This window comes from Methanothermobacter sp. (genome assembly GCA_030055615.1).
Taxonomy (GTDB): domain Archaea; phylum Methanobacteriota; class Methanobacteria; order Methanobacteriales; family DSM-23052; genus Methanothermobacter_A.
The window spans coordinates 1-56240 of sequence record JASFYN010000002.1 but is presented as its reverse complement, the minus strand read 5'-3'; the positions used below and the strand labels follow the sequence as shown (position 1 = coordinate 56240).

At 40.2% G+C, this 56240-nt stretch carries 69 protein-coding genes and 2 tRNA genes (1 of these 71 running past the window's edge); 49 read left to right on the top strand and 22 right to left on the bottom strand.

Annotation, left to right across the window (positions count from 1 at the left end):
* The 29 genes from QFX38_03410 to QFX38_03270 form a co-directional block, all read left to right on the top strand.
* Positions 1-199: the final stretch of an uL15 family ribosomal protein gene (locus QFX38_03410; protein MDI9623917.1), read on the top strand. Its footprint begins 239 nt before the window's first position; the window shows 199 of its 438 coding nt (coding positions 240-438); its start codon lies off the left edge, out of view; its stop codon occupies positions 197-199.
* Between the two features lie 20 nt (positions 200-219).
* Complete coding sequence (gene secY / locus QFX38_03405) at positions 220-1581, top strand: preprotein translocase subunit SecY (protein MDI9623916.1); 1362 nt, start codon at positions 220-222, stop codon at positions 1579-1581.
* Between the two features lie 24 nt (positions 1582-1605).
* Positions 1606-2160 carry an adenylate kinase gene (locus QFX38_03400; protein MDI9623915.1) on the top strand — a complete coding sequence of 185 codons (555 nt, stop codon included), beginning with the start codon at positions 1606-1608 and terminating at the stop codon, positions 2158-2160.
* Between the two features lie 10 nt (positions 2161-2170).
* The gene (locus tag QFX38_03395) at positions 2171-2734 is read left to right on the top strand and encodes an EMC3/TMCO1 family protein (protein MDI9623914.1); all 564 of its coding nucleotides are present in this window, start codon (positions 2171-2173) and stop codon (positions 2732-2734) included.
* A gap of 14 nt (positions 2735-2748) precedes the next feature.
* Positions 2749-3015, top strand: coding sequence for a 50S ribosomal protein L34e (locus tag QFX38_03390; GenBank protein MDI9623913.1), 267 nt, complete (start codon positions 2749-2751; stop codon positions 3013-3015).
* Complete coding sequence (locus QFX38_03385) at positions 3012-3542, top strand: AAA family ATPase (GenBank protein MDI9623912.1); 531 nt, start codon at positions 3012-3014, stop codon at positions 3540-3542. The genes QFX38_03390 and QFX38_03385 overlap by 4 nt, the downstream gene beginning before the upstream one ends.
* On the top strand, positions 3530-3760 hold the full coding sequence (locus QFX38_03380; protein MDI9623911.1) for a 50S ribosomal protein L14e: 231 nt from the start codon (positions 3530-3532) through the stop codon (positions 3758-3760). The genes QFX38_03385 and QFX38_03380 overlap by 13 nt, the downstream gene beginning before the upstream one ends.
* 16 nt (positions 3761-3776) lie before the next feature.
* Positions 3777-4745: an RNA-guided pseudouridylation complex pseudouridine synthase subunit Cbf5 gene (locus QFX38_03375; protein MDI9623910.1), complete on the top strand. Its 969-nt coding sequence runs from the start codon at positions 3777-3779 to the stop codon at positions 4743-4745.
* Between the two features lie 62 nt (positions 4746-4807).
* Positions 4808-4892, top strand: a tRNA-Ser gene (locus QFX38_03370).
* A 117-nt stretch (positions 4893-5009) separates the two neighbouring features.
* Entirely contained in the window at positions 5010-5462 is a 453-nt protein-coding gene (locus QFX38_03365; GenBank protein ID MDI9623909.1) for a 30S ribosomal protein S13, read from the top strand.
* A gap of 21 nt (positions 5463-5483) precedes the next feature.
* Positions 5484-6002: a 30S ribosomal protein S4 gene (locus tag QFX38_03360; protein MDI9623908.1), complete on the top strand. Its 519-nt coding sequence runs from the start codon at positions 5484-5486 to the stop codon at positions 6000-6002.
* 12 nt (positions 6003-6014) lie between these two features.
* On the top strand, positions 6015-6416 hold the full coding sequence (locus tag QFX38_03355) for a 30S ribosomal protein S11 (GenBank protein MDI9623907.1): 402 nt from the start codon (positions 6015-6017) through the stop codon (positions 6414-6416).
* Between the two features lies 1 nt (position 6417).
* Positions 6418-7203 (top strand): DNA-directed RNA polymerase subunit D, encoded by a 786-nt coding sequence (locus QFX38_03350; protein ID MDI9623906.1) that lies wholly within the window; start codon positions 6418-6420, stop codon positions 7201-7203.
* Positions 7204-7216: 13 nt separating this feature from the next.
* A complete protein-coding gene (locus QFX38_03345) occupies positions 7217-7582 on the top strand; it encodes a 50S ribosomal protein L18e (protein MDI9623905.1) in 366 nt (121 codons plus the stop codon).
* Positions 7583-7595: 13 nt separating this feature from the next.
* Positions 7596-8018 (top strand): 50S ribosomal protein L13, encoded by a 423-nt coding sequence (locus QFX38_03340; GenBank protein ID MDI9623904.1) that lies wholly within the window; start codon positions 7596-7598, stop codon positions 8016-8018.
* 23 nt (positions 8019-8041) lie between these two features.
* Entirely contained in the window at positions 8042-8446 is a 405-nt protein-coding gene (locus tag QFX38_03335; protein MDI9623903.1) for a 30S ribosomal protein S9, read from the top strand.
* A gap of 44 nt (positions 8447-8490) precedes the next feature.
* Entirely contained in the window at positions 8491-8658 is a 168-nt protein-coding gene (locus QFX38_03330; GenBank protein ID MDI9623902.1) for a DNA-directed RNA polymerase subunit N, read from the top strand.
* Positions 8659-8665: 7 nt separating this feature from the next.
* Positions 8666-8769: transfer RNA gene (locus tag QFX38_03325), tRNA-Pro, on the top strand.
* Between the two features lie 47 nt (positions 8770-8816).
* Entirely contained in the window at positions 8817-8984 is a 168-nt protein-coding gene (locus QFX38_03320; protein ID MDI9623901.1) for a DNA-directed RNA polymerase subunit K, read from the top strand.
* Positions 8985-9054: 70 nt separating this feature from the next.
* On the top strand, positions 9055-10308 hold the full coding sequence (eno, locus tag QFX38_03315; protein MDI9623900.1) for a phosphopyruvate hydratase: 1254 nt from the start codon (positions 9055-9057) through the stop codon (positions 10306-10308).
* A gap of 5 nt (positions 10309-10313) precedes the next feature.
* Complete coding sequence (gene rpsB / locus QFX38_03310; GenBank protein MDI9623899.1) at positions 10314-10910, top strand: 30S ribosomal protein S2; 597 nt, start codon at positions 10314-10316, stop codon at positions 10908-10910.
* Between the two features lie 9 nt (positions 10911-10919).
* Positions 10920-11753, top strand: coding sequence for an AmmeMemoRadiSam system protein B (gene amrB / locus QFX38_03305; GenBank protein ID MDI9623898.1), 834 nt, complete (start codon positions 10920-10922; stop codon positions 11751-11753).
* Positions 11754-11773: 20 nt separating this feature from the next.
* Positions 11774-12736, top strand: a complete 963-nt coding sequence (mvk, locus tag QFX38_03300) for a mevalonate kinase (protein ID MDI9623897.1) — start codon at positions 11774-11776, stop codon at positions 12734-12736.
* 93 nt (positions 12737-12829) lie between these two features.
* Positions 12830-13624, top strand: a complete 795-nt coding sequence (locus tag QFX38_03295) for an isopentenyl phosphate kinase (protein MDI9623896.1) — start codon at positions 12830-12832, stop codon at positions 13622-13624.
* Complete coding sequence (gene fni, locus QFX38_03290; protein ID MDI9623895.1) at positions 13624-14679, top strand: type 2 isopentenyl-diphosphate Delta-isomerase; 1056 nt, start codon at positions 13624-13626, stop codon at positions 14677-14679. The genes QFX38_03295 and fni overlap by 1 nt, the downstream gene beginning before the upstream one ends.
* Positions 14676-16025 carry an RNase J family beta-CASP ribonuclease gene (locus tag QFX38_03285; protein MDI9623894.1) on the top strand — a complete coding sequence of 450 codons (1350 nt, stop codon included), beginning with the start codon at positions 14676-14678 and terminating at the stop codon, positions 16023-16025. Before fni ends, QFX38_03285 begins: the two co-directional genes overlap by 4 nt.
* 10 nt (positions 16026-16035) lie before the next feature.
* The gene (gene idsA / locus QFX38_03280; protein MDI9623893.1) at positions 16036-17013 is read left to right on the top strand and encodes a short chain isoprenyl diphosphate synthase IdsA; all 978 of its coding nucleotides are present in this window, start codon (positions 16036-16038) and stop codon (positions 17011-17013) included.
* Positions 17014-17027: 14 nt separating this feature from the next.
* Positions 17028-18698 (top strand): glutamate--tRNA ligase, encoded by a 1671-nt coding sequence (locus QFX38_03275; protein MDI9623892.1) that lies wholly within the window; start codon positions 17028-17030, stop codon positions 18696-18698.
* Between the two features lie 17 nt (positions 18699-18715).
* Positions 18716-19951 (top strand): LL-diaminopimelate aminotransferase, encoded by a 1236-nt coding sequence (locus tag QFX38_03270; GenBank protein MDI9623891.1) that lies wholly within the window; start codon positions 18716-18718, stop codon positions 19949-19951.
* 2 nt (positions 19952-19953) lie between these two features.
* Here QFX38_03270 and QFX38_03265 read toward each other — a convergent pair whose 3' ends face one another.
* From QFX38_03265 to QFX38_03245, 5 genes are all read right to left on the bottom strand, one after another.
* Positions 19954-20844, bottom strand: a complete 891-nt coding sequence (locus QFX38_03265) for a hypothetical protein (GenBank protein MDI9623890.1) — start codon at positions 20842-20844, stop codon at positions 19954-19956.
* A 103-nt stretch (positions 20845-20947) separates the two neighbouring features.
* Entirely contained in the window at positions 20948-21475 is a 528-nt protein-coding gene (locus QFX38_03260) for a hypothetical protein (protein ID MDI9623889.1), read from the bottom strand.
* Positions 21476-21821: 346 nt separating this feature from the next.
* Positions 21822-22328, bottom strand: coding sequence for a hypothetical protein (locus QFX38_03255; protein MDI9623888.1), 507 nt, complete (start codon positions 22326-22328; stop codon positions 21822-21824).
* Positions 22329-22613: 285 nt separating this feature from the next.
* A complete protein-coding gene (locus QFX38_03250; GenBank protein ID MDI9623887.1) occupies positions 22614-23093 on the bottom strand; it encodes a hypothetical protein in 480 nt (159 codons plus the stop codon).
* Positions 23094-23145: 52 nt separating this feature from the next.
* Positions 23146-23850 (bottom strand): radical SAM protein, encoded by a 705-nt coding sequence (locus QFX38_03245; protein ID MDI9623886.1) that lies wholly within the window; start codon positions 23848-23850, stop codon positions 23146-23148.
* Between the two features lie 48 nt (positions 23851-23898).
* Between QFX38_03245 and QFX38_03240 the strand changes: the two genes are divergently transcribed.
* Both QFX38_03240 and QFX38_03235 read left to right on the top strand, forming a co-directional pair.
* On the top strand, positions 23899-24672 hold the full coding sequence (locus tag QFX38_03240; protein MDI9623885.1) for a metallophosphoesterase: 774 nt from the start codon (positions 23899-23901) through the stop codon (positions 24670-24672).
* 118 nt (positions 24673-24790) lie between these two features.
* On the top strand, positions 24791-25054 hold the full coding sequence (locus QFX38_03235) for a hypothetical protein (protein MDI9623884.1): 264 nt from the start codon (positions 24791-24793) through the stop codon (positions 25052-25054).
* Positions 25055-25100: 46 nt separating this feature from the next.
* On the opposite strand, the gene QFX38_03230 is transcribed toward QFX38_03235, so the two are convergent.
* Entirely contained in the window at positions 25101-26963 is a 1863-nt protein-coding gene (locus QFX38_03230; GenBank protein ID MDI9623883.1) for a glutamate synthase-related protein, read from the bottom strand.
* Positions 26964-26978: 15 nt separating this feature from the next.
* Positions 26979-27644 carry a tributyrin esterase gene (locus tag QFX38_03225; GenBank protein ID MDI9623882.1) on the bottom strand — a complete coding sequence of 222 codons (666 nt, stop codon included), beginning with the start codon at positions 27642-27644 and terminating at the stop codon, positions 26979-26981.
* Between the two features lie 152 nt (positions 27645-27796).
* Between QFX38_03225 and QFX38_03220 the strand changes: the two genes are divergently transcribed.
* Positions 27797-28345, top strand: coding sequence for a helix-turn-helix domain-containing protein (locus QFX38_03220; GenBank protein ID MDI9623881.1), 549 nt, complete (start codon positions 27797-27799; stop codon positions 28343-28345).
* A gap of 1 nt (position 28346) precedes the next feature.
* On the opposite strand, the gene QFX38_03215 is transcribed toward QFX38_03220, so the two are convergent.
* Positions 28347-28568 carry a hypothetical protein gene (locus QFX38_03215; GenBank protein ID MDI9623880.1) on the bottom strand — a complete coding sequence of 74 codons (222 nt, stop codon included), beginning with the start codon at positions 28566-28568 and terminating at the stop codon, positions 28347-28349.
* Between the two features lie 143 nt (positions 28569-28711).
* On the opposite strand from QFX38_03215, the gene QFX38_03210 reads away from it, so the two are divergent.
* Positions 28712-29062: a hypothetical protein gene (locus QFX38_03210; protein ID MDI9623879.1), complete on the top strand. Its 351-nt coding sequence runs from the start codon at positions 28712-28714 to the stop codon at positions 29060-29062.
* A gap of 12 nt (positions 29063-29074) precedes the next feature.
* Here QFX38_03210 and QFX38_03205 read toward each other — a convergent pair whose 3' ends face one another.
* The 3 genes from QFX38_03205 to QFX38_03195 form a co-directional block, all read right to left on the bottom strand.
* Positions 29075-30187, bottom strand: a complete 1113-nt coding sequence (locus tag QFX38_03205) for a TIGR04083 family peptide-modifying radical SAM enzyme (GenBank protein ID MDI9623878.1) — start codon at positions 30185-30187, stop codon at positions 29075-29077.
* A 27-nt stretch (positions 30188-30214) separates the two neighbouring features.
* On the bottom strand, positions 30215-30367 hold the full coding sequence (locus QFX38_03200) for a TIGR04165 family Cys-rich peptide (protein ID MDI9623877.1): 153 nt from the start codon (positions 30365-30367) through the stop codon (positions 30215-30217).
* Between the two features lie 274 nt (positions 30368-30641).
* Positions 30642-31631 carry an ATP phosphoribosyltransferase gene (locus QFX38_03195; GenBank protein MDI9623876.1) on the bottom strand — a complete coding sequence of 330 codons (990 nt, stop codon included), beginning with the start codon at positions 31629-31631 and terminating at the stop codon, positions 30642-30644.
* A 165-nt stretch (positions 31632-31796) separates the two neighbouring features.
* On the opposite strand from QFX38_03195, the gene QFX38_03190 reads away from it, so the two are divergent.
* Entirely contained in the window at positions 31797-32033 is a 237-nt protein-coding gene (locus QFX38_03190) for a TMEM175 family protein (GenBank protein ID MDI9623875.1), read from the top strand.
* A gap of 303 nt (positions 32034-32336) precedes the next feature.
* Here the strand turns inward: QFX38_03190 and QFX38_03185 are convergent, their stop codons facing one another.
* The 3 genes from QFX38_03185 to QFX38_03175 are packed head-to-tail and all read right to left on the bottom strand — an operon-like array spanning position 32337 to position 34815.
* Positions 32337-32720: an NUDIX domain-containing protein gene (locus QFX38_03185; protein ID MDI9623874.1), complete on the bottom strand. Its 384-nt coding sequence runs from the start codon at positions 32718-32720 to the stop codon at positions 32337-32339.
* A 23-nt stretch (positions 32721-32743) separates the two neighbouring features.
* Positions 32744-33805: a sensor histidine kinase gene (locus QFX38_03180; protein ID MDI9623873.1), complete on the bottom strand. Its 1062-nt coding sequence runs from the start codon at positions 33803-33805 to the stop codon at positions 32744-32746.
* A 2-nt stretch (positions 33806-33807) separates the two neighbouring features.
* On the bottom strand, positions 33808-34815 hold the full coding sequence (locus tag QFX38_03175) for a cobalamin-dependent protein (protein ID MDI9623872.1): 1008 nt from the start codon (positions 34813-34815) through the stop codon (positions 33808-33810).
* 156 nt (positions 34816-34971) lie between these two features.
* Here QFX38_03175 and QFX38_03170 point away from each other — a divergent pair, with 156 nt between their 5' ends.
* From QFX38_03170 to QFX38_03160, 3 genes are read left to right on the top strand one after another with little or no spacing between them, the layout of a single operon-like run.
* A complete protein-coding gene (locus tag QFX38_03170) occupies positions 34972-35859 on the top strand; it encodes a CBS domain-containing protein (protein ID MDI9623871.1) in 888 nt (295 codons plus the stop codon).
* 11 nt (positions 35860-35870) lie between these two features.
* On the top strand, positions 35871-36761 hold the full coding sequence (locus QFX38_03165; GenBank protein ID MDI9623870.1) for a deoxyhypusine synthase: 891 nt from the start codon (positions 35871-35873) through the stop codon (positions 36759-36761).
* A gap of 32 nt (positions 36762-36793) precedes the next feature.
* On the top strand, positions 36794-37327 hold the full coding sequence (locus QFX38_03160; GenBank protein MDI9623869.1) for a hypothetical protein: 534 nt from the start codon (positions 36794-36796) through the stop codon (positions 37325-37327).
* Here the strand turns inward: QFX38_03160 and pyrF are convergent.
* Positions 37287-37955, bottom strand: a complete 669-nt coding sequence (pyrF, locus tag QFX38_03155; GenBank protein ID MDI9623868.1) for an orotidine-5'-phosphate decarboxylase — start codon at positions 37953-37955, stop codon at positions 37287-37289. The genes QFX38_03160 and pyrF overlap by 41 nt on opposite strands.
* Positions 37956-38116: 161 nt before the next feature.
* Between pyrF and QFX38_03150 the strand changes: the two genes are divergently transcribed.
* The 12 genes from QFX38_03150 (at position 38117) to QFX38_03095 (ending at position 47673) form a co-directional block, all read left to right on the top strand.
* Complete coding sequence (locus QFX38_03150) at positions 38117-39136, top strand: hypothetical protein (GenBank protein ID MDI9623867.1); 1020 nt, start codon at positions 38117-38119, stop codon at positions 39134-39136.
* A gap of 624 nt (positions 39137-39760) precedes the next feature.
* The gene (locus QFX38_03145; protein ID MDI9623866.1) at positions 39761-40888 is read left to right on the top strand and encodes a glycosyltransferase family 4 protein; all 1128 of its coding nucleotides are present in this window, start codon (positions 39761-39763) and stop codon (positions 40886-40888) included.
* Complete coding sequence (locus QFX38_03140; protein ID MDI9623865.1) at positions 40889-41782, top strand: NAD(P)-dependent oxidoreductase; 894 nt, start codon at positions 40889-40891, stop codon at positions 41780-41782.
* A 110-nt stretch (positions 41783-41892) separates the two neighbouring features.
* Entirely contained in the window at positions 41893-42459 is a 567-nt protein-coding gene (locus tag QFX38_03135) for a YIP1 family protein (GenBank protein MDI9623864.1), read from the top strand.
* Entirely contained in the window at positions 42456-43286 is an 831-nt protein-coding gene (locus QFX38_03130) for a hypothetical protein (protein ID MDI9623863.1), read from the top strand. The genes QFX38_03135 and QFX38_03130 overlap by 4 nt, the downstream gene beginning before the upstream one ends.
* Positions 43287-43426: 140 nt before the next feature.
* Positions 43427-44101, top strand: a complete 675-nt coding sequence (gene cbiM / locus QFX38_03125; GenBank protein ID MDI9623862.1) for a cobalt ECF transporter S component CbiM — start codon at positions 43427-43429, stop codon at positions 44099-44101.
* Between the two features lie 5 nt (positions 44102-44106).
* Positions 44107-44391, top strand: a complete 285-nt coding sequence (locus tag QFX38_03120) for an energy-coupling factor ABC transporter substrate-binding protein (GenBank protein ID MDI9623861.1) — start codon at positions 44107-44109, stop codon at positions 44389-44391.
* A gap of 2 nt (positions 44392-44393) precedes the next feature.
* A complete protein-coding gene (cbiQ, locus tag QFX38_03115; protein ID MDI9623860.1) occupies positions 44394-45170 on the top strand; it encodes a cobalt ECF transporter T component CbiQ in 777 nt (258 codons plus the stop codon).
* A gap of 54 nt (positions 45171-45224) precedes the next feature.
* A complete protein-coding gene (locus QFX38_03110) occupies positions 45225-46094 on the top strand; it encodes an ATP-binding cassette domain-containing protein (protein MDI9623859.1) in 870 nt (289 codons plus the stop codon).
* Positions 46091-46552, top strand: a complete 462-nt coding sequence (ribC, locus tag QFX38_03105) for a riboflavin synthase (GenBank protein MDI9623858.1) — start codon at positions 46091-46093, stop codon at positions 46550-46552. Before QFX38_03110 ends, ribC begins: the two co-directional genes overlap by 4 nt.
* 78 nt (positions 46553-46630) lie before the next feature.
* The gene (locus tag QFX38_03100) at positions 46631-47329 is read left to right on the top strand and encodes a glycosyltransferase family 2 protein (protein ID MDI9623857.1); all 699 of its coding nucleotides are present in this window, start codon (positions 46631-46633) and stop codon (positions 47327-47329) included.
* Positions 47330-47331: 2 nt separating this feature from the next.
* A complete protein-coding gene (locus tag QFX38_03095) occupies positions 47332-47673 on the top strand; it encodes a DUF2304 family protein (protein ID MDI9623856.1) in 342 nt (113 codons plus the stop codon).
* 109 nt (positions 47674-47782) lie between these two features.
* On the opposite strand, the gene gatE is transcribed toward QFX38_03095, so the two are convergent.
* The 7 genes from gatE to QFX38_03060 are packed head-to-tail and all read right to left on the bottom strand — an operon-like array spanning position 47783 to position 55907.
* Entirely contained in the window at positions 47783-49642 is a 1860-nt protein-coding gene (gene gatE, locus QFX38_03090; protein MDI9623855.1) for a Glu-tRNA(Gln) amidotransferase subunit GatE, read from the bottom strand.
* Between the two features lie 6 nt (positions 49643-49648).
* Positions 49649-50956, bottom strand: coding sequence for a Glu-tRNA(Gln) amidotransferase subunit GatD (gatD, locus tag QFX38_03085; protein MDI9623854.1), 1308 nt, complete (start codon positions 50954-50956; stop codon positions 49649-49651).
* Positions 50957-52387: a 2-oxoacid:acceptor oxidoreductase family protein gene (locus QFX38_03080; GenBank protein ID MDI9623853.1), complete on the bottom strand. Its 1431-nt coding sequence runs from the start codon at positions 52385-52387 to the stop codon at positions 50957-50959.
* Positions 52377-53429: a 3-methyl-2-oxobutanoate dehydrogenase subunit VorB gene (gene vorB, locus QFX38_03075; protein MDI9623852.1), complete on the bottom strand. Its 1053-nt coding sequence runs from the start codon at positions 53427-53429 to the stop codon at positions 52377-52379. Before vorB ends, QFX38_03080 begins: the two co-directional genes overlap by 11 nt.
* Before the next feature lie 4 nt (positions 53430-53433).
* Positions 53434-53661 carry a ferredoxin family protein gene (locus QFX38_03070; GenBank protein ID MDI9623851.1) on the bottom strand — a complete coding sequence of 76 codons (228 nt, stop codon included), beginning with the start codon at positions 53659-53661 and terminating at the stop codon, positions 53434-53436.
* Complete coding sequence (locus QFX38_03065; GenBank protein MDI9623850.1) at positions 53662-55341, bottom strand: AMP-binding protein; 1680 nt, start codon at positions 55339-55341, stop codon at positions 53662-53664. It lies immediately after the preceding gene.
* Between the two features lie 17 nt (positions 55342-55358).
* Positions 55359-55907: a cupin domain-containing protein gene (locus QFX38_03060; GenBank protein ID MDI9623849.1), complete on the bottom strand. Its 549-nt coding sequence runs from the start codon at positions 55905-55907 to the stop codon at positions 55359-55361.
* Positions 55908-56240 lie beyond the last annotated feature (333 nt).

Below are 56240 nucleotides of genomic sequence, written 5' to 3'. Positions count from 1 at the left end.
AAAACTACCAAAATTCATAAAGGAAGGAATAGCCAAAAAAGAAAAAAATATAACCATCCTAGACGTTACCAACATAGGTTACGAGAAAGTCCTGGGCCAAGGCAAAATAACAGAACCATTACACATTAAAGCCCATGAATTTTCGGCTAAAGCAGAAGAGAAGATAAAAGAGGCCGGAGGAAAAGTCGAAAAAATATAAATCCTGGGAGCTGAACCAATTTGAGGGAAAAACTAGACCCCATATTCTCAATAATACCCGAAGTAAAACAGCCTGAATACAGGCAAACATTCAAGGAAAAACTCAAATGGACTGGGATAGTCCTAATATTATACTTTTTCCTTGGGCAGATACCCCTCTATGGTCTAAGCCCCACTGCAGTGGACCAATTCGCCCAATTAAGGGCAGTTATCGCAGGAAACTTCGGTTCAATTTTAACTTTGGGTATAGGGCCCATAGTCTCAGCATCAATCATACTACAATTGCTAGTAGGTGGAAAATTACTAAAATTAGATCTATCACGCCATGAGGACAAAGCATTTTTCCAAGGGACCCAGAAATTGTTAGCTATAATCTTCACAGTCTTTGAAGCAGCCATACTAGTATTAACAGGGGCTCTCGCACCATTATCTTCGGCATTTACAGGCATACTAATATTGCAGATGACCATAGGCGGTATACTCATAATATTCCTAGATGAGGTTGTCTCTAAATGGGGTTTCGGTAGTGGAGTTGGACTATTCATAGCAGCAGGAGTATCCCAGGAGATAATGGTAGGAGCATTCAACCCCCTTCCTTCACCAGCACAACCGGGAGTGCCAGCTGGCAGAATACCCGGATTCCTATACTTGCTGGCAACTGGCCAGTCCCCTGATCTACAATATTATATTATACCGATACTAGCCTTAATCTTCGTATTCTTAATTGTAGTCTATGCAGAGAGTATGAGGGTTGAAATACCCTTGACTATGGGTGGAGGTAAAAGATGGGGGCGCGGTCCAATAGGCAAATACCCCCTCAGGTTCGTATATGCGAGTAACATGCCGGTTATACTCACAAGCGCCCTACTATTAAACGTACAATTAATGGCTAACGTATTCCAAAAAATGGGACACCCAATACTCGGAGAAGTTTCAAGGGGACAGGCTATAAGCGGCCTAGCATACCTTCTAACACCCCCAAGATCCATTGACATCCTCTACTTAGATCCTTTGAAGGTTGCATTCTATGCTATAGTATTCATAGGATTCTCCATTTTATTCGCATGGTTGTGGATCGAGATAAGCGGCCTCGGACCCCGAGAAGTCGCCAAACAATTATACCAGATGGGCTTACAAGTTCCTGGTTTTAGAAGTACTAAGAAGCAATTTGAGAGGATACTAAAAAGGTATATACCCCCACTCACAATACTAGGAGGGGCTTTCGTAGGATTTCTAGCATTTATAGCTGACCTGACAGGGGCTCTAGGTGGGGGTACAGGTGTGCTTTTAACAGTGGGTATAGTCTACAGGTTATATGAGGAGATAGCCCAGGAACAGCTTATGGATATGCATCCAATGCTCAGACGCTTCCTCGGAGAATAAAAAAGAAAATAGGATTTGATAGACATGAAGGTTGTTGTAGTTGCAGGAATACCAGGTTCCGGGAGTACAACAGTACTCAAACATGCACTAGAAGACCTAGATTATATAAATGTGAATTATGGAGATGTGATGCTCGAAATAGCTAAATCTGAGGGTCTGGTAGAGGACAGGGATCAGCTGAGGAAACTTTCACCAGAAAAACAGAAGAAGATACAAAAAGCGGCTGCGAAAAATATAAGAGAAAGATCCAAGCAAACTAATATAATCGTTGACACTCACTGCACAATAAAAACACCAACTGGTTTTCTACCAGGACTACCACAATGGGTCCTAGAAGAACTCCAACCAGATATGTTTGTACTTATCGAAGCAGACCCAGAAGAGATTTTCATGAGAAGAATCTCAGACACAACAAGGACAAGGGACATGGAAATGCTCAAAGAAATAGACCTACACCAGCAGATGAACAGAGCAGCGGCAATAGCATACGCCACACTAACAGGTGCAACAGTAAAAATAATCGAAAACCATAACAGCCGCCTAGAAAATGCGGTTCAAGAAATGAAAAAGATACTATAAGAGGAATAAAATGGTACTAGACATCATATACAATGGACTAGACATCATATTCGGCCCATTCCTAGCATTAGACCCTAATCCACAAAATCCTATACTCACAATATTTATTATAGCCACCATAATAGCCTTTATAATAACATTAGCAAACAAGCTACTAGTAGACCAGGAAAGGTTACAAGAACTTAGACGTGAGATGCAAGAATTCCAACAAGAGGTTATGGAGGCCAGAAAATCCACTGACATTAAAGCCCTTGAGGAATTGCAAGAAAAGCAGATGGAATTCATGGACAAGCAAAGGGAAATGATGACAATGTCATTCAAGCCCATGATAGTAACCTTCCTACCAATAATCCTAGTATTCTATTGGATGGCCCAACACCCTTATATTTCAAAGGCCACAATCATACTCCCACAAGTAGCATATTACGTGCTCCTCGTGCCGATATGGCACATGTTCTATAAGATGCCGGCTGGTTCACCAGCATATGCCATAGGGTGGCTAGGCTGGTACATACTATGCTCATTTGCAATGTCCCAGATATTCAGGAAGTTCATGGGACTTAAAGGAATGTAACGGGAGGAACACTCATGCCAGAATTAAGATACAGATCCAGATCATATAAGAAAACATTCAAGAGGACTCCAGGTGGCAGGACGGTCATACACTACAAGAGGAAGAAACCATCAAAGCATGTATGTGCAGGATGTGGTAAACCACTCCATGGAGTCCCCCGTGGAAGACCATACCAGATAAGAAAATTATCAAAGTCAAAGAGAAGACCTAACAGACCATATGGTGGTTATTACTGTTCAGAGTGTATGAGAAAAGTTTTTAAGGAAGAGGCAAGGTCATGATAATAACCATCAGCGGTCTCCCAGGCGCTGGTACAACAACAATTACAAGAATGCTCTCAAAGAAACTAGGGATACCATTCATATCAGCAGGTGACGTTTTCAGGCAAATGGCAGCTGAAAGGGGGATGGACATCTTAGAATTCAGCAGATTAGCAGAAGAAGACCATGAAATCGACAAAGAGATAGATAAAAGACAAGCAGAAATAGCCAAGAACAAGGAGAACCTAATAGTGGAAGGGAGACTTTCAGCCTATTTTGTCGAAGCTGATCTCAAAATACTTATAATAGCACCATTCGATATCAGAGCAGAGAGGATAAGTAAAAGGGAATCAAAACCTCTCAAAAAGGTCGAAGATGAAATAAAGAGAAGAGAAGAAAGCGAAGCCAAAAGATACAAAGAAATTCACGGGATAGACATAGAAAACTTGCAAGTCTATGACATAATACTAAACAGCGCCCATTTCAAACCCGAAGAAATCACAAACATAATAATAAAAATTACCGAGGTGATCAAATGCCAGCAATAGAAGTGGGAAGAATATGCATCAAAACCGCCGGCAGAGAAGCAGGAGAAGAATGCGTAATACTAGATATAATTGATAAAAATTTCGTAGAAGTCGTGGGAATCAATGTCAAAAATAGAAGGTGCAACATAAAACATTTAGAACCCACGGAAAAAAAGATAGAAATAAAATCAGACGACATAGAAGAGATTAAAAAACAACTCGAAAAAACAATAAAATGATTACCTGGGGCGCCCCATGGCAAAATTCCTAATCAAAAACAAAGCCGAAACAGACCCAGCATATGGTTGCCCACCCGATAAAAGGCCAATCCATGAATACATACAAAAGGGGGTTATCAACCTTGATAAACCCCCAGGTCCCACTTCACATCAGGTAGACTCATGGATCCGCAGACTACTCAACGTGAAAAAAGTTGGACATGGAGGGACACTAGACCCCAAGGTCACTGGAATACTACCCATAGGCATTGAAAAGGCTACCAGGGTGCTCCAATTACTCCTAGAAGCAGATAAGGAATATGTATGCATCATGAGACTGCACAGGCCCGTTAAAATGGCAGAACTTGAAAGGGTTTTCAGAGAATTTCAAGGTAAAATATTTCAGACACCCCCAATGAAAGCAGCTGTGAAACGCCAACTAAGAGTTAGAAGAATATACTATACCAAGATCCTAGAAGTAGATGGGAAAGATGTGCTATTCAGGATCGGATGCGAAGCTGGGACATATATAAGGAAATATTGCCACGACATTGGGGAAGCCCTTGGGACAGGAGCACACATGCTTGAATTAAGACGTACAAAAGTTGGACCATTCACAGAAGATGAGACCCTCGTAACACTCCATGATCTAACCGACGCATACCACTTCTGGATAGAGGATGGTGAAGAAAAATTCCTAAGAAAATGCATACAACCAATGGAATTTGCAGTCAGACACCTTCCAAAGATAGTTATCAGGGACAGTGCAGTTGATGCAATATGCCACGGTGCAAACCTTGCAGTAAGTGGCATCATAGGATTAGATGATAACATAGAAAGGGGTGACACAGTAGTACTGATGACACTTAAAGATGAGCTCGTAGCTGCCGGTGAAAGCATGTACTCATCCCTCCAGATCCTAGATGCTGAAAAGGGTATCGTAGTAGACACCCAGAAAGTTTTTATGGAACGAGGAACATACCCTAAAGTATGGGGTAAAACTTAAATAGAATCTAAAGCTTATGATAATAGTATAGAATCCTCGCCTATTAATCTCATTATAAAGATGCCGGGATAGCCTAGCCAGGTAAGGCGCAAGATTGGAGATCTTGTGGAGCTTTGCTCCTCCTGGGTTCAAATCCCAGTCCCGGCGTCGAGTAGATCATAATCCCAAGTTTTACCCATTATCACTTCAGGGATAAGGGATGATACCCCCCCACAATGGGGGAAGGTTTGTGGATTCATTCTCACACCTTCGGAGGTTAAACAGATGGAAGAAGAATTCAAACACATAGTACGTGTAGCCAGAAAAGACTTAGATGGTAATAAGACAATAGAACATGCACTTACAGATATTAAAGGTGTTGGTAAGGCCTTCGCCAAGGCCATAGTAAGCGTCCTTGGATTTGATGGCCAGAAAAGGATCGGATACTTGTCAGAGGATGAAATAACAAGATTAGAAGAAGCCCTTAAAAATCCTGAAAAATACAATATCCCTGATTGGATGATGAATCGCCGCCAAGATTACGAAACAGGCGAAGACAAACACCTAATCGAGGCAGATCTTGAAATGAGCATCAGAGAAGACTTGAACCGTCTGAAGAAGATAAGAAGTTATAGGGGGATAAGACACGAATTAGGCCTCCCAGTAAGGGGCCAGAGGACAAAATCAACCTTCAGAAAAGGACAATCTGTAGGTGTTAGGAGAAGGAAGAGAAAATAAGATAAAAGGGGGAGATCTGATATGGGACACCCACGAAAACCCCGTAAAAAGTATGACACTCCACCTCACCCATGGAATGCTGAAAGGATAAAAGAAGAAAATAGACTACTCACAAAATACGGGTTAAAGAACAAAAAGGAGATATGGAAGGCCGAAACAATGATTAGAAGATATAGGAGAGATGCAAGGCATCTACTCGGCCTTCCAGAAGAACAGACAAAAAAGGAGAGGGAACAACTCCTAGGACACCTTAAAAGGATGGGTATACTAGCAGATGATGCTAAACTAGAAGATGTTCTTAATCTAACAATCGAAGATGTGTTAAAACGCAGACTACAAACCATGGTATATGAAAAGGGACTTGCAAGAACAATAAAACAAGCAAGACAGATGATAGTACATGGACACATAGCCTTGGATGGTGGTAAAGTCAACGCCCCAGGCTACCTAGTAAAAAAGGGTGAAGAGGATAAGATAGGATTCTATCCATTATCACCAATGATAGGAAAGGTAGAATCCAAGGCTGAAGACACAGAATAGGGGGGTAGTACAATGGCCAAGGCTAAAGGAAAAGAAAAATGGGGTATCGCCCACATCTACTCATCATTCAACAACACAATAATCACAATAACCGATATCACAGGAGCAGAGACCGTGACACAATGGTCTGGTGGAAGAGTTGTGAGGGCTGACAGACAAGAAGCCTCACCATTCGCTGCAATGGAAGCAGCTACCAGGGCAGCCGAGGACGCCAAAGAGAAAGGCATCACAGGATTACACATAAAAGTCAGGGCACCTGGAGGAAACGGGCCAAGAACACCCGGACCAGGTGCACAGGCGGCCATAAGGGCCTTAGCCCGTGCAGGTTTAAAAATAGGTAAAATAGAGGATGTCACACCAATACCACATGATGGCACAGGGAGACCTGGAGGCAGAAGAGGGAGAAGGGTCTAAAATGGATATAAACATGAAGGAAAAATCCGAAAATGAGATAACCCTCATTATAAAAGATGCTGACACATCATTTGTCAATGCTATAAGAAGAACCAGCATGACAGAAGTCCCCAAAATAGCAATAGAATACGTTAACATAATAAAAAATGACTCATCAATGTTCGATGAGATCGTAGCGCACAGACTCGGTCTAATCCCACTAAAATCGGATAAAGAGGCAATAAATGGTATAATAATGCCAAGTGAATGCGACTGCGAAGACTACTGTCCAAAATGTAGCGTATCCCTAACATTAAAAAAGAAAGGCCCAGGGATAGTCTACTCAAAGGATCTAGTATCAGAAGATGAGAAAATAGTACCAGTATATGATACCATACCAATCTTAAAACTTAGAGAGGATGAAGAGATAGAATTAGAGGCTATAGCACAGCTAGGCCTTGGAATGGAACATGCCAAATGGAAGCCCACCACAGCATGCGCATACAAATACTATCCAAAGATAACCATAGGAGAAGAATGCGAACAATGCTACGAATGCGTAAAAGCATGCCCAAAGGGGATCCTAGAAGAAAGCCCCAAAAAACCCCAAATAGGGAATATCGAAGATTGCACAATGTGTAAAACTTGTATGAGAGCATGTGACAGAGGAGCCATAAAAGTAGGATACGAAGAAGGGTCATTCATCTTCAAAATAGAAACAGACGGTTCAATACCACCAGAAGAAGTCCTAGAAAGAGCATGTGACATCCTAATGGAAAAAGCAGAAAACATAACAAAAGCATTTTAAGGAGGACCATAAAGTGGCGAAAAAGATTACAAAGACAAACCCCAATCTCATAAAACTTATACGCACCCTTAAAAAGAAATCATCACAAGAAAATGTGGCAATATGGAAAGACATCGCCAAAAGATTGGAAAAACCCACAAGACAAATGGCAGAAGTCAACATATCAAGGATAAACAGGCACACAACCGAGAACGATACAATAATAGTCCCAGGTAAAGTACTGGGAACAGGCAGACTAGACCACAAGGTTAAAATAGCAGCATGGAAATTCTCAAAAACAGCGAAAGATAAAATAAGAGAGGCGAAAGGCCAACACCTCACAATAGAAGAACTATTAGAAGAAAACCCAAAAGGCTCCAATATAAAAATAATAGGATAAAGGGGTTATCATCATGATCATCAACGCTAAAGGACATATCCTAGGAAGACTTGCAAGTATTGTGAGCAAAAAATTACTCCAAGGCGAAAAAGTAATAGTCCTCAACACAGACAAGATAATTATCACAGGATCAAAAGAATGGGCCCACAAAAAATACAAACAAAGAATAGACAGAGCAAGCATATCAAACCCCAGAAGGATGGGCCCCAAGTATCCCAGGAGGCCTGATGACATATTCAGGCGAACAGTAAGGGGGATGCTACCATACAAGAAGGCAAAGGGCAGAGAAGCTTTCAAACGCCTAAGAGCTTATGTAGGTATTCCAAGAGAATACAAGGATGCGGAGTTAATCCAGATACCAGAAGCTAAAAGATCACCCATCCGCAAAGGAGTGAAATTAGGTGAAATATCAAGGCTATTAGGCGCCAAATTCTAAAAGAGGAAATTGGAGTGGCTATGATGAAAAAGATAGTACATACGAGTGGAAAAAGGAAAACCGCCATTGCAAGGGCAACATTCTATGAGGGTAAAGGTAGAGTGAGGATCAACAAAACACCAGTAGAATTATATCAACCCGAACTCGCCCGCCTCAAAATATTAGAACCCCTAAAATTAGCAGGTGAAGAAATTACGAAGAACATAGACATAAAAGTGAATGTAAGAGGCGGGGGTGTCATGGGACAGGCAGAAGCCGCCAGGATGGCCATAGCAAGAGGCCTTATACAATGGACCAATGACATGGAACTTAAAGAAAAATTCTCACAATATGACCGTACTATGCTCGTCGGAGACCCAAGACGCTCAGAACCCAAAAAATATGGTGGTAGAGGGGCTAGGGCTCGAAGACAAAAGAGCTATCGATAAACTTATATATTTCCCCAAAACTAATTATTTTAAAGGAGGAAAAGATGATCCCCATAAGATGTTTCAGTTGCGGAAAACCAATATCCGCATATTTTAATGAATATCAGGAAAGAGTAAAAGATGGTGAAAGCCCAAAGAAAGTGCTCGATGACCTGGGATTGAAAAGATACTGTTGCAGGCGCATGCTAATTTCACATGTTGACACATGGTAGAGTATGAGGGACCGTAGGGTAGCCTGGTCCATCCTCCCAGCCCGGGGATGGATAAAAAAGGGAGGATCCACTGGAACGCTGGAGACCCGAGTTCAAATCTCGGCGGTCCCATCAAAAGAACCCCCCTTCCACATTATTATCATAGGAGGGAAAAAATAATGAGTGAAATGACCCGATTTGAAAAGGCTAGGCTGATAGGGGCGAGGGCTCTTCAACTAGCAATGGGGGCTAAACCATTAGTAAAGATCCCAGAAAGCAAAGACCCCATTGACATAGCCACCCTCGAACTTAAAAAAAGCGTTATACCATTAGCTGTTAGAAAATAAAAACTCTAAAAAAATCAACCACTATTTCTACCCCTTTTTTAGAGTTTTACATTGGAAAAGAGGTGTTCATGTGGAGACTGTTATTGAAGATGTTAGGGTGAGAAAAATATTAGACAGTAGGGGAAACCCTACAATAGAAGTAGACGTGATAACATGGAATGGTTTCGGACGTGCAGCAGCACCCAGCGGTGCCAGCACAGGAACCAGAGAAGTTGTAGCATTCCCGGAAGGCGGAGTTGACAAGGTAATAAGCGAACTAGAGGATGTCATATCCTCTGAACTGATAGGAATGGACGCAGAATACCTTGAAGACATAGACCTCATACTAAAAGAGATAGACGGGACAGAAAACCTATCTAATATTGGTGGGAATACAATAGTAGCAGTTTCAATGGCAGCGGCCAAAGCAGCTGCATCATCATACAACCTCCCATTGTATAAATTCCTTGGGGGCAATTTCGCAACAAGCATACCATATCCACTAGGAAACATGATAAACGGTGGAGCACACGCAGGAAAACACGCCCCAGATATCCAAGAATTCCTTGTAATCCCAAAGGGTGCTAATAGCATCCAAGAAGCCGTATTCGCAAACTCAAAAGTCCATGCAAGGATACGGGAACTAATACAAGCCAAAGACCCTGAATTTACAGGGGGAAAAGGCGACGAAGGAGGATGGGCCCCAAAAATATCCAACTACGAAGCCCTAGAAATACAAGCAAGAGCCTGCGAAGAAATAGGAGACGAAACAGGAATCGAAATAAGACCATCACTAGATTTCGCAGCCACGGAACTCTGGAACCCCAAAGAAGAAAAATACATCTACAAGCAAGAAAACATAAAACGCGACACAGGCGAACAAATAGAATTCGTCAAAGAACTAATAAAAACCTACAAGATGTTCTTTATAGAAGATCCACTACACGAATCAGACTTCCAAGGATTCGCGCAACTAACAAAAGAAGTAGGTGACAAATGCATAATTTGCGGAGACGACATCTTCGTAACAAACAGTGAAATACTCAAAAAAGGAATCGAAATAGGCGCCGCAAACGCCATCATCATAAAACCAAACCAGATAGGCACGCTAACAGACACATACAAAACAGTGAAACTAGCAAAAGAAAACAATTACATCCCAGTAGTCTCTCACAGATCAGGAGAAACAACAGACGAAACTATAGCACACCTAGCAGTAGCATTTTCAGCCCCCATAATAAAAACAGGAGCCATAGGCGGTGAAAGAATAGCCAAACTAAACGAACTCATCAGAATCCAAGAAGAAATACCCTACGCTAGGATGGCGAAACTACCAAAGAGGTGATATACTTGGCAGAACTCCTAATTCCATTGGACAAATACTTAGCAGCAGGCCTACATATCGGCACACAACAAAAAACAGCCGACATGGAAAAATACATCTACCGTGTAAGATCAGACGGCCTATACGTATTAGATATTAGGAAAACAAATGACAGAATCATAGCAGCCGCAAAATTCCTGGCAAAATATGAACCAGATGACATACTTGCAGTATCAACAAGACAATACGGGCAAAAACCCGTGAAAAAGTTCGGAGAAATAACCGGGGCTAAAACAATCCCCGGCAGATTCATCCCAGGTACGCTAACAAACCCAAACTTCCCAAAATTCATAGAACCCAAGGTACTCGTCGCAACAGATCCAAGAGCAGACTCCCAAGCCATCGTAGAAGCAAAACAAGTGAACATACCAGTAGTCGCCCTATGCGATACCGAAAACCTGCTAGGGAACGTGGACATAGCCATACCAGTGAACAACAAAGGCAGAAAAGCCCTAGCACTAGTCTATTGGCTGCTCACAAGGCAATTCCTCAGAGAAAAAGGCATACTAAAAGAAGACGAGGACCTTGATGTTCCCCCAACAGAATTCGAAGTAAAAATATGATGTGATTTTATGAAAAGAAACCCTGCAGTAGCAGGAACATTCTATGAAGCCGAAGCAGACGCGCTAAGAAAAAGGATAGAATGGTGCTTCCAACATAAACTAGGCCCAGGAAAAATACCAAAAATAGGAAACAAAAGGAAACTAAAGGCTGTCATAGCACCACATGCAGGTTACATGTACTCAGGACCAGTGGCAGCCCACGCTTATCATGAAGTTGCAGCCGATGGCTTTCCCGAAACTTTTATAATATTATGTCCGAACCATACAGGCATGGGCTCGGGCATATCCATGATGTCAAAAGGAGAATGGATAACACCATTAGGCTCTGTTAAAATCGATGAAGAACTCGCAAAGGAACTCCTAGAAGCCTCTGGGATAATAGATATGGATGAATCAGCCCACATAGGAGAGCATAGTTGCGAAGTCCACCTACCATTCCTACAATATTTTAACCAAGACTTTAAGATAGTGCCTATTTGCATGTGGATGCAAGACCTTGAAACAGCAAAGGAAATAGGAGATACAATAAAAGATGCGAGTTCTGGAAAGGATGTTCTGATCATAGCAAGTACAGATTTCACACACTATGAACCAGCAGAGGTAGCATACAAAAAAGACCAGAAAGTGCTTGAAGCCATATTATCATTAGACGAAAATATGATGTACGAAAGAATTTACCAGCACAATGTTAGCATGTGTGGTTATGGTCCAGTAGCAGCTTCCATCATCGCAGCCAAGGGACTAGGAGCTACCAAAGGCAAACTACTAAAATACGCCACCAGTGGTGATATAACAGGTGACAATTCATCAGTTGTGGGATACGCATCAGTCATCCTCAAATAACCCCAAAGGGACAACCATTGGTGATTCTAATGGTTTCAAGGGCTTCTGCACCCGGGAAAGCCATCCTATTCGGAGAACATGCTGTAGTCTATGGCAAACCAGCCATAGCACTCGCAATAGACAAAAGAGCCACCATAACCATCAAAAAATCCCATAAAGACCATACAAGGATAAAATTTGATGATATCGGCCTAGAGGCCATAATCAGCCCGGAAACCGGATTAAAGTTAAAGAAGGGTGAAATAGGCATTCTAAATTATATCCTTAAGGCCCTAGAATTTTATCATGATTCCACACCCATCAAAATAAAACTTGAAATCGAAATACCCATAGGGGCTGGTTTGGGCTCATCAGCCGCTGTTACAGTCGCCACAATAACAGCACTCGACAAATACCACAATAGGAAGATCAAATTACCTTCAATCGCCAAAAGAGCCCACAAAGTCGAATTAGAAGTTCAAGGTGCCGCGAGTCCACTAGACACATCCATATCAACACACGGAGGCCTAATATACCTCAACGAGGAGAAAAAAATAGAACAAATCAAAGGAGACCTCAAAGATTCCATAGTCATAGGATACACACAACCAGAAAATACTGCAAAGATGGTTAAATTCGTGAAAGAAAGGATGGAACGCCACCCCACCATCATAAACCATATCATGGACACCATAGCACACACCACAAAAAAAGCAAAAAAAGCACTGGAAACCAATGACAAAGAAACCCTCGGAGAATTAATGAACATAAACCAAGGCCTCCTAGACGCAATAGGTGTCAACAATCTTAGCTTATCAGAGATGATATACACTAGTAGGGAAGCAGGGGCATTAGGCTCCAAGATAACAGGAGCAGGCGGAGGCGGAAGTATAATAGCATACTCACCCAATAGAACAAAAAAAATCATAGAAACCCTAAAAAGTAAAGGATATAATGCCATGAAAGCAGACCCTGCAAAGAGAGGAGTTTTCACAAAACAATAAAATTTATTGGACCACTCCCCAAGAAAGTTGGGCCAACCTCTTACTCTATCCTAGTGTTTTTTTAACATGTTAAAAGGGGGACAGGTGTGCGAATTGATCATATTAAAATTGGGTGGAAGTGTCATAACAAAAAAAGAAGCCTCAAAACCCACCCTAGACCATGAAAACCTTAAAAGGATCGCCAAGGAGATATCAGATTCTCTGCCATCATCCCTTATAATAGTCCATGGAGCCGGATCCTTTGGACACCCCTTAGCGAAAAAATATAGAATCGGAGCCCCAACAAGTGCTGAAGAACTGCAAAAGAAGATGATGGGATTCTCCATAATACAAAAATGGGTTAAACTTTTAAATATTCATGTATGTGACGCACTAAGGAAAGTGAATCTACCAGTTGTTTCAATACAACCCTCATCTTTCATATTAGCATATAATGGGAGAATAAAACATGCAGATCATAGAGTAATAACCTCATACCTTGAAAGGGGCTTCATACCAGTAACCTATGGTGATGTAGTGCTCGATACAGACGAAAACTTGAAAATGTCTGTACTCTCAGGCGACCAGATCATAAAATACCTCGGGGAAACACTAAAACCTGAAAAGGTTATACTTGGAACAGACGTCGACGGAGTATTCGACAAAGACCCTAAAAAATACCCAAACGCCAAACTCCTAAAACGGATAAAATCCCTCAAAGACATCAAATATCAGCCCGCAGGATCAGAGGACGCTACCGGGGCCATGCATGGGAAGATAAAAGAACTCTTACTATTAGCCAAAAAAGGGGTGAACTCTGAAATAATCAACGCCAAGAAACCAGGTAACATCAAAAAGGCCCTTCTAGGCCAAAGGCTTAAAAAGACAATTATAGATGGGGATATATGATGATTTCAGACAGAAAATTGGAACACATACTATTATGCACACACTATGATGTAGAATACAGAAAAGATACAGGATTCAAGGACGTGGAACTCGTACACCACGCATTAACCCAAGTTAACACCGAAGAAATCGACCTGAGCATAAAATTACTCGGAAAAGAACTAAAATCACCTATAATGATAACAGCCATAACAGGGGGTCATCCCGCGGCCCTTAATATAAATAGGGCGCTTGCAAAGGCTGCTGAAGAACTAGGTATAGGATTAGGAGTTGGAAGCCAAAGAGCAGGTATAGAAGATCCATCACTCGAGGACACTTATACTATTGCAAGGGAAGAGGCACCATCAACACTCCTAATAGGGAATATTGGAGCGCCCCAAGTAGAATATGCAGAAGCTGCAGTTGAAATGATAGATGCAGACGCCCTGGCAATCCACTTAAACCCCTTACAAGAGTCCATACAACCAGGAGGTGACATAAACTCCAGTGGATTGGTAGACTCCATCAAAAGGATAATAAAGAATATAAAAGTGCCAGTAATCGTAAAAGAAACCGGTGCCGGTATATGTGCAGAGGATGCCCTTAAATTAGAAGAGATAGGAGTGGCGGCCATAGACATTGCAGGGGCAGGGGGGACTAGCTGGGCTGCTGTTGAAACATACAGGGCCGAAAAAAAACATCTTGGGAGATTATACTGGGATTGGGGCATACCAACAGCTGCTAGCACAGTAGAGGTTGCGCAGACAGTTAAAATACCAGTGATAGCATCAGGTGGGATAAGAAGCGGATTAGATGCTGCCAAGGCAATAGCATTAGGGGCTGACGCTGTTGGGATAGCCCTACCAGTACTCAAAGCGGCTCAGAAAGGCCACAGGGAGGTTATCAATGTAATAAAGAAATTTAATGAATCTCTGAAAGTGGCAATGTACTTAGCGGGCGCCCAGAACATAGAAGAACTTAAAAAAGCCCCACTCGTGATAAAAGGCGAAACAAGAACATGGTTGCATGAGAGGGGCTTTAACACATCAAAATATGCAAGGAGGCGACGACAGTGACCGTTGAAATCATCGCCATCGGAGGATACGAAGAAGTAGGAAAAAACATGTCAGCAGTCAAAATAAACGACGACGTAGTAATATTCGACATGGGAATACACCTCGACAGAGTACATATACATGAAGATACCGACATTGCAAGGATGCACAGCCTAGACCTCATCGAAAGAGGTGTCATACCAGATGACACACTCATGAGAGAAGTTAACGGGAAAGTAAGGGCAATAGTGTTTACACACGGCCACCTAGACCACATCGGAGGAGTGGCGAAACTAGCTCACCGCTACAACGCACCAATAATAGGAACACCCTACACCATAGCATTAATAGAACGCATAATAAAATCAGAGAGAAAATTCAACGTCCCCAATAGGTTAGAAGTTCTAAATGCTGGTGAAAAATGTCAACTATCACCTGAAATGACACTAGAATTTATAAATGCTACACATAGCATACCCCAGTCGGTCATAGCAGCCCTACACACACCAGAAGGTATAATAGTATATGGTCTAGATTTCAAATTCGACGACCACCAGATAATATCACCACCCCCAGATTACCATCGCCTAAAGGAATTAGGACGTAAAGGAGTGCTGGCATTAATAGTGGAAACAACAAGAGTAGCTGACTCAGAGGAGGTTAAAACACCATCAGAGAAAGTTGCAAGGATAATACTCGAGGATATAATGAAAAGACCACTCGAAGAAAAATCCGCCATGATAGTAACCACATTCTCATCACACATCGAACGTATACAAGCCATAAGCGACATAGCGAAAAAAAGCAACCGGCAAATACTTCTACTTGGAAGGTCAATGGAAAGATATTGCAGCCTAGCAGAATCCATGGGGATTTTAAAATTACCAGAAAATGCGAGCATATTCGGAAGTCCCAAATCAGTTAACAGGGCCCTTGCAAGGGCCGAGGCCAAAAGAGAAGATTATCTGCTCGTGACAACAGGGCATCAGGGCGAACCAGACGCCCTACTGCCCAGGATAGCCAATGGTAAAACGCAATTTAATGTAAAGCAAGGAGACAACATCATCATTTCAGCTCCAGTAATACCCAATCCAATGAATATAGCAAATCGCAATCTCATGGAGAAAAGGCTCATATCAAGTGGGGCCAGGATTTATACAAACGCTCATGTATCAGGACATGCTGGTAAAGAGGATCACAGGGACTTCCTTAGGATGCTCAACCCAGTCCATGTAATCCCAGCCCACGGCGACATTTACATGTTATCAGCATATGCTGAACTCGCCGAAGAAGAAGGTTACAGGTTGGGTAACGACATCCACATACTAAGGAATGGACAAGCCCAAGTCTTCAATGGAGGGATCTGATTTGGATTTAATGGAAACACTTGGAGAATACTCCAAGCTCATAAACCCAAAACTAGAAGAAATATTAGCTGACATAACACCAGAGAGCCTATACGAGGCTTCAATGCACCTCATAAGTGCCGGGGGTAAAAAGATCAGGCCAACACTAGCCTTACTCAGTTGCCAGGCCGTAGGTGGTGAAATAGAGGATGCCATGAATGTTGCAACAGCTATCGAGCTAATACACACATTCTCACTAATACATGATGATATCATGGACAAAGATGAGATGAGAAGAGGCCAACCATCAGTTCACGTACTCTGGGGAGAATCCATGGCAATACTCGCAGGTGACATACTATTCTCCAAGGCCTTCGAAAGCACTTTAAAGACTAGAATCGATGAAATCTCATACAAGCGTGTTACGAGCGCACTATCAACTATCATAGATTCTTGCGTGAAAATATGTGAAGGACAAGCACTAGACATAGGCTTTGAAGAAAACTTCAACATCAAAGAAGAAGAATACCTTGAAATGATCTACAAGAAAACAGCAGCACTCATATCAGCCGCCACAAGATCCGGGGCTATAATGGGTGGGGGTACACACGAAGAAATCGAAGCACTAGGAGAATATGGGAAACTAATAGGATTAGCATTCCAAATCCATGACGACTACCTAGACATAGCAGGCAACGAAAAAACCTTGGGAAAACCAATAGGAAGCGACATAGCAGAAGGAAAAATGACAATACTCACAGTAAAAACCCTAGAAAAAGCCTCAAAACAGGACAGGGAAAAACTGATAGGAATATTAGAAGCCAAAAGCCAAGAAGGCGTCAATGAAGCCATAAAAATTTTCGAAAAATATGGAACAATAGAATATGCCCACAGATTAGCCAAAGAATACACCAAAAGAGCCAAAGAAAAAATCAAAATACTACAAGAATCACAAGCCAAAAAACTCCTAAAAGAAATAGCAGACTTCATAATCGAAAGAAAACACTAAAACTGGGGGAGACAATGGACCTAGAAAAGATAATATACAAATACGCCCTAATAAACGCGGTCAAACACAAAGGCAAAGCCCTAGACAAAGCAGTGATAGGAGCCATCATGAGTAACGAACCACAACTCAGAAAAAAACCCCAAAAAGTCCTGGAAAAAACAAAAAATATAGTAGAAAAAGTCAACAAACTAACCCCCAAACAACAAAAAAAAGAACTAAAAAAACTAGGAATAAAACTAAAAGAAAAAAAAGAAGCCGAAAAAAAGAAAAAACTACCACCACTACCCAACACCCAAGAAAAGGTCATTTTAAGATTCGCCCCAAACCCAAGCGGGCCACTCCACATAGGACATGCAAGAGCCGCAATACTAAACCACGAATACGCCAAAAAATACAACGGCAAACTAATACTCCGCATGGAAGACACAGACCCCAGAAGAGTAGACCCCAAAGCCTACAAGATGATACAAGAAGACCTAAAATGGCTAGGAATAAAATGGGACCAACTCATAATACAAAGCGACAGAATCCCAACCTACTACAAATATGCGAAAAAACTACTACAAAAAGGCGGAGGATACATCTGCACATGTGAACCGGCAAAATTCAAAAAACTAAAAGACCAATCCAAACCATGCCCATGCAGAAACCTGAAAACAGAAGAAAACCTCAAACGCTGGGAGAAAATGCACCAACTACAAGAAGGAGAAGCAGTCCTCAGAGTGAAAACAGACCTCAAACACAAAAACCCAGCCATAAGAGACTGGGTAGCCCTCCGCATAGTAGATGAACCACACCCACGCACAGGAAAAAAATACAGAGTATACCCCACAATGAACTTCGCAGTAACAATAGACGACCACCTACTAGGAATAACCCACGTACTCAGAGGAAAAGACCACATAACAAACACAGAAAAACAAGAATACCTCTACAAACACCTAAAATGGAAGCCACCCATATTCATACACTACGGCCGACTACACATGGACAACATACAACTAAGCACATCCAAAACAAGAGAAGGAATACAAAAAGGAACATACAAAGGATGGGACGACCCAAGACTAGGCACAATAAGAGCCATAAAAAGGCGAGGAATACAAGCACAGGCCATAAGAGAAGCCATGATAGAAATCGGCGCAAAAATAGCAGACTCAACCCTAACCTGGAAAAAAATCTACGGCCTAAACAAAAACATACTAGATGAGATAGCCAACAGATACTTCTTCGTAGCCCAACCCACACCATTCAAAATCAAAAACCTCCCAGAGCACCTGAAAGGTACAATAGAAAGACCATTACACCCAGACCACCCAGAAAGAGGCCAAAGAAAAATACCATTCAATGGCAAAGTCTACATCCAAAAAGACGACCTCAAAAACGCAAAAATACTAAGACTAGTAGATGCCGTCAACGTCAAAATAAAAAATAACAGCCTAGAATATCACAGCAGTAGCCTAGAAGAAGCGAGAAAACACAATGCAAAAATAATACACTGGGTGCCAATGGACGAGAACATACCAGCCAATGTAATAATGCCAAACGCAAAAACTGTAAAGGGCTTACTCGAACCAGCCGCCAAAAACCTCAAAACCGATCAAATAGTACAACTTGAAAGATTCGGATTCGCAAGAGTAGATAAAACAAACAAAAAAACCACATTCTATTACGCTCACAAATAAAAGGGGAGGCTAAAAAGTTGACACTAATCAACGAAAATTACCTACACCTCGAAGAAAGCTACCTATTCTCCAAAATCAACCAAAAAGTAGAAAAATACAAAAAAGAAAACCCAAAAGCCAACATAATAAGCATGGGAATAGGAGACGTTACAAGACCACTACCACAAACAGTCATAGAAGCATTCCACAAAGCAGTAGATGAAATGGCCCACAAGGAAACATTCAAAGGATACGGTCCAGAACAAGGCTACCCATTCCTCCGAGAAGCAATAATAGAAAACGACTACAAAAAAAGGGGCATAAAACTAACCATAGATGAAGTTTTCATAAGCGACGGTGCAAAATGCGACACAGCAAACATCCAAGAAATATTCAGCACCGAAAATAAAGTCGCCATAACAGACCCAGTATACCCAGTATATGTCGAAAGTAATGTCATGGCAGGCCGCGGAGGACCACAAAACAAAAAAGGCCAATACAACGGCATCATATACCTACCCTGCACGGCAGAAAACAACTTCCAACCACCCCTACCCGAAAAAAAAGCAGACCTAATCTATCTCTGTTACCCAAACAATCCAACAGGAACAAGCCTGACAAAAGACCAATTAAAAGAATGGGTAGATTATGCAAGGGACAACAATAGCATAATACTATTTGATGGAGCATACGAAGCATACATACAAGAAAAAAAGATACCGCACAGCATCTATGAAATAGATGGGGCCAGAGAGGTTGCGATAGAATTCAGAAGCTTCTCGAAGACAGCAGGCTTCACAGGTACAAGATGCGCCTATACAATAGTACCAGAAGAAGTAGAAGCAGAAGACAGCCAAGGCAAAAAATACAAATTAAACAACCTGTGGAACAGAAGACAAACCACAAAATTCAATGGCGTATCCTATCCAGTACAGGCTGCCGCAGCAGCAACATACACCAAAAAAGGACAAAAAGAAATCAAAGAATCAATAAAATACTACATGGAAAATGCGAAGATAATAAGAGAAAACCTAAAAGACACGGGCCTAGAATATTATGGTGGAATCAATGCACCATACATTTGGGTTAAAACACCAAATAATATGAGCTCATGGCAATTCTTCGACAAACTCCTAAATGAGGCGCAGGTAGTTGTGACACCAGGCACAGGATTCGGACCCCACGGAGAAGGATACATCAGGATATCAGCATTCAACACTCAAAAAAACACCAAAGAGGCAATGGAAAGAATAAAAAGAATAGAATTCCAATAATCTTATTTTTTTCTTTCGATTTTCACTGTTATAGGTGGTTCAACACCTTTTCGACGCAATACCCAGATAACTGCCCCTACTATGATTAGGATTATGAGCCACACTGGTATAACTATGAGAGTATCACTAGTTTCTATTGTCTTGGTCTTTTGGAACCTACCATAATCTATCCTGGTATCTACTTTGTATAATCCAAGGTCTGTCCAACCTGGGGTCCACCTTTCAACAAGTGTATAATTGTCCTCAGGATATACGACACCATCTATAGGTATTCTATGGGTGGTCAGGCCCTTGATTTCTATTGCCCCGGTCATGTTGGCCTGTACTGTACCATTATTTCTAAGCTCATAGACAAACTCACCAGGAATAAAACTTAAAAGTACACTTGGAATCCTATGATCTAAAAGTTGTAGGGATTCTATGATAGGCCCTGGGAGCCCCACCCTTATCGGTATCACTAACTCGACTCCGTGGGTGATCTGCGTCCCACCTGTGGCATTCTCTACGACAGGAAGACCCCTTATAACGAGTGCGCCTACAGCATCTGAATAATTTATCCTAGATGGTGCCTTTACACTGAATCTTATTTTCTTGGATTCTCCAGGTTTTAGGGTGAATGTTGTGTTACTGTTGATTGTTATCCACTTTGCAATACCTTTATCAGAATATACAAGGTGTATGCTGTCCATAAGAAGTCTCTTTTTCTCCACAGTAACATTAACTGTCTCGTCCCCGATATTCTTTATTGTAACTTCACCGGTTACTGTCTCGCTTGGTTTGAGGTTGTAGCGGAATTCCGCTGGCGAAGCCCATAAACCCGTTGCAATAATTGGATACAATGACCCTAAAATGAATATGAACATTAAAATTGCCACAAAAACCTTGAACTTCATCCGACTCCCCCAGATAATTTATGTAAATTTGATTAATAATAATAAATGAAGAGAAAATAAAAAAATTTTTGTTTTTCTAAAAAAATTGGAATGGGGATCTATACTATGGTTGCACGTTGTGTTTTACGGCAGTGTAAATTAGAGTTATAATGTAGGTTCCATCTTCTGTAAATGCAGGTATTGTTAACTGTTGTTGTGTGGTCCATGTAAATGGTGTTCCTGAGCCTTGGCTAGCCTTTGGCATGTTATCATAGATCTTCAAAAGACTTGTTGAAAGTTGTTCGAAGCCTCCGGTAACATTGCTCCTTATCCTATAATTACCAGCTATTGGTATTGTATCTTGGGTGTTTTCTGTGGTTGGTCTGAAGGCTGTGTCATTTGTCTGGACATAAAGATCTATTTTAACATTCCCAGTGTTCCTTATATTGTAATTTGGGCTATTGTAAGTATCGCCTGCACTCAGATTACCAAAGTTTAGTGGAGTGTCAACTTGTATTGATATTGCCTCTTGTACTGATACTTGGACTTCCTGATTTGCAGTGGCTGCTGATGATGTGTCATATGCTCCTATCGCTACAGCAAGGATCAAAGCCACTAGTAGTGCCATTAGGCCCCCTATCTTTTCCTTCATTCCTTTCACCAAAAAAACTTTGTTCTTTTGAATTAGATCTTATTCATAGGATATATTTAAATTTTTCTATTTATGTGAAAATTGGGGATTTAATATAAAAAGAGTTGTGACTATAATCACACACTATGTGATATCTCTCATAGGTATTTCAAATTTGCTTCATGGAGAGAGCCCCCCTTACAACCAAAAAAATTGTAATGTGTAGATATAAGCTTCTATTCCTTGCTTTGGAGGTTTATCATATCCATAGCTCTTTTTAACATTTTACATGCACATACCTTGTTATGGAATATTCACTCTTTTTTTTGAGGAGGGCTCCTTCTAATTTATGAAATAAGGGGGGCCTTTAAGTTGCTGTATATATTATAGTCGCAGAATATGTACCAGGATCAGTGTAAGTGGGTATCGTGATATAAAAATTTATAGGAATCCTTTCAACTCCACTCCCTGGATATTTTGATATCCATTGATTTTCTGTTGTAAATGGTCTTATGGGGGAATTAGGTGTGCTAAACTTAAGGTATGATATTGGAATCTCTAAGCCACTATCACTTACTAGATTGCCATTTGCTCTCACATAGAAATCGCTAGCCCCCTGGTGATCTATTATTACCGTCGCAGCATTTGGGTAGCTCCTTTCAATGCCATCAGGGGGTACTGTTCCGAAATATACGACCGTAGGGGTTACATTAACACTTACCCGCGCTGATAGTGGCTGTATCTTTATCGTATTATTTGTAATGTTTGATTCGTTCCCTATTGACTGATTTGTTGTTTTATTTTCTGCTGCAACTGCAAAAGCTCCAACCACGAACACAAATAATATCACAAGAGATAAAACTTTTGGATCCATCTGATCCCCCCAAATTTCTTATATGCTTTCACTCATTGTTAAAATCTTTTGGTGATTAAAGGATCTTCCCCTCCCACCTTAGTCTATTTAACATAACCTCCCCCAAAAGATAGCAAAACATTGGTGTGGGGGGGACATCACACTCATCCACTCTCCCAACAGTGGGATCCCCCCCTAAACATCTTATGTGAAAATTTGAATATCTTTTTTACTATGGGGGGCTATATTTCGCCGCCTCCTCTGGGTGGTTCTATTTTCGTGATCTTTTTTGGTAAATCCGTTCTTTTAAGTTGCTGTATAGATTATAGTCACAGAGTAGGTGCCAGGATCAGTGAAAACTGGTATAGTAATATAAAAGTTCATAGGGACCGTTTGAGAGCCCCAAAGTCCACTATAAGTTAATATGGTATAATCTGATGTTGTGAATGATCTTTTAGCAATGTTAGAGGTGCTGAACTTAAGATTCGATAATGGGATCGTCGAACCATTGGCATTTACTAAATCACCACTCGCCCTTACAGAAAGACGATCATTATATGCCAAAAAATATGTGACTGTTACAGTTGCAGCATTTGGATAACTCCTTTCTATGCCATCAGGGGCTATCGTCCCAAGATTTAAAGTAGAAGGGGTTACACTAACAGATGTCCAAACCGAAAGTGGTTGTACATTAGTGGTATTATTTGTAATGTTTGATTTGTTCCCTATTGACTGATTTGTTGTTTTATTTTCTGCTGCAACTGCAAATACACCCACCACTAACACACATAATACCATAATTGATAGAATCCTTGTATCCATTGATACCCCCCATCCTTTATTCTTTTATTATCAAACTTTTTTGGATGAGTATCTTTTTTCCTCTTCTATGCCTTCTAGATTCTAGTGAAGTTGAAACATTTGATAAGTATTTTTGGCTGATTTTCTTCGCAGCCTCTAATATGCTCTTTGATGGTCTCGGCGCATTCAAACGACTGGGCACATGGGCTATTATATGATATGGTAGATCCCATCTTCCAATAAATTTTGCGATCTTCCCAATTTCAGACACCCCAATTATACCAGGTATGAGTACGGTTGAAATTTCCACTTTAAAATTAAGATCCCTCTTGTTTTCTCCAAGATATTCTACGACTTCAAGGATTCTTTTATTTGATTGAGAGGTGAGAATCTTATGTTTTTTATCATCCAAAGCCTTAAGGTTCACATGGACTTCATTGACTTTTAATTTGTCTATTATTTCAAGTAAGTGTGATCCATTGGTGGATAATATACTGTGAAAGTTTCCATCTAGGAATCTCGTCAAATTTGGGAGATCATCTTGGAGAGTGGGTTCCCCACCGGCTATTGTAATCATAGAGAGATTGTATACCTTTTTTATTTTGGAAAGCATATCATATAGGCTCTTCGCTGTAAGACTTGTGCAATCTTGCGGTTTGAAAAAACAATATTTACACTTGAAATTGCACCCGCATACGAGCAATGTTATCTTATCACTTACTGAAATATGGGAAATTTTCATAGGACCTCATATAAATATTAGCTACACCCTCATAATATTTTGATGCCTATGTCAACGAAATATAGGGGTGGCCTCATAGAAGTTGGTGGAAGTGACAATTTACTTGTTGTGACAGATCTTCATGGTAATCTCACAGACTTTAAAATATATCTTAAAATATGGGAAAAAGACTACAACAGAGAATATCCTATTGTCTTCACTGGAGATTTCATACACTCCATGGGATACGAGGACGGATCAGTAGAAATCCTAGAAACATTGAGAGTATATTATCGCCGTTATAAGAATTTCCATCTTCTCCTTGGAAATCATGAATGGTCACATATCACAGGCATAGATGTTTTTAAAGGTGGCATAAACCAGAGCCTATCATTCGAGAGATTATTAAATGAAAAATTTGGGGATAATTGGATGGAAAAGCTAGAATCATATAAAAGATTCTTCAAAGAATTGCCATTCGCTGTTAAAACAAAAAATAAAGTCTTCATAAGCCATGCTGGTCCATCAAGGCATATAAGGGGCCTAGATGATATAATCAACATAAAAGAGGGTGGCTACCAAAGCCCAGCGGTATATGAGATGTTATGGAACCGTTACGGATCCTACCTAGAAGAGGACATAGATGAATTCCTGAGGAGAGTTAAATGTAATGCCATGATAGTTGGGCACACCCCAGTGGATGGCTACCAGATTATAGGCAACCAGATCATACTATCATCAAGTTACAGCGCAGGAAGAAAGGCCTATATAAACCTAGACCTAAAAGCGGGAATAGAAAGCGCCCAAGACCTTATCCAGATGATAAAATTCATACAATATTAGGCCAAAAAAATCCTAAGGGCGCATTCCAAAATCCATGTTCCGATAATCTTGCCATGGGGGGTTTCCTATTTCGAAGCACTTAAATAATTTAACCCACTAAATTATGATTGGGTGGGAGATGAAAGGGATGAGACCAGATTGGAGAAAGAGCATAAAAAGGACTATCATAGTCCATGCAGACGATCTAGAAGTGAAATCTGCACCATCCACTCTATCTAAAAAAAGGAAAGCCCCCAAAATCGTTAAAAGCACCATAAAAGTACACAGAGTACACTACAAGCCCCCTATAATAATCAAAGTCCTAATATTAGGGATTTTATCAATACTCACCTTTGGCTTTGCAGCCATAGCATATCTATTCTATAAGATGAGAAAAAAATAGTGGGGGGGTTTTATTTGCCACCTCATACTTTTTTTTGGCGTTTTTTTTATTCGTTTATTAGTTTTAGTCCGGTTATTGCTGCTGTGTTCGTGTCCAGTGCACGTAAGTCGTCTGGGTTAAATTGTCTTATGTCGTCATGTCCTGCAAGTTGTGCTAGCATCTTGGTTTCTTCAGTCATGGCCTTTATGTAATTTGCGACTTTTCTTGCCGCTATATCAACATCTAACCTTTTTCTCAGCTCTGGGTCTTGTGTCGCGACACCTACTGGACATTTTCCTGTGTAGCACATTCTGCAGGCTCGGCATCCCATTGCTATCATTGCACCTGTCCCTATGTACACCGCGTCTGCCCCCATTGCCATTGCCTTGGCCACATCTGCACCACTTCTTATACCACCGGTTATAATAAGGTCTATTTCATCCTTTAGGCCCATGTCTTCTAGGCTTTTTACTGCCTGTACTAGTGCTGAGAGTGTGGGTATGCCTGTATGTTCTATCACGACTTCTGGAGCTGCTCCTGTACCGCCTTCCATCCCGTCTACGGCTATTATATCTGCTCCTGCCTCTGCTGCTATTCTAACATCTTCGTATACTCTTCCTGGTCCGAATTTGACTATGATGGGCACTCTCCAGTCTGTAACTTCTCTGAGGAGTTCTATGTGTTTTGCCAAATCTTCTTTGTCTTTTGCATCCAAGAATCTTGCGGGACTTAAAGCGTCTGTACCTTCTGGTATGCCTCTGATTTTGGCGACTTCTGGGCTTACTTTTTCGGCTAGTAAGTGCCCTCCCATTCCTGGTTTGGCTCCTTGGCCTATTTTCACTTCTATTGCGTCTCCAACGTTTAGGTATTCTGATGAGACTCCGAATCTTCCTGATGAGTATTGTACTATGAGTTTGTCTGATAGTTCTCTTTCTTCTGGTAGCATTCCACCTTCACCTGTGTTGGCGCAAGATCCTACCATGGCTGAACCTTTGGCTAGTGCTAGTTTGCTTTCTTTGCTAAGGGCTCCGAATGACATTCCTGCTATGAGTACTGGTGTTTGGAGTGTGAGGGGTTCTTCTGCATATCTTGTTCCGAGGGTTACTTGGGTGTTACAGGGTTCTCTGTATTTGTCTACTGGTGCTATTGATGCTTGTGCCGGTACTATTAGTATGTCGTCGAAGTTCGGCAGTCTTCTTTCAGTTCCAAAGCCCCTTAGGACATATTTACCTGCTTTGGATGTGTATCTTATGTTTGCTATTGTCCTTGGATCCCATATGCTCCCGGCGCCAGTTGGTAAGAGTACTGGACATGCTGCTAGACATGATCCACACATTATACATTTTCTCCTGTCGATTTCAGGGTGGCTTTCAACGACTTTTATTGCATCTACTGGGCATACTACTTCACAGGTTCCGCAGAATACGCAGAGTCCTTGGGTGGCTGCTGCAAGGTCTGATGATGGTGAAGATGGTGTTAATGAACTTGATGATGTCGCGGTTTTTAATTCAAAGCCTTTTTGTATGTCACTTACAACTTCTCTCACGTCAACTGCTTCTAGGCATCCTTTTTCGCATGCTGCTACACATGCTGGTGTGTCCCCTGGTTTTTCTATGCAAGTTTGGTCACATTTTATCATGCCATTTTCTGAATATGTTATGGCACCTATTGGGCACATTAGCATGCAGAGTTTGCAGCCTATGCATGCCTCTTGTTCTATTTTAACTATACCGTGTTCTTTTCTTATAGCATCTCTGAAACATCCTCTTGCACATGCTGGATCCACGCATTGTTGGCATACGATAGCGTGGTATCCATCTTCCAATTCATTTAAAAAGATTGATGCGTGACCTGTAGTTTTTTCACATGCTTCTATACATTCATTGCATCCGTCACATTTTTGAGGGTCTGTTAAGAGTATTTGAACCATATAGTTCACCTCATTTTAGCCGTAGAATGGGCGGAGTTTTTTGCGTTGTATTTTTTTGAATTCTTCTACTTCGGCTTCTATCCCATAATCGTAAAAGAGTTTTGAGAGTTTTAGTATGTCTTCTTTTTCTAATTTGCTTACTTTGGCGTTGGTTCCTGTTTCGAAGTCCCCTGCCACGTAAATGTTGCCTCCGATTATCCAATCTCCTGTGTCTTTTCCAGCGTCTCCTGTTACTATTATGTCCCCGCTTAGCATGTATAATCCTGCGAGATCTTTTATGTCCCCGTCTATGATGATTGTTCCTCCTTTGTTTAATTGTCCAACGCCGTTTCCAGCGTCTCCGTGGACTACTATTGTGCCGTTGTAGGTTCCGAATCCGACGCCGTCTTCGGCTGATCCTTCAACTATTATTTCTCCTGCTGTCATATTGTCTCCTAGGTATCTTCCAGTGTTTCCGATGACTTTTATCTGGGCGCCGTCGTTGAGTGCTCCTATGAAGTCGCCGAATTCTCCTTTTAGTATGAATTCTGCTTCTTCTCGTATTCCTACGACGAGTGAGTCGAGTTTTTTGTTGTTTTCTATTATGAATTTTTTTGTGTTGTCTTTTAGGCCTTCTTTTATCATTTTGTTGATTTTTCGGGTAGATAGGTCATCTCCTGAGATTACTAATTCTGTTTTCATGTTATCCCCCTGGGAGTTTGTTGTAGTCTAATTTTTGGTTTTTCAGGGGGGTTTTATTTAAACTTTCCCATCCATTAGAGTCGTATCATAGAAGAGTCAATACTTATATTAGATTGATATGATTATATGTGAGATTAGTGGAAGGTGATTATATGAAGACTCTTGTTACAAATTTGAGGGGCCGATGCCTCTTTGATGTTACAATGAGGAATAAAGTAGATGGTTTGATACTAGTTCAGAGCGAAAAATTTAATGACTTATCCCTCGAAAGGTTCGTTAAAGGCGGTCTTATAAAAATAGAAACTGAAGACCCACTTAAAGCATGCTATAAGATATCTGAGATTATAAGGGGGGCTAAAAAGCATGGTAAAGTCTATGTAGCCTATAATGGCGACGATATTGGAGGTCTTCTAGCATTTGCAGCCTTCAAAGAGGGTGTTGATGCTATCTTCACTTGTTTCAGGGAAACCTCGGTCAGATTACCCATTCCTAAGCTTGATATATCAGATTCAAAACTTAAGATTTTAGAGGTTTTAGAGGATGAAAATTTAACTGCTGTAGAAATCGCGAAAAAGGTTGGAGTATCAAGGGCCATGGTTTATAAGCATTTAAGTGACCTTATAGAGATGGGACTTGTGAAGCAGTCCCATCTCCTGGAAAAGTATTCTATTACAAAAGCGGGAAAATTCGTTACAATATAGTTTATTCCATGGGGTATCCTATCCTTAAGCGGTAGGATGCCCTTTCACTGACCAGGACGGTGCCTGGTATGAAAAAATCTTCAAATTCTTCTACTTTTTTTCTCATGCAAGGTTTGAGGTCTATATTCTTTGTATAGGATGCGCATTCGTCCTCTTCTATTATACCCTTTTTTACTAGTTCGATGTATCTCATCTTTATGGTTTCATCATCTAAGACTTCCATGCTATCACCACTAATTTCAATTGATGGAAACCTATATATATCTTTTGTGTATTAAATCCCTGATAACCTATAAGTATTTATACTATAAGATCCAAGATTATAAACAATGTTCAAAAAAAGTTGTGGTGGGTGGGGATAAAAAAATGAAAATAAAAAATGACAAAATAACAAGAACAATAACCGAACACCTGAAAAGAGAGGGCTACGCCGTAAAATACAATGAAAAACGCAAAATACCCAAAATCCAAGGATTCAAACCAGACATTTACGCTGTTAGAAGTTTCGAAGACATAATCATAGAAATCACCAAGGATCCCAACAGATTATCAAAAAACATGAGAAAATGGAGAAGATTCGGATTTAACAACAACGGCACCAAATTCTGGATCGTGACAACCCCAAACCTCACCGAAACAATAAAACTACAACTTAAAGTCTTCGACATACCAGCAGAAGTATATTACTGCAACGGAAACAAACTAAAAAAAGCATAAAATTAGAATATTTTAAAGCTCCTTTAACATTAAATCGATAATCCTGGCCTTCTTATCCCCACCTTTAATCCCATGAACCATAAAATCCCTGTTAACTCTCCTTCTCATCTCACCAAATATCATCTTATAAGCCTCGCACTGATGATCCACACCATCAAGCTCCATATTACCATCCTTATCAATACTTATCGCATTATATGGACACCCACCAAGACAAAAACGATAATAATCACATGACGAACACTCCCTATCGACAAGTCTTCTCCAACCCCTAAGCCTCCTCAAAGCCTCGGACTCCTCAAGATCATCCATACTAGGCTTATCCTCCACATTACCCATAACATAATCCTTCATCTCCACAAAACGATAACAAGGATAAATATCCCCATGCGGATCCACAGCAAAAGTATTACCCACACAATCTGCAAGAGTACATACAACACCACGCCTCATAAACAAACTCTTAGCAAAATGATCAAGATTCTTTATCTCAATCTCACCAAAATGGGACAAATACTCATCAAGAAGATAAACTAAAAGCTCACCATACTCCCTCGCACTTATACTCCACTCCTTCGGATCTTCACTTTTAAGAGACGGTAAAGCCGGATGCAATTTAAGATTCAAACCATTCTCCAAAAAGAACCTAAAAACCTCCTCCTTAAAATTAATAGAATATGAAGTGAAAGTACTAATAAAACTCACATCCAAACCATGCCTTCTAGCAACTTTGTATCCGCGCATCGTCTTCTCAAAATATCCCCTACCTCTCTGAAAATCATTTATCTCTTCTGGACCATCAAGACTGGAACCAATAGGTATATTATACTCAGCGAAAAGCTCAGCCAATCTATCATCCATTAACCAAAGGTTTGTCTGTATAGCGAATGCAGGATTCAACATGGCCAATTCCCTGCTCAATAAAGATAAAGCCTCCTTATAGAACTCATAACCCGCCAATAAAGGCTCGCCCCCATGGAAAGTGAAAGTCACAGGCTCCATCCTGAAACCTTTAAGCCAAGAAACAATCTTCTTTATAATATCTATACTCATTACAGTAGAGTCCCGCTCAACACCCCAACAATAACTACAATTCGAGGGACAATTCATAGTAGGGACTATCATCACATGGAAGGCCAAAGTTACCATCCCCTAATCTCCCTTTTGGAAAACATATCCACACTTTTCGCATATGATCTCCCTAAGACTAGCAAAAGCTTTATGTTCATCTATTATCTTCCTTTTAACTATCTTATCCTTACAACCACAACGTGGACATTCCTTAAACAAATCTTCGAACTTCATCTCTTACACGCGCCTCCTAAAATCTTTCTTCTCCCCATCATAATATAAAATTTTCCATGGACACTATTATAATTCAGCGAAAAGACTCCCACTGTCGCCGTAAAAAATTTAACCGTCCTCAGACTTTATCATCCATAAGGCTGAAATTTGTAAAATAACTAGGAAAGTAGAGGTTGTATAGGGGGTATAATTGAACCTCAAACCCCCCAACAGATGAAGTTGAAATTGTGAACTACTAGTTACCGAAGGCCACCCTATATTGTGGGATGATGGTTCACTCTACGTATTGTTTGACCTTTTCCCTTACGATTGATGATGCTCCCAAGTTTTTAATACCGCTTAGCATTTCTGGGAATTTATTCTTCGGTATTAGAACATTTACTTGGGAGAATCTCATACCCTTTACTATTGTCGGCTCTTGTGAACAGTAGTTCCTAGCAATTAAGAACTCTTTAACATCTTCTAGTTTCTCATTCCTTATATTGAATTTAACATCAAAGTAATTTCGGGCTTTTATAGCTCCGAATAATTGCTGATATATCATCTTAGCCTTCTCAAGTTTTTCTCCTTTACAGGTTGGCCCCGCATATAATCCTGCGCTGGATTCCATTATAATGTCGATGATTTTTAAACCGGCTTTCCTTAGGCTGGTGCCGGTTTGTGTATTGTCCACTATAAGATCAGCGCCTTTTGCGATATATACTTCTGTGGCCCCATCTGAGTTTATTATTTGGACCATTTCATTGTCACCATCTCTAAGACCTCTTATCTGGACCATTGGGGTGCTTTCACCGAATATTTCTTTGTAGCCGGGGTTTTTCATGAAGAATTCCCTTGCGAGGTTAGGATATTCTGTGAAACATAATATTGGGGTTTCACGATCCTTATTGGCTAAGAAAAATTCTTGGAGAGAATTGTATGGTTTTTCCCGGGGTACTGCCACTATTAAGCGTGTCTGACCGTATTCAAGGCTGCCTATCTTCTTTATCATGTTGTCTTTGTTATTTATGGATTCTTCACGCACCCAGTCCTCGCCTATTATGGCGATATCGAGCATTCCCCTGTTTAATTCTACAGGGGCGCTCTGCGGCCTTGTGAGATAAGCTTTTATTTCCGGATCGTTCAAAATTCTGATCTCGTTTTCTTCTTTGCCGGGTTCGTAGCCTCTAATCTCGTATCCAGCATCAACGAATACTTGGTAGGTGTTTCCCCTGTTAACATTATTCAAGCTACCCTTTGGCAATCCTAGTATGATTTCCATGATTTATCAACCCCTTATAATATTAATTTTACAGATTCTTTTTTCTTTTTTTTTTTTTTTGGAGAAATTATTAGTGTGTGGGGTGAGATTTCATATTTATGAGTACCAGTTTATGGATGAAAAACTACGCGTATTGAGACACTTGTGGATGGTATATTCGCCATTTCAATGACCTTGCTTGTCTTAACACTTAATGTTCCAAACATCCCCACGTCTTTAACTGAAGCCGCTTTCCAACAACGACTAGGAGTGTTATGGCCACAGTTACTATGTTATTTTCTCTCTTTTTTGACATTGAGTGGTGTATGGCGTGTTAATCATCAGCATTTCAATTTCATCAAGCGCACGAACCCTACTTTGGTAAACTTTTCTTTTTTGATTTGCTCTGATAGCATTTTCCACTGAAATGTCTTCTAGCTATGGTATCAGTTACGTCACAGCTAATATAATCTTTCAGGTTAATCTCTTATTAGTGGGTATCCTATCTTATGTTAATTGGAATTATGCTCTTTGGAGGGGGTCTGGTAGATGTTGATAAGACGAGTAAATTCATAAGTGATAATAGTCTTATTTTACCTATATGTTCCATCATAGCTATGAGTTTATCCTTTTATATATATTCGTGGAATAGTTTGCTATATTTCACCATCCCGGCTGTTAAAAAGATTTTGGAGATAAAATATTTTCCGAGGCGTGCTTAAAATTTTTTCATGGCGAATCTGTTGATTTGATGAAATTGTAAAACCAGTCTGTTAGTTCATAATATTTGAGATCTTCTTGTTTCACCCAAGCATATGCTATATGCTCACCACTTAATCTTAGTTTACCATTGGCAGAACATTCAATTATAATATGGACAGCCTTAAAAATGGCTAATTCTTGTTCAGCAACTCCCAAGACACTATTAGGAGTTACATTTAATCCTGTTTCTTCTTTAACTTCCCTTTTAAGGGCTTCCTCGAGGGGCTCACCTATGTTTACTTTGCCACCTGGCAACTCCCACCTAAGAGGATTAGTCTTACAAAGGGGAGACCTTTTTATTATGAGGATCCTGCCTTTATTATCCTTTATGAAAGCCCTAACTGCAAGCAAACATAATGATACCATCGGCTGTTCTACTCCTTAAATTTTACCATGAAACTGGTTCCATTATTAGAGTCTACTGAAAGTTCACCACCTATCTGCTTCGTCAAGGCGTTAACTATCGATAACCCGAATTTTTTATTTAAATCGAAATCTTCTGGCAGGCCTATACCATCATCTGACACTACCAGAATATAGTATCCATCCTTTCTTTTGAAAGTGACTTTTATAGTGCCCTTCCCATCTGGAAACGCATGCTTTATTGCATTAGTGAAAAGTTCGTTTACGATTAATGCAAGTGGCATGGCAAATTTCACATCAAGTTCCACATCTTCTATATCCATTTCAAGGCCTATCTCCCCGGGTTGTGGGACGAATGCATAATATAAATCTCTTAGAAGACCCTTGAGGTATTCTCCAAATTCTATGCTTCGATATTTTCCTGATTGATATAATTTTTCATGGAGCATCGCCATGGATTTGGCCCGCGCTTGAGCCTCCTTAAAAAGGATCAGATCCTCCTTGTCTTTAACATATTTTGCTTGCAAGTTAAGAAGGCTTGAGATTATCATAAGATCGTTTTTAACCCGATGATTGATCTCTCTTATGAGCATGTCCTTCTCTTGGAGGGCTTTTTCTAGTTCAAGGTTCTTTTTTATAAGTTCACGCTTTGCCAATGTAAGTTGGTTGTTTAGTCGTGTTAATTCATCAAACACCAATTTTTCATCTTTTATCTTCCTATAGACTCTTGGCTTTATGAGTGGCATGTCATCTTCTAGTAGCTTGTAGATTTTTATCATTTCACTCCGGTTCTCTGCAGCTACAATAAAAATTTCATCATTAACTTTAAACCCTGAAAAATGGAGGGTCTTTGTCCTATTTTTGAGTGTGATGTTCATCTCCCAATCAAATATTGCATCCCCGCTTATTATTTTGTCAAGGAAGGCTGATGCTTTCGCCCTGCTCTCTATGTCTATGATTTCTGTGAATAATTCGCCTTTCTTGAATGGTATGTCCATCCCATAATCTATTATCCTCTTAAGGCAACCTTGTCTGTCAGTGACCGCTACAAAACCTTTAACGATTTCTTCCATAATCATAACCTTTCCACTATTTTAACAGCCATAGAAGCGTTCGTGGCATGAAGGTCCGCCCCCACCTTTCTCCAGAGGTCCGGATCGATATTGAACGGGTGGCCTCCTACCATTATCTTTGGTGGATTTTCTAATTTTTTCACTCTTTCTACGAGTTTTCGTACATGGCTAATGTTATATGTTATGGTAGCTGATATTGCTAAAAGTTCTGGTTTATGTTCCTGGATTATCTTTATTATGCTATCTTGTGGAGTGTTAGCTCCAAGGTATATTGAATCCCATCCGTTCATCTCAAAGAAATCGGATACTATTCTAAGGCCGAGTTCGTGGAGTTCATTGTTTATACAAGTTGCTACTAGTCTTTTACCGGTTTTCTCAGAATATTCTAGGATATAAGGGTAGAGTTCGGCGATTATCATCTGGGTGACTCCTGTGGCATAATGTTCATGTGCTACTGTTATCATGTTCATCTGCCATAGGCGGCCGATTTCATATTGAACCGGTTCAAATATGTTTAGGTAGATGTCTGGGATTTTCACACCAGCTTCTATCAATGATTTTATCAGCTTATGGGCTCCTTCAGTATCTGCACTGAGCAATAGATTCAGATAGTCCTCAGCTTCTCTTTTCAAGGGGTTATCTTCACTTATGAAACTTTTAGGGGCGTGCACTTCTTCTAGTTGATCTAAGGCCATTCTAATATATGAAGATGCCTTTTCATATGATCTAGGGTCTATTACCCCCTTCATGGCCATTTTTAGTGCCTTTAGGGATGCTGTTAGGCATTCCCTGGGCAATCCTATGCTTCTGAGTAGTATGTCCGCCCATGTCACATAATCATTGAATAATAGCGGACTTGAGGAATCCAAGGCCGCCTTTAAATATTTTAGGTGATATTTTAAGTCTTGTAGGCATAATCTTTTATCCCTTGCACTATAACCAGATGTTATGTTCATCCTGGCAAGTTCTTCCATCGCTTTATCAGCAATTTCTTCAACATCCTTGAACATAAAAACACCCACCATATGATAATAATATAGGTTTTAACAGCTTACTAGAAAAATTCTATTTTTTTTTGTTTAATCTACATGCGCTATGGGGACAAATTATATTAACTAATAATCTATAATTATTGTTCATAGTAGATATGATTTTAGGTGTTATAGATGTTAACAGCCGTCCAGAAAGAAATACTGCAAACCCTTATCAACCTTTACAAGAAATCTGAAGGAAAATCTATTAAAGGCGAGGAAATAGCAGAAATAATGAACAGAAACCCAGGTACCATAAGGAACCAGATGCAATCACTAAGAAGCCTAGGCCTCGTGAAGGGAGTTCCAGGACCCAGGGGCGGTTACAAGCCAACAATAAAAGCATTCCAGTACTTGGAAATATCACCCATGGAAATGAAAGCCCAAGTCCCCATCTATAAAAATGGGGAGAAACTCGAAGACCTATCAGTTTCAAAAATAGAATTCACAAGCATACCACACCCAGGAGAATGCGAAGCAGCCATAAAAGTAGTAGGAAGCATAAAAAACCTAGACCTAGGAGACAGGATAAGAGTAGGGCCAACCCCCGTAAACAAACTTGTAGTAGATGGTATCATAGTAGGAAGAGATGATATGGACAACATGATACTACTAGATACTACTGGCATCAGGAGCATACCACAAAAGACAGTAATGGAAGTAGCAACCCAGGATCTTGTAACAATAAAACCAGAAATGACCCTTAAAGAGGTTGCGAAGATACTATCAGAAAAAAACATTGAAGGAGCGCCAGTAACAGAAGACGACAAAATAGTGGGCATGCTAACCCTCAGCGACATAAACAGGGCAATAGCAGAAGGCAAAAACCACTGCAAAGTAAAAGATATCATGTCAACCAGCATAGTAACAGTCGACAAAACAGTACTAATATCAGACGCAATAGAGATCATGAACAAACACAATATCGGCCGCCTAATCCTAGTAGATTCTAAAAAGAGGCCCATAGGGATCGTGACACGCACAGACATACTAGATGCGATCTCAGGCCTCAAAAACAAGTAGGGAAGGTGACAATGAGAGTCCAACACATGAAAATAAAAAATGGAATGAAAGTAAAAGAACTAGTCAATGAAATGGGCCGAGCGGGGGTCCTCGGAGCAGGAAGAGTATACAGGGCCACTAAGCTATTATCTGAAATGTTCCAAGACCATGAAATGAACATCTTCCTTAGCATGGCAGGGCCACTAGTGGCGGGTGGCATGCGAAAGATCATATCAGACCTCCTAAGGGAGGGTAAAATTCAAGCACTCATTACAAGCGGGGCTAACCTGACTCATGACCTTTTAGAGGCGTTCGGTGGCGGACACTACCACAACCTCCAATCCAGTGAGGTGAAAGTAGGCCATATCAAGGATATTTACACAAAAACAGAAGACTTCGAAGTCTTCGAAGAGAAAATATTAAAAATCTTAGAATCTATCACTTCTACTGGGCACATTTTTTCTATAAGGGAGTTTATCCATGAGATAGGAAAACACATACAAGATGAAAATTCCATAATAAAGAATGCAACCGATAATAACATACCCATTTATGCCCCTGGGATAATCGATAGTATGATAGGACTTCAACTTTGGATGTTCACCCAAGAAAACCAATTATGCCTGGATGCGGTAGCTGATATGCACCACCTATCAGATCTAGTCTTTGAATCAGAAAGAATAGGTGCTATAATACTAGGTGGTGGGGTGCCAAAACATTACACCCTAGCATCAACTATACTTAGGGGAGGAGTTGATGCGGCTATCCAGATAATCATGGACAGGAGCGAGGCAGGAAGCCTCAGTGGCGCCCCATTAGAAGAGGCGAGAACATGGGCGAAAGCCCAAACAAATTCTAAACTGGTAACTGTTATAGGGGATGCCACAATATTGTTTCCATTGATACTAGCAGGCGCGCTTTGATCCTCCCCATAAGGAAAATAAGTGTCTATATGATGGAACCATTATTATATTTAGCTTCTGGTTTTCTTATGAAACTTGCTGATGATCTTGCAGATGAAACCACAGCTAGGATAGCCGGGGCCTCTGCAGGGATACTCTGCGGATTCTTTGTCGGATTACTCGTCATTATAAGCTCTGATGCTCCATATATTTTCTTTGGGATATTTATAGGCACGTTATTGGCTGGTAAAATTGATAATTTAAACCATTTCCTTGCAGGTGCTCTGTTCCTTTTAGTGGCACTGGTGGGGGGATTACCAATCCTTGAACCGGTAACCTTGATTGTATGCGTCATTGGGGCTTTCATAGACGAGATTGGACATGACTTATGCAAGGATGAAGGTTATCTTTCCATGATATTTGAATATCGTTTAATCCTTAAAATGGGAATATTAGCTCTTGTAATAATCCCACAGTTTATACCGATACATGGGATAGGATGGTATTCTCTTATATTCTTCTTTTTATTTGAATTATCCTATGAGTTTACAGGTTGGTTTGATGAACATCTCCTAGGGTATTTATGAGGTCTTTTATGGTCTTTCTTGGATTTTTTGAAAGGTAGATTGTCCTCCCAACTATGAGGGCATCTGCAAATTTTAATGTTTCAGTGGCTTCACCACCCTGGAATCCTACACCAGGGGATATGATGAACGCTTCATCACCTACTATTTTTCTTATACTCTCAAGACTTTCGGGTTTTGTGGCTGGGGCCACATAATTTTCCACACCTAATTGTACTCCAAGTCTTGCTATTTCTTCTGAAACCTTGCCCATGAACTTTTCAGATCCTGGATGTGACATGTCAGTGAGGAGGAATATTTCATTTCCTGTTTTATCCGCTACGTCCATGCAAGCTTTTATACTATCAGGGCCTGTGAAACCATGTATTATAATGGCGTCTGCACCATGCTCGAATGTTATATTACAGATTTTCTCGTTTGTTTCAGGTATATCAGCAACTTTAAAATCTGCTATGACTTGGCATTGTAATTTTTCTTTGAATTCTTGGATGCATTCGATTCCAGCTGCAAGCACTAGAGGATAACCTATCTTAACAGTGTCTATATAATCTATTACTTGGCCTGTTACCTTAAGAGCCTCTGCAGGGTCTGTTAAATCCATTGCTAAAATTATATCATTTTTTATCCTCATAATAATAAAATATGATAATATATCATATTTATCTTCAAAAGGAAGAAACATAAAATCTAGAACATTCTCCTTTTTGATAAAAGTTCAAACCCCATCATAGTGTGGTGGTCCTTTTTCCTCTGTTCATAGTGATGATCTTCCCCTTTGGGAGGTGTCTTCTTATGAAGAGGCTCAGTCTAATATTCAAAGAATTGTTAGAAAAAGAAGGTATAGATAAGATTGGGAGTCTCTGTAGACTTGGAGGGGATGATCCATTCCAAGAGATGGCAATTTCAATCCTAGATGGGAAAGGGGCTATAATAAAATTAGACAAGCCTGTGAAATTGGCTTGGAATTTGAATGGCGAAGTTACAAGTTCCAGCCATTACGCATATTCTCCAAGCAACCATGATAACATTCTGATAGGAAAAGAGAAGATCATAAAAGAACTTTCAAAATATGAACACCCTTATTTTATAATAGATTTAATGTATTGGGATAAACACACCACCAAAGAGAAAAGGAAGCTTGTTCTCCAATTAAACCAATCCTATGGGCTTATAAGAGATTATTTATGGGGTAAACAACTAGTTCTCACATGGGTCAACAAAGAAGCTGAATCCTCCATGCACTTCCCCCTCTCTAGGATAACAAGCTTCAAGGGCCCTACACATCAATTCCTAGCCAAAAATGGGATAAAAGAGGTGATACTCTTAGATCCATGGGCAAAAGAGGATATAAAACCAGAGGACTTCACCTCAAAGGCGTTCATAATAGGTGGTATAGTCGATAAAACAGGTGACAAAAAGGGAACCACACCAAAAATAGGTGAAAAACTCCAGGAAAACAAAATAAAAGTCAAAAGGAGGAAAATATCACTAATGGGGGATACAGTAGGAGTCCCAGATAGGATAAACTTAATCCTGGAAATTCTATTCAAAATGATTTTTGAAAATAAAAAAATGGAAGAAGCCATCCTCGAAATCCAACCATACAAGGACGCAAGATGGCGACTCAGAAAAGAATTGCCAAAACATAAAATCAAACTAAAAGGGATGGCCATAATCGAAAAGGAAATATTCCACAAATATTCAAGATGGCTTAACATCAGATGGAAAGACTTCCAAAAAGTACTGGACGATCTGAACCTAAAAGCCGTTGAAAAGGAAAAAATTAAAAAAATTAAAAAACTCACAACATAATTTTCCAACCATTCACCCAATGGCAAAGGGGGCTTCAACATTTTTAACTGCAGCTTCACAGTTAAGGGAAATGATTGTCCACAATCTCCGTACCTAACTACTCCAAGGGATTTTGAACTCTTATAGGACCAAGAACATCCTTTTTATTTAGAGGATTACCCTTACCTCCTATACAAGTTGAGGACGTAAAAGTTCCACATACCATGGTACCATCCAATACCCTAATTATAAGAACAATCCTTTGGGTTCTTAATAATCAAAAAAATAAGCCAACCTCCAATATTTTATTAAGGAGAAGCTTTTATTAATTTTATAAAAGTAATTAATATATTGGTAGTGAAAACATTCACAGACATTCCACTTTCGTACTTAGACCAAAAATATCATGCTAGAAATTAAAATTCCAGAAAAAAGCATGCTCGAAATAAACTGGGCAAAAGAACGCATCAAAATTTGACAAATTATAGAGGAGTTTAACGAGGCAACCACCAAATAGAACATAAATAAGATCTTAAGAACATGTTGCGAATACACGAATGAAACAGAGAATTGAACTGAACAACCTCAATGTTATCAATTATCAGGGGGATTTGGAAAAAGGAATACGAAGACAGGTGTTATGAAATGAAAATAGCATATATTCATGATTGTGTATATCCTTGGGTTAAAGGCGGTTCTGAGAAGAGAATCTATGAGATCGGGAAAAGGCTCGCTAAGCGAGGTCATGAAGTTCATTTTTTTGGGCTTAAATGGTGGAAAGGAAAAAATGAGCTACAAAGGGATGGTATATATTATCATGGAATTGGAAAAAAGGTTCAACTTTATAAGGATAGTAAAAGATCCATTAAAGAAGGATTATATTTTGGTTTAAAGGTTTTGACCAATTTTAGGGGAGATTTTGATATAATAGATTGCCAGCAGTCTCCTTATTTTTCATGTTTTTCTAGTAAGTTACATTCTCTTAAAGGATCGAGTTTTTTCATAACTTGGTATGAGGTCTGGGATGATTATTGGTTTGAATATTTTGGAAAGAAAGGCATATTCGGTTTACTCGTTGAAAAACTCATTTCTAGGATCCCACATATTCCAATTACCATTTCCGAGAAAATCAAAAATGATATGGTCGAACATTTAGGGATGGCTGAAGATCATATAAAGGTCGTGCCTAATGGTGTGGATTTTCACAAAATTAAAAAAATAGGCCCAAAGGGTGAAAATTTTGATATAATCTATGTAGGCAGATTAATCTCACACAAAAATGTCGATATCCTACTAAAGGCCATAGCATTATTAAAAGAGGAGATCCCAGATATCCGGTGTGGAATAATCGGTGACGGTCCAGAAAAAGATCATCTCATGCGACTAAGTAAAAAACTTAATATATCAAGTAACGTCAAATTTTTTGGATTCGTAGAAAAGGATGAGGATGTTTATTCCTATATGAAGTCTTCAAAAGTTTTTGTTCTACCATCTACGAGAGAAGGTTTTCCGAACACGATCCTTGAGGCTAATTCTTGTGGTTTACCCGCAATTATAATCAGACATGAGAAAAATGCTGGTATTGGAGTAGTTAAAGAAGGATATAACGGGTTTATAGTTGAATTATCACCTGAAAAAATCGCAGAAAGGATTAGTAATTTGCTTACCAATGATCTTAAACCTCTTAAAAAAAATGCCCTAAAATTTGCAAAAGAACATGACTGGAAAATTATCGTCAAAAAAATGGAAGAAGTTTATGAGGAGGCTCTATAGATGAATTTAAAAGGTAAAAATGTTGTTATAACAGGAGGGGCTGGCTTCATAGGTTCTCATTTAGCTCAACATTTTTTAAATGAAGGATCCAAGGTTCTGGTAATGGATAACCTTTCTGTTGGGAAAAAAGAGTTTATCCCGGATGGTGCCCTGTTTAAAAAAGTAGATATTCGCTCAAAGGATCTGAAAAGTATCATGGATGTGTTTGAACCTGATATTGTCGTACATCTTGCCGCTATCCATTATATACCTTACTGTAATGCAAATCCAGAAGAAACCTTCGACGTAAATGTTATGGGGACAAGGAATCTGCTAAAAGCTCTTAACAATGATATTAAGTTTTTCTTCGCTTCTTCAGGAGCCGTATACCCACCAATAGAAAAACCGTGCACTGAAGATCTAGAAGGTCCAATTGACATTTATGGAAAAACAAAGATTATCGGCGAAGATTTGGTAAAATTGTATTGTAAAAATCCGATTATAGGGAGAATATTCAATGTATACGGTCCCAGGGATCTAAATCCACACCTGATTCCAGATATCATGGAGCAACTTCAAAAAGGAGAACATAAAATAAAACTTGGAAACTTAACACCTAAAAGAGATTTTATCCATGTTGAAGACGTCTGCAGAGCAATAATAACCCTTTTAGAACAAAACAAATCAGGAACTTTCAATATCGGAAGTGGAAAAGCTTATTCTGTCAAAGAAGTAGTCGATTTAATAAGCAAAAGTTTAGACGAAAAAATTGAAATCATCCAAGAAAATCATAGAATAAGAGATACAGAAAGGGAAGTTCTCCTTTCAGACATTACAAAAATTCATAAAGAAACCGGATGGAAACCAAAAATAAAACTTGAAGAAGGATTAAAATCAACCAGATACCTTACCTGAGGGGGGGTGATAACAAAGAAAAGATAAAGATTTTCTCATAAATTTCTCTAAAAATAAAATAGGAATAGAAGATTAATCCCTTAAAATGTGATAATTTGGAGGTAATATCTTTGATCTTGAAAAACATGATGAATTTCTCCAAGGACCTCGTAAAAGTTATGATATCCCCAGAGGAAATATTTAAGGTTGTGAAGGATAAAAATTTGGAAAACCAAGGATTGTACCTTTACATTTTCATGTGCGCATTCCTTGGTTTCATGTTAGGTGGAGTGGCATCAGCCATAACCGGAGTGTGGATAATCTTCCCAATAGCCTTCGCCGTGATAGTCACAGTAATAGCACTGCTAAAACTCATAATATGGGCCGCAATTTCACATATTGTCGCAGTTTTTGCCTTTAAAGGAAAAGGAAGCTTTGAAAATACCATTAAACTCATGGGGTTTTCAGCAGCGCCATTCATCCTTGGAATATTCGCTCTAATGACTCTAATAGTAGCTGGAACATTTTTCACATCAACTATGCTATTCACTGTAATGTACATATGGGCCATTATAATCGGGTCAGCAGCTGTAAACATTGAACATAGGATCGGTTTTGGGAGATCATTCCTATCAGTCCTTGGAATACCAGCCCTCATAATAATAGGGTTGATGATGCTGGTGGGGGTTTTACAATGAATGCAGAGAAATTTTTTAGTGTCATAATCATAGCCATACTAGTGGTGGCATTTTTAACAGCAGTGGCAGGACCACTCTTCAAACCAGCAGAGGAAAATGTTATCAAGGAGAATTTCACTTTAAATGAAAGTCAAGTCTCAGGTATAAAGAAGGTTAATATAAACGTTGAATCCAATGCTTCAGGTGTGACTGTGGAATTTAAGAATGTCACGGATTCTGTTTATACTATTGAAACTGAAAGAAGCCCCAAGGATCCGAGGCCTACAGTCAATTATACAGTTGAAGGCGACACCCTCAAAATTAATGTAATGTTGGATAAGGGTTCTGCGAACATCCTCCTATCGAACAAGTATACATACAATGTAAGTAGTAGGAGTAAGGTTGGTGGAGTTGCAATAATCCTCGGAAACAATTCAAAAATTGATAATATAAATTCAACAATCCAATATGCTGGTGGCGGGGCACTATTCATCGATAAAACAACATTCAAGAACTTGTCAATGAACGTGAACACTGGAGGATTCTACATAGCGGTTTTAAACCCAAAATTCAAGGGTAATGGTTCTATAGTTGCAAATGTTACCATAGGTGGTATAACAATAGCCCCAATAGATCCATCAATCCCCCTTAGAATGATAGCGAATGTTGACAGTGGAGGAATCACATTTGAACCAAATGGCTTCCAGGTTATAAAGAACACTACAAATTACCTTGAAATTGAAACAAAGGCCTATAACTCCTCAAGTGAAAAATTAGAGATAATATGTGGGGTTGGTCTTGGTGGTGTGAGCATAGGAACTTTCCAGATGCCAATACAGCCACCATGAATATCCTAGATTAAATCATCCCCTCCTTTTTTTGAACTTATTTTTTTTTCTGTGAAGCAAAAGGGTAAAATATTTATAAGATATGCGACCCAAAATTTTATTCAAGTTTACTTTAAAAAAAATAAAAGATGGTGATATTCTTGCATATCATGGAAGGCTTTCTACCATGGCAATGGTGCATCCTCTGGTATGCCATCTCACTACCAGTTATCATATACGGAATAACAAGAATAAAAAAAGTCGCAGATGAACTCCCAGAATCGAAACCACTACTAGCCGTGAGCGGAGCATTCATATTCATATTATCTTCACTTAAAATGCCATCAGTCACAGGAAGCTGCTCACACCCCACCGGAAACGGACTAGGAGCAATACTATTTGGTCCATGGATAACATCAGTAATGGCAGCCATAGTACTCATATTCCAAGCACTTTTACTAGCCCATGGAGGATTAACAACACTAGGAGCCAACATATTCTCAATGGGTATAATAGGCCCAGTATTCGCATGGCTAACATACAAAGGATCCCTAAAATTAAACCTACCAACCTCCATTGCAGTGTTTTCAGCAGCTTTCCTAGGTGATATCATGACTTATGTAACAACATCACTCCAGTTAGCCTTAGCATTCCCAACACCTAACGTGATTACAGCAACCTCAAAATTCATGCTAATATTCGCATACACTCAAATACCCCTAGGGGTAGCCGAAGGATTACTCACAGTAGTGGTATTCGAGAATATCCTAAAATTGAAACCAGACATCACTGAAAAACTAAACCTATTAACTAGAAAACCCACAAGCACAAGGTGATTAACATGGAGAAGAGGCATATCATAATGCTTATAATCGTTGCCTTCATCTGCATCATACCATTCCTGATTTATGGTGGCCTCGGAGAAGAACAAGGCTACTTTGGGGGTGCGGATGATAAAGCCAGTCAAGTTATAGAAGAAACCGGCTACAAGCCATGGTTTGAGCCCATATGGGAGCCCCCAAGTGGTGAAATAGAAAGTTTACTCTTCGCGGTGCAAGCAGCCATAGGAGCCTTAATAATAGGATACGTTTTCGGCTACTACAAAGGTAAACAGAAAGCTTCATAGAAGTGAGGGAATTGAATATTTCAACAGACTTTTACGCCCATAAAAACAATCTCAACAGGATATCCCCGGGTATAAAATTAACCTGGGGTATCCTTACAATGATATTATCTCTTTTATCCCCATCACCGGTAATCCCAATTACAGTAGCATTTATGATGTCATTTATCACAGTTTATATTGCAGGGATACCATCACGTTATTATATCAAATTTATAAGCATACCCATGGGCTTTGGAATTCTAACATTTATAATAATGGGACTATTCTTTGGGGTTAAACCATCTTCCATAGGATTCCTCTGGTTTAGAGTGTACTTAGATGGTCTCCACACAGGATTCCTAACATTCTCGAGGATAATTGGTGGTTTCACTTGTTTGGCTTTCCTTTCACTTACAACACCCATTAACGAGATATTCAAACAATTAGAGAAGATAAAAACGCCCAAGATCATAATTGAGATAGCTCTCCTAATGTACCGGATGATATTCATTTTCCTTGAAGAAGCATCCACAATGTACCATGCACAGGAGACAAGATTAGGCTATAATAGCATCAGAAATTCTATAAAATCTTTAGGACTGCTCGCAAGCAACCTATTTATAAGATCCTGGTTACAAGGAGAAAAAGCATACCAAGCAATGGAGACAAGATGCTACAATGGAGAAATCCCAACCATGAAAATCCATGAAACAGATAATAAATGGATCATATTAGTAATAGCCTTCGAAATAACACTACTCCTAGGAGTATACTTCACAAGAACTATAAAAATTATATAAACTTTTTCAGACAATCCATACTATAATATCCGTTTTTTTTTGGTGTGGATAACAATGATACTTGAAGCTATCAATGTCACATACGAGTACCCTGATGGTACAAGAGCCCTTAAAAATGTCAACTTTAAAGTGGAAAAAGGACAAGTAGTAGCCCTACTAGGCCCCAATGGTGCTGGCAAATCAACCCTATTCTTACACTTTAATGGGATCCTCAAACCAAAAAAAGGACAAATAAAAGTAGAAGGCAAACCCATCACTTACACTAAAAAGGAACTTATGAAGGTAAGGCAAAAAGTGGGCATAGTATTCCAAAACCCTGACGATCAACTATTCGCCCCAACAGTAAAAGAAGACGTGGCATTCGGCCCATTTAACATCGGCTTAGAAATAGATGAAGTTGAAAGGAGAGTGAAAGACTCCCTGCGGAAAGTTGGAATGCTAGGATTCGAAGATAAACCACCACACCACTTGAGTGGCGGGGAAAAAAAGAGGGTTGCAATAGCTGGTATACTAGCAATGAACCCGAAGATAATGGTATTAGACGAGCCCACTTCAGGCCTAGATCCGAGGGGAGCATCCCATATAATGAGACTACTCTACAATCTCAACAAAGAGGGAATGACCATAATCATAGCAACACACGACGTTGACATGGCACCATTATATGCTGACAAAATATACATCATAAGCAATGGTAAAATAATTAAAGAAGGCACACCCACAGAAGTATTCAAGGATGTTAAAACCATAAGAGAAGCTAATTTAAGACTCCCAAGGATAGCCCACCTCATAGAAATACTTGAAAAGGAGGATAAACTACCATTCAATAAACCTTACCCTCTAACCATTGGAGAAGCCAGAAGAAGACTATTAGACAAATGGAAATTAATAGAGACACCATCCCAACCAAGGGTGAAAAGATGAAACGTATAGGAATATGTGACACCACATTTGCAAGATATGACATGGCAAGTGCCGCTATAGATGAACTAAAAATGCACGCCCCAGACCTAAAAATTATAAGGAGAACAGTACCAGGTGTCAAAGACCTTCCGGTAGCATGTAAAAAATTGATCGAAGAAGAAGGCTGCGATATTGTAATGGCCTTTGGGATGCCAGGTCCTGATGAAAAAGATAAAGTATGCGCCCATGAAGCTTCAACAGGACTCATACAAGCACAGCTCATGACAAACACTCACATAATTGAAGTATTCGTCCACGAAGACGAGGAATCCAACCCAAAAGACCTTAAAATACTCGCAGAAAACCGCGCCCGCGAACATGCCCAGAATGTTATAAAAATGTTATTTAAACCAGAAAAGCTGACCAGAGAAGCCGGCATGGGAATGAGAGAAGGCAAACCAGACGTCGGCCCACTTTAAAGACCCCAGGATTATCATAGTATAGATTTAATATTCTGTGTGTGGGCTTCTAATAAGGCTTTGAAAATGGGAATGGCAATGGCAAAAAGGGCAAATCCAAAAGATGTTACCATTATTGTACCTGCATATAACGAGGAAAAGACAATACTCCGGGTTCTAGGCAAACTAAAGGATAGAGGTTATACTATTATTGTCGTAGATGACGGTTCAACCGATTCAACACCCTATCTCCTCAGAAGATTCAAAGATGATGATAGAGTCCATGTTTACAGGCATATAATAAATAGGGGGCTTGGAGCGGCTTTGAGAACTGGTATGGAGGCAGCCCTTTCCATGGGATCATCCTATATAGTCACATTTGATGCTGATGGACAACATGACCCAGATGATGTAGAAAATGTTTGCAGACCACTAATCGACAATAAAGCAGATGCTGTTATCGGTAAAAGGAATTTTAGTGAAATGCCATTTTCAAGGAACATTGGAAACTTTCTTATGAACATAATAACCTTAATATTTTATGGTGTTTGGGTTTCTGATTCACAATCCGGCTTGAGAGCATTCACCCGCAAAGCAGCCTCCAAGATCAAAATAGAGGATAGAGGATATGGTGTGTCTTCTGAGATAATAAGTCAAATCAAAAGAAGGGGTCTCAGACTAGAAGAGATTCCTATAAAAACTATATACACTCCAGAGACTATATCAAAAGGCACAAACCTTAGTATAGGTATTAAAATATTGATCAAATTAATAGTTAACATACTAAAAAAATTGTAAAGGTGCTAGGATTGTTATACCAGATCATAGGAACATTAACAGGTCTGATAGGGATAATATTGTCCATAAAGAGGTTTAAAGAGGGTAAAACATCCCCGACTGTTTTCGTCTTGTGGCTTCTAGCATGGGGTTCCCTAATCATAATTTCAATTAGCCCCAACGCCACATCATATCTTGCAAATATTATGGGGATTGGTCGTGGACTAGACCTGATCATTATATTAGCGATAATAGGAGCCTACTACTTGCTCTTCAGAATATATATCATGATAGAAAACCTCGAAATGGAAATAACAAAACTGGTCAGGGAATTGGCGCTTAGAGAGTTGGAAGAGGATGAATAAGCCATGAAATAGATGGAATACCCCACGGAGAATTCGATATAAGAGGCTGTGCAGAAGCATGCGCATTTAACGAATCATCGACCATCAAACATGAAAAAGTAAAAAACTCTTAAAGTTTTTCCTGTATCTTCTCTTTAAGTATTTGGTTTACGAATTTGCCATCGGCTTTTCCCCTTAATTTCTTCATGGCTTCTCCCATTAGTGGGCCTATGGCTGCCATCTTCCTCTCTTTTATCAGCTCTTCTTTTTCTTCTATAATCTCTTGGATTATCTTCTCTACTTCTTCTCTGCTTAAAAGTAGGAGATCTAGTTCCTTAGCTGCTTTGAGTGGTTTAACTCTATTATCTGCCATGTATGCTATGATGTCTTTTAGGGCGTCCTTTGAAACTTTACCATCCTCTAATAATCTCAAAGCCCCCATAAGGTCTTTGAGTTTTAAATTTTCTATATTGTAACCTTCTCTTTTAAGCTCTTGTAGGGTGTAGGCGAGTAATGATGCTACTAGAGTGTTTTCAACATCTAACTTGGCAAGTTTTTCGAAATCCTCTGCAAGGCCCTTCTTGACTAGCTGAGATGCCAAATCCTCACTTAGATTATATTCTCTCTTTATTCTCTCTTTCTTTTCCGAAGGAAGCTCTGGAAGCTTCTCCTTTAACCTTTCGATCATCTCTGAGCCGATTTTGAAAAGGGGAATGTCTGTTTCCACATACATCCTACTGGCTGTAGGTAATGGTCTTAAGTAGGAGGTATTACCATCTTCCAGTGCTTTCCTTGTCTCCTCTGGAACACCTTGAAGAGCCATCCTAGCCCGTGATGCGACTTCCTCTAGGGCTGCCTCTGCCTTTCTCCTTTCATCTGCTATGATTATTATAGCATCATTTTCGCCTGCTTTTAGGTGTCCTTTTAGCTTTTCAACTTCTTCTTTACTTATACCATAAGCTGGGAGCTCATCCGTATGAAATATACCAGCTACGCCCCTTTTCTTGGCATAATCTGCTAGTTCTGTTCCAAGCCTCCTGTTGGGTTGGAGTTCCATGCCTATGAGTCCTGCGAAACCTTCTAGTTTTATTGCGAGCACGCTTTCAGCACTTTTTATTATCTTTGATTTGGTGTCCTTGAAAATCTCCCCCACATCGTATATTTTATCCTCGACCTTTGCTTTTCTCTTTTTGAGTTTTTCACGTATCTCTAATAATTTTAGTTGTCTTTGAACTTCTCTTTTAACAATCTCAGGTATTAGGTTAAGGTCTTGAACTCCTTTGACCTCGACCCTTGCACCATCCCTTATAGAAATGTTAAGATCTTGTCTTATGGTCCCTATGCCCCTTTTAACCTTGGTGCTGCGGAGTATCTGGCCTATCTGGTAGGCCACCTCTTTTAATTGGATTGGATCCTTGATTGAAGGGTCTGTTGTTATCTCAACGAGTGGTATGCCAAGCCTGTCAAGGCGGAAGACAATACCATCTTCTTTTTCTTCTATTCTCCTTGCAGCATCCTCTTCAAGGCATAAGTTTTCTATTTTTACTCTGCCATGGGGTGTTTCAACATAGCCATCTGTGGCAACAAGGCCTGTTCTTTGGAATCCGCCAGTGTTGCTCCCATCTATTACCTGTTTTCTCATTGTGTGGAATTCGTCAACCACTTTCATATTAAGGAGTAATGCTATTGTCACTGCAATCTCTAATGCCTCACTATTTATGGGATGGGGTGGCTCTTCATCGGCTTCCACGAGACAAGTATGATCAGAATAAGCCTGATAATAGAACTTGAGCTTCCTTTTAGCCTCTTCAAAGGCTGCTCTGTCTATTTTACCGAGTTCGCTTTGTGTGGGCCTCAATCTTCTCATTATATTATATTCTGGTTCTTCATCTGTTAACTCGCACTTACAAGGACAGAATAGTTTCCCTTTGCTGTCAAGTTGTTGGTGTATTTCCAAGCCCATCTTTAACCCTATTTTATCCCAGTCCATACTTTTTCACCCTTGGAAGTATCTAAGTGAGGACTTATCCTCGATTTCGCCACTGATATTCTCAAGCATTATACTCTTCACGGTCTCGGGGTCGCTACTCTGGCCAAGGGCCCATACAAGTTTCACATAGGCTGTCTCAGGTAGCATGTCAGCTACTGGTATCACCCCAGCCCTGAGTAATCTTCTGCCAGTACTATAGACGTTCATGTTAACTCTACCATTAATACATTGTGAGGCCATGGCAACTATGATGTCCATTTCATTTGCACGTTCAATAGCGGGTATGAGATCCTCTGGGCAATGGCCGAGGCCTGTACCCTCTATAACTATCCCTTTATAGTCTTTGTCAATGTAATATTCTAATATTTCTGGGTTTATACCAGGGTAGGTTTTTATTAGTGCTACCTTTGGTTCTATCTTGTCCCTGAGTTCAAGTTCTACTAGGTCTCTCTTCCTATAATCTTTTCTTAAAATTTTGATTTTGCCGTCTTTGATTTCTGCTATGGGCATGGTATTTATGCTTTTGAATGTGTCCCTTCTTGAAGTGTGCATTTTCCTTACTTTCGTCCCCCTGTGTAGGTGGCAGCTTTTATCATCTATACCAGCGTGCATACAAACCATGACCTCTGCTATGTCTGATTTCGCTGCTATAACTGAGCTTATAAGGTTGAGGTGCGCGTCAGATGATGGTCTGTCAGAGCTTCGTTGCGCTCCTGTAAGTATCACTGGTACTGGTGTTTTGAGAATGAAACTTAGCGCCGCCGCTGTATAATGCATGGTATCTGTCCCATGGGCCACCACGACACCATGGGCTCCATCTTCTATCTCTTTGGCTATGGCATTTGCGGCTTCAACCCAATATTCTGGGCGCATGTTTTCGCTTAAAATGTTGAATATGGCTTTTCCACGTATATTCGCGATATCTAATAATTCGGGGTTGGCTCTTAGAAGGTCGTCTGCAGTGAATGCTGGGTGGACAGCTCCTGTTTGGTAATCTATGATTGATGCGACAGTGCCCCCTGTTGATATTATTGATATGTCTGGTAATTCAGGATTTCTTTTAACATCGACTGGTGGGAGCTTTATTTCAGGCTTTGAGCCTTCTTCTATCAGCTCTATCCTGGCATCTTCGATCTCCACTCCAATATTATAGCCATTATCTAATTTTAGTACTAGGTGTTTGTCATCAGCATCCTCGGGTCTGTCAAGTAGCATCCCTTCATAGCTTATATCATCCTTTTTTATGCGGATTTGGTCACCGACTTTAATGGATTCTTTTTCGAGTAATCTTTTTGCAAGCCCTCTATAGGCCATTTATAGGCCTCCCATTATGTTTTCTCGGGCCCATTTAGCACCTATATCTAGTAGTTTTAAGTTTATGTCTATGATTTTCTCTTTTCCACTGAATATGAATTTTAGAGCGTCTTCGAATGATCTCCTTGAGAGTTTTGTTAGGCCTAATTCCATGAGAACCCCTAACATGACCGTGTTAGCAGCTCTTTCTGCTCCTTCACTTTTCGCGATTTTAAAGGCTGGAACACCAATGATGTTACCCTCACCCTTATATTTTATTGTTGTGGAGTCATAGAGGATGTGCCCATCTTCTGGGACGGTGTGTGCGAACTCTTCAAGTGAAGGTTGGTTAAATGCGATTAGTATATCTGGTTCATCCACTACTGGCGAGCCTATCACATTACCTGATATTACAACGGCACAGCTTGAAGTTCCACCCCTCTGCTCGGGACCATAAGCTGGATACCATGACACGTGCCTGGATTCTGTGCAGGCCGCCTGTGCGAGTGCCAAGCCCATGCTAAGCACCCCTTGACCTCCGAATCCGGCTATCTTCACTTTAATTTCTCCGAATTCTGGGTCGTCCTTGGGTTCTGGGAGTGATTCCTCTACTTGGAATATCCTGTCAAGACTTTCCTTGGAAAAATCGCTATTGTCGCGTTTGAGGGGTTCGACTTCATCGGCTTTGTCCCTGAAATTTTTAACAGGAAATTCTTTCTCCATTTCTTCATTTATGAATCTCTGAGCGCCTTCAGCATCCTGGCGCAGGTTTGTTGGGCACGGTGAAAGAACCTCCACGAATGCATAACCTTTACCATCCCTTTGTATCTCAAGAGCTCTTTTAACAGCCCTTTTAGCCCTTCTAATATGTTTTATATCTGCTAGTGAAACTCTTTCAATAAATACAGGAGCTTCTAGGTTGTTGAGTAACTCACACATATGCAATGGATAACCCGCAAATCTTGGATCTCTACCCTCTGGGCATGTTATAGTGGGCTCCCCAACTAGGGTTGTTGGGGCCATTTGGCCTCCTGTCATGCCATAAACTGTATTGTTAACGAAGAATACCGCCATCTTCTCTCCCCTGTTGGCGGCTTGTATCGTCTCGTTTAATCCTATCGATGCAAGATCCCCGTCACCCTGGTAGAGTATTATGATGGCATCGTCTTCTGCACGTGATATTCCTGTCCCCACGGCTGGTGCTCTTCCATGGGCCACTTGCACATTACCACAATCAAAGTAGTAGTATGCGAATACCGCACATCCAACGGGGCTTATGAGGACCGTTCTCTCTTGTATTCCTAGTTCGTCTATGGCTTCTCCTATGAGCTTGTGTAGTATGCCATGTCCACACCCTGGACAATAATGTGTTGCTGTGGGCGCGCTTCCACCCTTTCTCTCGAAGACATCATGGATACACTTTGGTTTTTTGATGATTCTTTCATCTGCCATGAGCTACCTCCCTGATCTTTTTAACCACTTCTCCTAGTTGGATTAGGTTTCCACCCATCCTGTTAACTAGTTCGATGTCTTGGCATCCTGTCGCTAATCTTATATCTTCTAGCATTTGGCCGTTGCTCATCTCCACTGATATGAACTTTGGATTGTCCTTGCTTAACTCGGCTAATTCATCTTCTGGGAATGGAGAGACTGTTATCGGACGGAATAGTCCAACTTTTATACCCTCTTTCCGGGTGAGGTCAATGGCTGTCCTTGATATCCTACTACTTATACCATAAGAGACCAAGATTATATCAGCATCATCTAACATGTAAGATTCGTATTTTACCTCTTTTTCTTTTATTTTCTTGTACTTCTCTTGTAAATAGAAGTTGAATTCTTCGAGCTCGTCAAAATCGAGGAAAATTGATGTTACGAGGTTTTTCATAGTCTCTTTGTTGCCACAGACTGCCCATGAAGTGTCAGGTTTATGTTCTATGGCCTTCTCTGGGAATTTTAAAGGTTCTGCCATCTGTCCAAGAACAGCATCCGCTAGCACGATAACTGGGGTTCTGTACTTGTCCGCGAGTTCAAATGCTTCCATTGTAAGATCGCACATTTCCTGGACACTATTAGGGGCTAAAACGATATTCTTATAGTTTCCATGTCCTCCTCCCTTCGTTAGTTGGGTGTAGTCAGCCTGTTCGGGTCCTATGTTCCCAAGTCCTGGGCCGGCTCTCATCACGTCCACTATGACTGCTGGGAGTTCTGCGCCTGCAAGAAACGATATTCCCTCCTGTTTCAGGCTTATACCTGGCCCGGATGATGCTGTCATTACACGGTGGCCTGCCGCAGCAGCACCGTATACCATGTTTATGGCTGCTTCTTCGGATTCTGCTTGCACGAATTTCCTGCCGACCATTGGAAAGTATTTAGCGGCTTCGTGTAGTATCTCACTGGCGGGGGTTATCGGATATCCGAAGTAACAATCGCATCCAGCGTACATAGCCCCTATGATAACTGCTGTGTTCCCTTTTACCATTTGTGTTGCCATCTTGTCAGTTCCTCCTCTTCTTGAGTGGGATGTGCACTTCTATGGCATGGGGTTCTGGGCAAGTATAATAGCAGTTTCCACAACCTTTACATCCACTCCCCTTGTATTCGACGTAGTGATATCCTCTCTCATTAATCTTATCACTCATAAAGAGTACTTTACCTTTACAAGCTAGTATGCATCTTTCACATCCTTTACATTCCAGTGGATTAATTACTGGATATGGTTCCATTTATTGTTCTCCTGCTTTTTTCATGTCTCTTTCTCTTATCTCAACTCTCCTTATCTTGCCACTAATGGTCTTAGGTAATTCATCAACAAATTCTATTACACGAGGATATTTGTAGGGGGCTGTAACCCTCTTGACATGATCTTGTATCTCCTTCTTGAGTTCCTCGGATGGTTCATATCCCCTTGCAAGTACTATTGTAGCTTTTACTACCTGTCCCCTAATAGGGTCTGGGTAGCCTGTAACTGCACACTCTAGTACCGCAGGGTGGGATATGACCGCACTTTCAACTTCGAATGGTCCTATACGGTACCCTGAACTTTTTATTATATCATCGGTTCTCCCGACGAACCAGAAATATCCGTCTTCGTCCATCCATGCTGTGTCACCTGTATGATACTTGTTATCGTACCATACTTCTTTTGTTTTATCCTCGTCCAGGTAGTAGCCGCCGAAGAGTCCTAATGGTTTGCCCTTTGAAGTGTCTATGACTATCTCCCCTTCCTCTCCCACGTCTACTGGGTTTCCATTATTGTCAACTAATTCTATATCATATAATGGGGCTGGTTTGCCCATTGACCCTGGTTTGGGTTCCATCCATGGGAAGTTGGCGATGGATACAACAGATTCTGTCTGTCCATAGCCTTCCATAAGTTTTAAACCAGTCTGTTCATAGAATTTATGGAAAACTTCTGGGTTTAGAGGTTCCCCTGCTGTCACAGCATATTCTATACTTGAAAGATCATACTTAGAAATGTCTTCTTTTATCAGGAACCTGTATACTGTGGGTGGGGCGCAAAAGGTTGTTATATTATACTCTTCTAATTTTTTCAGCATGTTAATAGGGTTGAAACGATCATAGTCATAGGCGAATACTGCACTTCCACAGATCCATTGGCCATAGATTCCACCCCACACTGACTTGGCCCATCCTGTATCAGCTACTGTATAGTGTAGGCCATCTTCTCGGACGTTCTGCCAATATTTTGCAGTGACTATATGGGCTAAGGGATAAGTGTGATCATGTTTTATCATCTTAGGCATCCCAGTAGTCCCGGATGAAAAGTATACTAATAATATGTCCTCGTCTGAAGGGTAATCTTCCGGTTTTTTGAAAGTTTTAGGCATCTCCTCAAGTTTCTCTCTAAAATTAATCCAACCAGGCCTGTCTTCGTCGCCTACAATGACTTTTAGGAGGGGAATGTCACCCATCTCTTCTTGGGCTTTGTCGAAACAGTCTGGCACGCCGTCCTCTGCAATGCAAACCACCATCTTTATATCCGCCTTTTTTATACGGTAGATTATGTCTTTTTCTTTTAGCATGTGGGTTGCTGGGATTGCGATGGCCCCTATCCTATGGAGGCCCAGTAATGAGAACCAGAAGTCGTATCTTCCCTTTAGGGTTAGCATTACCCTGTCGCCTTTTTTTATCCCACAGTCTTTGAAGAAGTTGGCCGCCCTTTCTGAGTATTCTTTCATTTCTTTGAAGTTTATTATGCGTTCGTCTCCGTTGTCGTTACACCATACTAGAGCTTCTTTTTGTGGGTGTTTTTTGGCGTACCAGTCAACCACGTCATAGGCGAAGTTGAAATTTTCTGGTACTATTATTTTGAAGTTTTCCTTGAAATCTTCATATGATTCGAACTCTATCCTGTTGACGAATTTTTTTAGTATTGACGCCATGTCTTTGCCACCTCATTTTACATTATTATGGCTAGGAATTTTGCCCTTTTGCCGTTGAGGGCCTCCATTGCATGTGGATATGATGAATCAAAGAATATTGAGTCGCCTTCGTTAAGTATTATCTCATTGTTGTGGATATAGAATCTTATGCTACCTTCTAGGATGTAGTTGAATTCTTGTCCTGGGTGGCTGTTCATCTCTGGTTTATCTTCTCTGGGTTCTACCGTTACTATGAATGGTTCCGCCTTCTTATGAATGAATTTCTCGGCGAGGCTTTCATACTTGTACTGTTTGCGTCTTTCAACTTTAACACCTTTACCTTTCCTTGTGACAGTGAAAATATGCATCCTAGCTTCTTCTCCTGTGAGAAGAAGTCCCATGTCAACGCCAAGTTTATGAGCTATCTCGAATAATATGCTGGCGGGTATGTCTTCTTCTCCTGTCTCATATTTCTCATAAGTTTCCTTAGGAACCCCTAAGTGGTCTGCCATCTCTTCTACTGTGATATTTGAAAGTTCTCTTAACTCTTTTATCCTTGCACCTATCTCTTTAGTTTTTTCTTTCATTAATAGCACCCCAAATAGGAAAATCAATATGATAAATTATAATAGATTGTTACATATAAAAAAAGTATCTTCTTAATCATATAATTTTCATAGCTTTTCTATTTTTCCTTAAAATTTTGAAGATAATCAAATAAGGTAGTGGGGGGTTCCAAGAAAAATATAAAAAGAGGGATAATTTTTCAGAATTTTCCGAATCCTCTGAGGAAGTAGCCGGCGCCTATAAGGAGTACGATACTTACAACGCCTAAAAGTGCGTAGAATGGCATTTGACTCCCTGCTCCTCCCCTTGAGGATGCCACGACCTCAAAAACCTTACCAGTTTTCCCTGCGGAC

Excerpts from the sequence above, each read along its gene's own strand:
- QFX38_03400 (MDI9623915.1), top strand. The coding sequence starts at position 1,606 with ATGAAGGTTGTTGTAGTTGCAGGAATACCAGGTTCCGGGAGTACAACA.
- QFX38_03395 (MDI9623914.1), top strand. The coding sequence starts at position 2,171 with ATGGTACTAGACATCATATACAATGGACTAGACATCATATTCGGCCCA.
- QFX38_03390 (MDI9623913.1), top strand. The coding sequence starts at position 2,749 with ATGCCAGAATTAAGATACAGATCCAGATCATATAAGAAAACATTCAAG.
- QFX38_03385 (MDI9623912.1), top strand. The coding sequence starts at position 3,012 with ATGATAATAACCATCAGCGGTCTCCCAGGCGCTGGTACAACAACAATT.
- QFX38_03380 (MDI9623911.1), top strand. The coding sequence starts at position 3,530 with ATGCCAGCAATAGAAGTGGGAAGAATATGCATCAAAACCGCCGGCAGA.
- QFX38_03375 (MDI9623910.1), top strand. The coding sequence starts at position 3,777 with ATGGCAAAATTCCTAATCAAAAACAAAGCCGAAACAGACCCAGCATAT.
- QFX38_03365 (MDI9623909.1), top strand. The coding sequence starts at position 5,010 with ATGGAAGAAGAATTCAAACACATAGTACGTGTAGCCAGAAAAGACTTA.
- QFX38_03360 (MDI9623908.1), top strand. The coding sequence starts at position 5,484 with ATGGGACACCCACGAAAACCCCGTAAAAAGTATGACACTCCACCTCAC.
- QFX38_03355 (MDI9623907.1), top strand. The coding sequence starts at position 6,015 with ATGGCCAAGGCTAAAGGAAAAGAAAAATGGGGTATCGCCCACATCTAC.
- QFX38_03350 (MDI9623906.1), top strand. The coding sequence starts at position 6,418 with ATGGATATAAACATGAAGGAAAAATCCGAAAATGAGATAACCCTCATT.
- QFX38_03340 (MDI9623904.1), top strand. The coding sequence starts at position 7,596 with ATGATCATCAACGCTAAAGGACATATCCTAGGAAGACTTGCAAGTATT.
- QFX38_03335 (MDI9623903.1), top strand. The coding sequence starts at position 8,042 with ATGAAAAAGATAGTACATACGAGTGGAAAAAGGAAAACCGCCATTGCA.
- QFX38_03330 (MDI9623902.1), top strand. The coding sequence starts at position 8,491 with ATGATCCCCATAAGATGTTTCAGTTGCGGAAAACCAATATCCGCATAT.
- QFX38_03320 (MDI9623901.1), top strand. The coding sequence starts at position 8,817 with ATGAGTGAAATGACCCGATTTGAAAAGGCTAGGCTGATAGGGGCGAGG.
- amrB (MDI9623898.1), top strand. The coding sequence starts at position 10,920 with ATGAAAAGAAACCCTGCAGTAGCAGGAACATTCTATGAAGCCGAAGCA.
- fni (MDI9623895.1), top strand. The coding sequence starts at position 13,624 with ATGATTTCAGACAGAAAATTGGAACACATACTATTATGCACACACTAT.
- idsA (MDI9623893.1), top strand. The coding sequence starts at position 16,036 with ATGGAAACACTTGGAGAATACTCCAAGCTCATAAACCCAAAACTAGAA.
- QFX38_03275 (MDI9623892.1), top strand. The coding sequence starts at position 17,028 with ATGGACCTAGAAAAGATAATATACAAATACGCCCTAATAAACGCGGTC.
- QFX38_03265 (MDI9623890.1), bottom strand. The coding sequence starts at position 20,844 with ATGAAGTTCAAGGTTTTTGTGGCAATTTTAATGTTCATATTCATTTTA.
- QFX38_03260 (MDI9623889.1), bottom strand. The coding sequence starts at position 21,475 with ATGAAGGAAAAGATAGGGGGCCTAATGGCACTACTAGTGGCTTTGATC.
- QFX38_03255 (MDI9623888.1), bottom strand. The coding sequence starts at position 22,328 with ATGGATCCAAAAGTTTTATCTCTTGTGATATTATTTGTGTTCGTGGTT.
- QFX38_03245 (MDI9623886.1), bottom strand. The coding sequence starts at position 23,850 with ATGAAAATTTCCCATATTTCAGTAAGTGATAAGATAACATTGCTCGTA.
- QFX38_03240 (MDI9623885.1), top strand. The coding sequence starts at position 23,899 with ATGTCAACGAAATATAGGGGTGGCCTCATAGAAGTTGGTGGAAGTGAC.
- QFX38_03235 (MDI9623884.1), top strand. The coding sequence starts at position 24,791 with ATGAAAGGGATGAGACCAGATTGGAGAAAGAGCATAAAAAGGACTATC.
- QFX38_03230 (MDI9623883.1), bottom strand. The coding sequence starts at position 26,963 with ATGGTTCAAATACTCTTAACAGACCCTCAAAAATGTGACGGATGCAAT.
- QFX38_03225 (MDI9623882.1), bottom strand. The coding sequence starts at position 27,644 with ATGAAAACAGAATTAGTAATCTCAGGAGATGACCTATCTACCCGAAAA.
- QFX38_03220 (MDI9623881.1), top strand. The coding sequence starts at position 27,797 with ATGAAGACTCTTGTTACAAATTTGAGGGGCCGATGCCTCTTTGATGTT.
- QFX38_03215 (MDI9623880.1), bottom strand. The coding sequence starts at position 28,568 with ATGGAAGTCTTAGATGATGAAACCATAAAGATGAGATACATCGAACTA.
- QFX38_03210 (MDI9623879.1), top strand. The coding sequence starts at position 28,712 with ATGAAAATAAAAAATGACAAAATAACAAGAACAATAACCGAACACCTG.
- QFX38_03205 (MDI9623878.1), bottom strand. The coding sequence starts at position 30,187 with ATGATAGTCCCTACTATGAATTGTCCCTCGAATTGTAGTTATTGTTGG.
- QFX38_03200 (MDI9623877.1), bottom strand. The coding sequence starts at position 30,367 with ATGAAGTTCGAAGATTTGTTTAAGGAATGTCCACGTTGTGGTTGTAAG.
- QFX38_03190 (MDI9623875.1), top strand. The coding sequence starts at position 31,797 with ATGACCTTGCTTGTCTTAACACTTAATGTTCCAAACATCCCCACGTCT.
- QFX38_03180 (MDI9623873.1), bottom strand. The coding sequence starts at position 33,805 with ATGGAAGAAATCGTTAAAGGTTTTGTAGCGGTCACTGACAGACAAGGT.
- QFX38_03175 (MDI9623872.1), bottom strand. The coding sequence starts at position 34,815 with ATGTTCAAGGATGTTGAAGAAATTGCTGATAAAGCGATGGAAGAACTT.
- QFX38_03170 (MDI9623871.1), top strand. The coding sequence starts at position 34,972 with ATGTTAACAGCCGTCCAGAAAGAAATACTGCAAACCCTTATCAACCTT.
- QFX38_03165 (MDI9623870.1), top strand. The coding sequence starts at position 35,871 with ATGAGAGTCCAACACATGAAAATAAAAAATGGAATGAAAGTAAAAGAA.
- QFX38_03160 (MDI9623869.1), top strand. The coding sequence starts at position 36,794 with ATGGAACCATTATTATATTTAGCTTCTGGTTTTCTTATGAAACTTGCT.
- pyrF (MDI9623868.1), bottom strand. The coding sequence starts at position 37,955 with ATGAGGATAAAAAATGATATAATTTTAGCAATGGATTTAACAGACCCT.
- QFX38_03150 (MDI9623867.1), top strand. The coding sequence starts at position 38,117 with ATGAAGAGGCTCAGTCTAATATTCAAAGAATTGTTAGAAAAAGAAGGT.
- QFX38_03145 (MDI9623866.1), top strand. The coding sequence starts at position 39,761 with ATGAAAATAGCATATATTCATGATTGTGTATATCCTTGGGTTAAAGGC.
- QFX38_03140 (MDI9623865.1), top strand. The coding sequence starts at position 40,889 with ATGAATTTAAAAGGTAAAAATGTTGTTATAACAGGAGGGGCTGGCTTC.
- QFX38_03130 (MDI9623863.1), top strand. The coding sequence starts at position 42,456 with ATGAATGCAGAGAAATTTTTTAGTGTCATAATCATAGCCATACTAGTG.
- QFX38_03120 (MDI9623861.1), top strand. The coding sequence starts at position 44,107 with ATGGAGAAGAGGCATATCATAATGCTTATAATCGTTGCCTTCATCTGC.
- QFX38_03110 (MDI9623859.1), top strand. The coding sequence starts at position 45,225 with ATGATACTTGAAGCTATCAATGTCACATACGAGTACCCTGATGGTACA.
- ribC (MDI9623858.1), top strand. The coding sequence starts at position 46,091 with ATGAAACGTATAGGAATATGTGACACCACATTTGCAAGATATGACATG.
- QFX38_03100 (MDI9623857.1), top strand. The coding sequence starts at position 46,631 with ATGGCAAAAAGGGCAAATCCAAAAGATGTTACCATTATTGTACCTGCA.
- gatE (MDI9623855.1), bottom strand. The coding sequence starts at position 49,642 with ATGGACTGGGATAAAATAGGGTTAAAGATGGGCTTGGAAATACACCAA.
- gatD (MDI9623854.1), bottom strand. The coding sequence starts at position 50,956 with ATGGCCTATAGAGGGCTTGCAAAAAGATTACTCGAAAAAGAATCCATT.
- QFX38_03080 (MDI9623853.1), bottom strand. The coding sequence starts at position 52,387 with ATGGCAGATGAAAGAATCATCAAAAAACCAAAGTGTATCCATGATGTC.
- vorB (MDI9623852.1), bottom strand. The coding sequence starts at position 53,429 with ATGGCAACACAAATGGTAAAAGGGAACACAGCAGTTATCATAGGGGCT.
- QFX38_03070 (MDI9623851.1), bottom strand. The coding sequence starts at position 53,661 with ATGGAACCATATCCAGTAATTAATCCACTGGAATGTAAAGGATGTGAA.
- QFX38_03065 (MDI9623850.1), bottom strand. The coding sequence starts at position 55,341 with ATGGCGTCAATACTAAAAAAATTCGTCAACAGGATAGAGTTCGAATCA.
- QFX38_03060 (MDI9623849.1), bottom strand. The coding sequence starts at position 55,907 with ATGAAAGAAAAAACTAAAGAGATAGGTGCAAGGATAAAAGAGTTAAGA.